Source organism: Nocardia sp. NPDC003999 (genome assembly GCF_053604885.1).
On sequence record NZ_JBSGIB010000006.1, the window covers coordinates 168,588 to 225,527 of the forward strand.

Annotated in this window: 50 protein-coding genes and 2 pseudogenes (1 of these 52 cut by a window edge); 34 read left to right on the top strand and 18 right to left on the bottom strand. The window is 68.4% G+C overall.

The annotated features are described in order from the left end of the window. A pseudogene (locus ACWESM_RS15515) lies at positions 1 to 1,568 on the bottom strand (hypothetical protein); the annotation flags it as partial. 512 nt (positions 1,569 to 2,080) lie between these two features. Here ACWESM_RS15515 and infA point away from each other — a divergent pair. The 8 genes from infA to truA all read left to right on the top strand — a co-directional run bounded on the left by infA (position 2,081) and on the right by truA (position 6,955). Continuing rightward, the gene (infA, locus tag ACWESM_RS15520) at positions 2,081 to 2,302 is read left to right on the top strand and encodes a translation initiation factor IF-1 (protein WP_003418601.1); all 222 of its coding nucleotides are present in this window, start codon (positions 2,081 to 2,083) and stop codon (positions 2,300 to 2,302) included. Positions 2,303 to 2,452: 150 nt separating this feature from the next. Further along, the gene (rpmJ, locus tag ACWESM_RS15525) at positions 2,453 to 2,566 is read left to right on the top strand and encodes a 50S ribosomal protein L36 (RefSeq protein ID WP_011207363.1); all 114 of its coding nucleotides are present in this window, start codon (positions 2,453 to 2,455) and stop codon (positions 2,564 to 2,566) included. Between the two features lie 248 nt (positions 2,567 to 2,814). Beyond that, positions 2,815 to 3,186, top strand: coding sequence for a 30S ribosomal protein S13 (gene rpsM, locus ACWESM_RS15530; RefSeq protein WP_039795645.1), 372 nt, complete (start codon positions 2,815 to 2,817; stop codon positions 3,184 to 3,186). Between the two features lie 9 nt (positions 3,187 to 3,195). Beyond that, positions 3,196 to 3,609, top strand: coding sequence for a 30S ribosomal protein S11 (gene rpsK, locus ACWESM_RS15535; protein ID WP_039795647.1), 414 nt, complete (start codon positions 3,196 to 3,198; stop codon positions 3,607 to 3,609). Positions 3,610 to 3,629: 20 nt separating this feature from the next. Then, positions 3,630 to 4,235, top strand: a complete 606-nt coding sequence (gene rpsD, locus ACWESM_RS15540) for a 30S ribosomal protein S4 (protein ID WP_355076205.1) — start codon at positions 3,630 to 3,632, stop codon at positions 4,233 to 4,235. Between the two features lie 107 nt (positions 4,236 to 4,342). Beyond that, a complete protein-coding gene (locus ACWESM_RS15545) occupies positions 4,343 to 5,401 on the top strand; it encodes a DNA-directed RNA polymerase subunit alpha (RefSeq protein WP_039796155.1) in 1,059 nt (352 codons plus the stop codon). A 50-nt stretch (positions 5,402 to 5,451) separates the two neighbouring features. After that, a complete protein-coding gene (rplQ, locus tag ACWESM_RS15550; protein WP_355076207.1) occupies positions 5,452 to 5,973 on the top strand; it encodes a 50S ribosomal protein L17 in 522 nt (173 codons plus the stop codon). A 106-nt stretch (positions 5,974 to 6,079) separates the two neighbouring features. Beyond that, positions 6,080 to 6,955: a tRNA pseudouridine(38-40) synthase TruA gene (gene truA / locus ACWESM_RS15555; protein WP_355076320.1), complete on the top strand. Its 876-nt coding sequence runs from the start codon at positions 6,080 to 6,082 to the stop codon at positions 6,953 to 6,955. A gap of 142 nt (positions 6,956 to 7,097) precedes the next feature. Here the strand turns inward: truA and ACWESM_RS15560 are convergent. After that, positions 7,098 to 7,535, bottom strand: a pseudogene (locus ACWESM_RS15560) (Hsp20/alpha crystallin family protein); the annotation flags it as partial. Between the two features lie 173 nt (positions 7,536 to 7,708). Between ACWESM_RS15560 and ACWESM_RS15565 the strand changes: the two are divergent. From ACWESM_RS15565 to ACWESM_RS15585, 5 genes are all read left to right on the top strand, one after another. After that, complete coding sequence (locus ACWESM_RS15565; protein WP_355076209.1) at positions 7,709 to 8,542, top strand: LLM class F420-dependent oxidoreductase; 834 nt, start codon at positions 7,709 to 7,711, stop codon at positions 8,540 to 8,542. Between the two features lie 284 nt (positions 8,543 to 8,826). After that, entirely contained in the window at positions 8,827 to 10,230 is a 1,404-nt protein-coding gene (locus ACWESM_RS15570) for an MFS transporter (protein ID WP_452492270.1), read from the top strand. A gap of 46 nt (positions 10,231 to 10,276) precedes the next feature. Further along, complete coding sequence (locus ACWESM_RS15575) at positions 10,277 to 10,936, top strand: response regulator transcription factor (protein ID WP_195084845.1); 660 nt, start codon at positions 10,277 to 10,279, stop codon at positions 10,934 to 10,936. A gap of 28 nt (positions 10,937 to 10,964) precedes the next feature. Then, positions 10,965 to 12,386 (top strand): sensor histidine kinase, encoded by a 1,422-nt coding sequence (locus ACWESM_RS15580; RefSeq protein ID WP_364430882.1) that lies wholly within the window; start codon positions 10,965 to 10,967, stop codon positions 12,384 to 12,386. Beyond that, positions 12,383 to 13,318, top strand: a complete 936-nt coding sequence (locus ACWESM_RS15585; RefSeq protein ID WP_364430885.1) for a TAXI family TRAP transporter solute-binding subunit — start codon at positions 12,383 to 12,385, stop codon at positions 13,316 to 13,318. The genes ACWESM_RS15580 and ACWESM_RS15585 overlap by 4 nt, the downstream gene beginning before the upstream one ends. A 5-nt stretch (positions 13,319 to 13,323) precedes the next feature. Here the strand turns inward: ACWESM_RS15585 and ACWESM_RS15590 are convergent, their stop codons facing one another. Next, positions 13,324 to 13,647, bottom strand: a complete 324-nt coding sequence (locus ACWESM_RS15590; protein ID WP_355076219.1) for a metal-sensitive transcriptional regulator — start codon at positions 13,645 to 13,647, stop codon at positions 13,324 to 13,326. A gap of 197 nt (positions 13,648 to 13,844) precedes the next feature. Here ACWESM_RS15590 and ACWESM_RS15595 point away from each other — a divergent pair, with 197 nt between their 5' ends. Then, positions 13,845 to 14,654: an S-methyl-5'-thioadenosine phosphorylase gene (locus ACWESM_RS15595; RefSeq protein WP_364430889.1), complete on the top strand. Its 810-nt coding sequence runs from the start codon at positions 13,845 to 13,847 to the stop codon at positions 14,652 to 14,654. Positions 14,655 to 14,659: 5 nt separating this feature from the next. Next, positions 14,660 to 15,649: an NAD-dependent epimerase/dehydratase family protein gene (locus ACWESM_RS15600; RefSeq protein WP_452492273.1), complete on the top strand. Its 990-nt coding sequence runs from the start codon at positions 14,660 to 14,662 to the stop codon at positions 15,647 to 15,649. Position 15,650: 1 nt separating this feature from the next. Here ACWESM_RS15600 and ACWESM_RS15605 read toward each other — a convergent pair whose 3' ends face one another. Continuing rightward, entirely contained in the window at positions 15,651 to 15,836 is a 186-nt protein-coding gene (locus tag ACWESM_RS15605; protein WP_452492275.1) for a hypothetical protein, read from the bottom strand. Between the two features lie 201 nt (positions 15,837 to 16,037). On the opposite strand from ACWESM_RS15605, the gene ACWESM_RS15610 reads away from it, so the two are divergent. Beyond that, entirely contained in the window at positions 16,038 to 16,598 is a 561-nt protein-coding gene (locus tag ACWESM_RS15610) for an NADPH-dependent FMN reductase (protein ID WP_355076227.1), read from the top strand. A gap of 15 nt (positions 16,599 to 16,613) precedes the next feature. Here ACWESM_RS15610 and eccE read toward each other — a convergent pair whose 3' ends face one another. Beyond that, positions 16,614 to 18,257: a type VII secretion protein EccE gene (gene eccE, locus ACWESM_RS15615; protein ID WP_364430899.1), complete on the bottom strand. Its 1,644-nt coding sequence runs from the start codon at positions 18,255 to 18,257 to the stop codon at positions 16,614 to 16,616. Between the two features lie 112 nt (positions 18,258 to 18,369). Here eccE and eccB point away from each other — a divergent pair, with 112 nt between their 5' ends. Continuing rightward, complete coding sequence (gene eccB, locus ACWESM_RS15620) at positions 18,370 to 19,854, top strand: type VII secretion protein EccB (protein ID WP_452492277.1); 1,485 nt, start codon at positions 18,370 to 18,372, stop codon at positions 19,852 to 19,854. A 96-nt stretch (positions 19,855 to 19,950) separates the two neighbouring features. Continuing rightward, positions 19,951 to 20,190: a hypothetical protein gene (locus ACWESM_RS15625; protein WP_452492278.1), complete on the top strand. Its 240-nt coding sequence runs from the start codon at positions 19,951 to 19,953 to the stop codon at positions 20,188 to 20,190. Between the two features lie 113 nt (positions 20,191 to 20,303). Here ACWESM_RS15625 and mycP read toward each other — a convergent pair whose 3' ends face one another. Further along, complete coding sequence (gene mycP, locus ACWESM_RS15630) at positions 20,304 to 21,767, bottom strand: type VII secretion-associated serine protease mycosin (protein ID WP_452492280.1); 1,464 nt, start codon at positions 21,765 to 21,767, stop codon at positions 20,304 to 20,306. A 10-nt stretch (positions 21,768 to 21,777) separates the two neighbouring features. Next, on the bottom strand, positions 21,778 to 23,244 hold the full coding sequence (gene eccD / locus ACWESM_RS15635; protein WP_364430911.1) for a type VII secretion integral membrane protein EccD: 1,467 nt from the start codon (positions 23,242 to 23,244) through the stop codon (positions 21,778 to 21,780). A 170-nt stretch (positions 23,245 to 23,414) separates the two neighbouring features. On the opposite strand from eccD, the gene eccCa reads away from it, so the two are divergent. Together eccCa and ACWESM_RS15645 are read left to right on the top strand one after the other, a co-directional pair. After that, positions 23,415 to 27,446, top strand: a complete 4,032-nt coding sequence (eccCa, locus tag ACWESM_RS15640) for a type VII secretion protein EccCa (protein WP_452492282.1) — start codon at positions 23,415 to 23,417, stop codon at positions 27,444 to 27,446. After that, entirely contained in the window at positions 27,446 to 28,873 is a 1,428-nt protein-coding gene (locus ACWESM_RS15645; protein WP_452492284.1) for a type VII secretion-associated protein, read from the top strand. Before eccCa ends, ACWESM_RS15645 begins: the two co-directional genes overlap by 1 nt. Positions 28,874 to 28,975: 102 nt before the next feature. On the opposite strand, the gene ACWESM_RS15650 is transcribed toward ACWESM_RS15645, so the two are convergent. The 6 genes from ACWESM_RS15650 to ACWESM_RS15675 form a co-directional block, all read right to left on the bottom strand. Then, positions 28,976 to 29,278: a WXG100 family type VII secretion target gene (locus tag ACWESM_RS15650; protein WP_355076245.1), complete on the bottom strand. Its 303-nt coding sequence runs from the start codon at positions 29,276 to 29,278 to the stop codon at positions 28,976 to 28,978. Between the two features lie 36 nt (positions 29,279 to 29,314). After that, positions 29,315 to 29,632 carry a WXG100 family type VII secretion target gene (locus tag ACWESM_RS15655; protein WP_039795679.1) on the bottom strand — a complete coding sequence of 106 codons (318 nt, stop codon included), beginning with the start codon at positions 29,630 to 29,632 and terminating at the stop codon, positions 29,315 to 29,317. A 410-nt stretch (positions 29,633 to 30,042) separates the two neighbouring features. Beyond that, a complete protein-coding gene (locus ACWESM_RS15660) occupies positions 30,043 to 31,575 on the bottom strand; it encodes a serine/threonine-protein kinase (RefSeq protein WP_452492286.1) in 1,533 nt (510 codons plus the stop codon). An 82-nt stretch (positions 31,576 to 31,657) separates the two neighbouring features. Next, positions 31,658 to 32,887, bottom strand: a complete 1,230-nt coding sequence (locus ACWESM_RS15665) for a DUF7373 family lipoprotein (protein WP_364430923.1) — start codon at positions 32,885 to 32,887, stop codon at positions 31,658 to 31,660. Next, complete coding sequence (locus tag ACWESM_RS15670; RefSeq protein WP_364430926.1) at positions 32,884 to 34,083, bottom strand: DUF7373 family lipoprotein; 1,200 nt, start codon at positions 34,081 to 34,083, stop codon at positions 32,884 to 32,886. The genes ACWESM_RS15665 and ACWESM_RS15670 overlap by 4 nt, the downstream gene beginning before the upstream one ends. 112 nt (positions 34,084 to 34,195) lie before the next feature. Continuing rightward, on the bottom strand, positions 34,196 to 35,401 hold the full coding sequence (locus tag ACWESM_RS15675) for a DUF7373 family lipoprotein (RefSeq protein WP_364430928.1): 1,206 nt from the start codon (positions 35,399 to 35,401) through the stop codon (positions 34,196 to 34,198). A gap of 145 nt (positions 35,402 to 35,546) precedes the next feature. Between ACWESM_RS15675 and ACWESM_RS15680 the strand changes: the two genes are divergently transcribed. Next, complete coding sequence (locus tag ACWESM_RS15680) at positions 35,547 to 36,866, top strand: FHA domain-containing protein (RefSeq protein WP_364430930.1); 1,320 nt, start codon at positions 35,547 to 35,549, stop codon at positions 36,864 to 36,866. A 7-nt stretch (positions 36,867 to 36,873) separates the two neighbouring features. On the opposite strand, the gene ACWESM_RS15685 is transcribed toward ACWESM_RS15680, so the two are convergent. Beyond that, positions 36,874 to 38,319: a metallopeptidase gene (locus tag ACWESM_RS15685; protein WP_452492288.1), complete on the bottom strand. Its 1,446-nt coding sequence runs from the start codon at positions 38,317 to 38,319 to the stop codon at positions 36,874 to 36,876. Between the two features lie 107 nt (positions 38,320 to 38,426). On the opposite strand from ACWESM_RS15685, the gene ACWESM_RS15690 reads away from it, so the two are divergent. The 5 genes from ACWESM_RS15690 to glmM all read left to right on the top strand — a co-directional run bounded on the left by ACWESM_RS15690 (position 38,427) and on the right by glmM (position 45,368). Beyond that, positions 38,427 to 40,919 (top strand): FHA domain-containing protein, encoded by a 2,493-nt coding sequence (locus ACWESM_RS15690; RefSeq protein WP_355076257.1) that lies wholly within the window; start codon positions 38,427 to 38,429, stop codon positions 40,917 to 40,919. A 100-nt stretch (positions 40,920 to 41,019) separates the two neighbouring features. Beyond that, on the top strand, positions 41,020 to 42,651 hold the full coding sequence (locus tag ACWESM_RS15695) for a chromosomal replication initiator protein DnaA (protein ID WP_364430938.1): 1,632 nt from the start codon (positions 41,020 to 41,022) through the stop codon (positions 42,649 to 42,651). 174 nt (positions 42,652 to 42,825) lie between these two features. Continuing rightward, positions 42,826 to 43,269, top strand: coding sequence for a 50S ribosomal protein L13 (gene rplM, locus ACWESM_RS15700; protein WP_067803768.1), 444 nt, complete (start codon positions 42,826 to 42,828; stop codon positions 43,267 to 43,269). Next, positions 43,266 to 43,775, top strand: a complete 510-nt coding sequence (gene rpsI / locus ACWESM_RS15705; RefSeq protein WP_452492291.1) for a 30S ribosomal protein S9 — start codon at positions 43,266 to 43,268, stop codon at positions 43,773 to 43,775. Before rplM ends, rpsI begins: the two co-directional genes overlap by 4 nt. A gap of 216 nt (positions 43,776 to 43,991) precedes the next feature. Next, the gene (gene glmM / locus ACWESM_RS15710; protein WP_364430942.1) at positions 43,992 to 45,368 is read left to right on the top strand and encodes a phosphoglucosamine mutase; all 1,377 of its coding nucleotides are present in this window, start codon (positions 43,992 to 43,994) and stop codon (positions 45,366 to 45,368) included. 28 nt (positions 45,369 to 45,396) lie between these two features. Here glmM and ACWESM_RS15715 read toward each other — a convergent pair whose 3' ends face one another. After that, on the bottom strand, positions 45,397 to 47,052 hold the full coding sequence (locus tag ACWESM_RS15715; RefSeq protein ID WP_364430945.1) for an ABC-F family ATP-binding cassette domain-containing protein: 1,656 nt from the start codon (positions 47,050 to 47,052) through the stop codon (positions 45,397 to 45,399). A gap of 147 nt (positions 47,053 to 47,199) precedes the next feature. Between ACWESM_RS15715 and ACWESM_RS15720 the strand changes: the two genes are divergently transcribed. The 5 genes from ACWESM_RS15720 to ACWESM_RS15740 all read left to right on the top strand — a co-directional run bounded on the left by ACWESM_RS15720 (position 47,200) and on the right by ACWESM_RS15740 (position 50,458). Next, a complete protein-coding gene (locus ACWESM_RS15720; protein WP_039795694.1) occupies positions 47,200 to 47,391 on the top strand; it encodes a PspC domain-containing protein in 192 nt (63 codons plus the stop codon). A 98-nt stretch (positions 47,392 to 47,489) separates the two neighbouring features. Further along, positions 47,490 to 47,798, top strand: a complete 309-nt coding sequence (locus ACWESM_RS15725; protein WP_355076267.1) for a DUF6802 family protein — start codon at positions 47,490 to 47,492, stop codon at positions 47,796 to 47,798. Positions 47,799 to 47,926: 128 nt separating this feature from the next. Continuing rightward, positions 47,927 to 48,238, top strand: a complete 312-nt coding sequence (locus ACWESM_RS15730) for a hypothetical protein (RefSeq protein ID WP_355076269.1) — start codon at positions 47,927 to 47,929, stop codon at positions 48,236 to 48,238. Positions 48,239 to 48,296: 58 nt separating this feature from the next. Further along, entirely contained in the window at positions 48,297 to 50,060 is a 1,764-nt protein-coding gene (locus ACWESM_RS15735) for a hypothetical protein (protein WP_452492293.1), read from the top strand. Positions 50,061 to 50,107: 47 nt separating this feature from the next. Further along, complete coding sequence (locus ACWESM_RS15740) at positions 50,108 to 50,458, top strand: hypothetical protein (protein ID WP_355076272.1); 351 nt, start codon at positions 50,108 to 50,110, stop codon at positions 50,456 to 50,458. Between the two features lie 27 nt (positions 50,459 to 50,485). Here the strand turns inward: ACWESM_RS15740 and ACWESM_RS15745 are convergent, their stop codons facing one another. After that, positions 50,486 to 51,343: a poly(ethylene terephthalate) hydrolase family protein gene (locus ACWESM_RS15745; RefSeq protein ID WP_452492295.1), complete on the bottom strand. Its 858-nt coding sequence runs from the start codon at positions 51,341 to 51,343 to the stop codon at positions 50,486 to 50,488. 36 nt (positions 51,344 to 51,379) lie between these two features. Between ACWESM_RS15745 and glmS the strand changes: the two genes are divergently transcribed. Then, the gene (glmS, locus tag ACWESM_RS15750) at positions 51,380 to 53,263 is read left to right on the top strand and encodes a glutamine--fructose-6-phosphate transaminase (isomerizing) (RefSeq protein ID WP_356964722.1); all 1,884 of its coding nucleotides are present in this window, start codon (positions 51,380 to 51,382) and stop codon (positions 53,261 to 53,263) included. 57 nt (positions 53,264 to 53,320) lie between these two features. Here glmS and ACWESM_RS15755 read toward each other — a convergent pair whose 3' ends face one another. Then, positions 53,321 to 54,508, bottom strand: coding sequence for an MFS transporter (locus ACWESM_RS15755; protein WP_355076278.1), 1,188 nt, complete (start codon positions 54,506 to 54,508; stop codon positions 53,321 to 53,323). A gap of 140 nt (positions 54,509 to 54,648) precedes the next feature. Between ACWESM_RS15755 and ACWESM_RS15760 the strand changes: the two genes are divergently transcribed. Then, positions 54,649 to 55,131: a MarR family winged helix-turn-helix transcriptional regulator gene (locus tag ACWESM_RS15760; protein ID WP_355076279.1), complete on the top strand. Its 483-nt coding sequence runs from the start codon at positions 54,649 to 54,651 to the stop codon at positions 55,129 to 55,131. 171 nt (positions 55,132 to 55,302) lie between these two features. Here the strand turns inward: ACWESM_RS15760 and ACWESM_RS15765 are convergent, their stop codons facing one another. After that, entirely contained in the window at positions 55,303 to 55,728 is a 426-nt protein-coding gene (locus ACWESM_RS15765) for a cupredoxin domain-containing protein (protein ID WP_355076281.1), read from the bottom strand. A 42-nt stretch (positions 55,729 to 55,770) separates the two neighbouring features. Between ACWESM_RS15765 and ACWESM_RS15770 the strand changes: the two genes are divergently transcribed. Further along, positions 55,771 to 56,940, top strand: partial view of an NAD(P)H-hydrate dehydratase gene (locus tag ACWESM_RS15770; protein ID WP_452492298.1) — the 5' portion only. 276 nt of this gene lie beyond the right edge of the window; the window shows 1,170 of its 1,446 coding nt (coding positions 1-1,170); its start codon is at positions 55,771 to 55,773; the stop codon falls past the right edge of the window.

Sequence of the window (56,940 nt, forward strand, 5' to 3'; positions counted from 1 at the left end):
GGAGCGGATGGCACGCCGGTCGGTGCCTGAGCGTTCTGCCGCGCGGTGTGGTCGGCCGTGCTTCGGTCGGGAGTCGACGTCGCCGGGTCGATGGGCTGCTGCGGTGCGGGTTGTGTGCTGGTTGGTGTCGAGGAGTGTCCGCCCTGCGGCGCTGTCTGGTCCGGAGCGGATGGCACGCCGGTCGGTGCCTGAGCGTTCTGCCGCGCGGTGTGGTCGGCCGTGCTTCGGTCGGGAGTCGACGTCGCCGGGTCGATGGGCTGCTGCGGTGCGGGCTGTGCGCTGGTCGGTGTCGAGGAGTGTCCGCCCTTCCGCGCCGCCTGCTCCGGAGCGGACGGAGGCGCGGCGGGATATCCGGCTTGGGGCGATTGCGCGGCCGGTTCGCGGCCGGTCGATGTCGAGGTAGGCCAGGTCTGGTTCGGACCGGCGGGTGGGGTCTCGCGAGACTCGCCGCGCTGAGTCGCCTCGTTTCCGGTCGGGCTCGGGCCGATCGGTGGGGTGGTCCGATTGGGCGGAGCCGAGTTCGGCCACAGGCTCGGAGCCACGGCCGACAGGGCGGCATCGAGGCGAGGGTTGCCGGTGGACGGCCATCCACCGTGCTTCGGCCCGAGCGGAGGTCGGCCGCCGACGGCCTGGCCCGGCGTGCTCTGGCCGTGCGATGGCGGGGCATGCTCGTCGTTCCGGGGCGGAGCGGGCCGCTCGTCGGCTGGTTGCCGGGGCGGCGGCGGGAGCTCCGGCCGGTCCGCCTGCTGTTCGTTCGACGCGGGCGGGTTCGCGGACCTGCTGCCCAGTGGCTGGAAACCGGGTGAGGGCTGCGACGGATTGCGCGTGGGCAGGCTGTGCTGCGGAGCGCCGGTGCGCTCCGGCGGCGCTTGCCACGAATTGTCCTGCGCCGGTGGAGTGCGGTCGTAGCCGGGCTGCTGCCAGGACCCCTGCGGCTGCTGGGCCGCCTGTGGGTGGGGCCAAGACTCTTGCGGCTGCTGCCAGGCCTGGTATGGCTGTTGCCGAGACTCTTGCGGCTGCTGCCAGGACTCTTGCGGCTGCTGCCAGGCCTCTTGCGGCTGCTGCCGGAGGGACTCTTGCGGAGGCTGCTGCCGGGACTCCTGTGGCTGTTGCAGAGAATCTTGTGGCTGTTGCAGAGAATCTTGCGGCTGTTGCAGAGAATCTTGCGGCTGTTGCAGAGAATCTTGCGGCTGTTGCCAGGACTCCTGTGGCTGTTGCCAGGCCTCTTGCGGCTGCTGCCACGACTCGTGCGGGGCACGAGCCGGTGCGGGCTCCTCCGGAACCGGCGCGGGCGCGCGACTCGCGTCGCCCTGCCGCTGATCCTCCTCGGCATTCCCCTCGTGCTTGTCGCGGCGCCAGCCCTTACGGCGCTTCTCCGGCCGTGCGGCATCCGGGCGTTCCGCCTCGGGCGCGCGGCCGCGCAAACGGCCGCGCCTGCGGCTGGGGGAGTCCTCGATGAGGTCGTCGTGCGGAAGGTTCTGTACCGGCGCTTCGTAGCCGCTCTGGCTGACGTCGCTCTCCGACAGCCACGGCGGCAGCATGGGCAGGCCGTCATTGCTACGGCTCACGACTGCGCCTCGCCGATGTTCGGCGTGCCGATCTCTCGCTCGCTGCGCTCGGTCACGACTGCCCTCGCTGCCCGCTCGGCTCGGTCGTGGCCAGGGACGCTCTGCCGTTGACTCGCTCGCTACGATTACTCACGGCCTCGCCTCCCTGCCGCTCGCTTCGGCCGTGACCGAGAGCGCCCACGCCGGTGGCTCGCACGCTGCGCCGGCTCACGCGTCCCCCTCGATCCGTTCGACCCAAATACCTGGACAGCGGCCAGTTTACGCGACAACTCGGTGCCGTCGCGGCGCAGCGTCCGAGGCCCGCCACGAGTGGGAAGACGGCTGCGAAACCGCTGGCGACACGGGTATACAGGGAGGCATTTTTGCCCGATCCGGAACGGATCGGTAAGCTGGAGCGGCGGTGCACCTAGGCGCCGCCTGTTTGTGTGCGAGCGGTTCGCTCCGGCGATCGGTCCCATTCGAGCAGAACCAGCAAACAAACCAGGTTGAGCGTAACCGGGATCGCGGAGGACATGGCGAAGAAAGACGGGGCCATCGAGGTCGAGGGTCGAGTTGTCGAGCCGCTGCCCAATGCGATGTTCCGGATCGAGCTCGAGAACGGACACAAGGTTCTCGCGCACATCAGCGGGAAGATGCGGCAGCACTACATTCGCATCCTCCCCGAGGACCGTGTGGTCGTCGAGCTCTCGCCCTACGACCTGTCGCGTGGCCGGATCGTATACCGCTACAAGTGATCGTGCCCGGCGCGATCGGCGTCGGTTGCGAGCCGGCAGTCCCGGCGTGAGCCGGGGCCGAGTCGAAAGACTCACACCAGAGCTTCCCCAGTCGCCGACTGGGGAAAAACTGTGTTCACACCCCTGTGAACCACAACAGATTGGACGGACGTGAAGGTTCAGCCGAGCGTCAAGAAGATCTGCGAGAAGTGCAAGGTGATCCGCCGTCACGGCCGGGTCATGGTGATCTGCGACAACCTGCGCCACAAGCAGCGCCAGGGCTGAGCGGAGGCGAGGGAGACCTCGCACCACCCGCCCGAGGCTTGCCGACGGCGAACGCTCGACGCGACACCAGCCAAGCACCGAACCGCAGTTCGGATTGGCAAGAAGAACTCCCAGCACCAGCCGCACGCTGCGGAAATCAGGGTTCGCCCTGGGCGTGCGCGCCTACCACCGGTTCGGAGGCCGGTGCCCCGCCAAGACGAGGGGACGGACAGGGAGCAGACCTCCGCAACGATTAAGGAAACTGCCAGATGGCACGTCTCATGGGCGTCGACCTCCCGCGCGAGAAGCGCATGGAGATCGCACTGACCTACATTTTCGGCATTGGCCGTACCCGCTCCAAGGAGATCCTCGAGGCCACCGGCGTCAGCCCGGACCTGCGCTCGAAGGATCTCAGCGACGACGATCTGACGAAGCTGCGTGACTACATCGAGGCTTCGGAGTTCAAGGTCGAGGGTGACCTGCGCCGCGAGGTGCAGGCCGATATTCGCCGCAAGATCGAGATCGGCTGCTACCAGGGCCTGCGCCACCGTCGTGGCCTGCCCGTGCGTGGCCAGCGCACCAAGACCAACGCGCGCACCCGCAAGGGCCCGAAGCGCACCGTCGCCGGCAAGAAGAAGTAGGGATAACCGATGCCTCCGAAGAGTCGGGCCGCGGGCCCGAAGAAGACCCAGAAGTCGCGTCGCAGGGACAAGAAGAACGTCCCGCACGGCAACGCGCACATCAAGAGCACGTTCAACAACACGATCGTGTCGATCACCGACCCGAACGGCAACGTCATCTCCTGGGCGTCGTCGGGTCATGTCGGCTTCAAGGGCTCGCGCAAGTCGACCCCGTTCGCCGCGCAGCTCGCCGCCGAGAACGCCGCCCGTAAGGCGCAGGAACACGGTGTCAAGAAGGTCGACGTGTTCGTGAAGGGCCCCGGTTCGGGCCGCGAGACCGCGATCCGCTCGCTGCAGGCCGCCGGCCTCGAGGTGGGCACGATCTCCGATGTCACCCCGCAGCCGCACAACGGCTGCCGTCCGCCCAAGCGGCGTCGCGTCTAGCGGGAAAGGAATAACGAACAATGGCTCGTTACACAGGCCCTATCACCCGCAAGTCGCGTCGTCTGCGCGTCGACCTCGTCGGCGGCGACCAGGCGTTCGAGCGTCGCCCCTACCCGCCCGGCCAGCACGGCCGCGCGCGGATCAAGGAGAGCGAGTACCTGCTCCAGCTGCAGGAGAAGCAGAAGGCCCGCTTCTCCTACGGCGTCATGGAGAAGCAGTTCCGCCGGTACTACGAAGAGGCCAACCGCCTCAAGGGCAAGACCGGTGACAACCTGCTGCGTCTGCTCGAGACCCGCCTGGACAACGTCGTGTACCGCGCCGGTCTGGCCCGTACCCGCCGTCAGGCTCGTCAGCTGGTCTCGCACGGCCACTTCCTGGTGAACAACAAGAAGGTCGACGTTCCCAGCTTCCAGGTCACCCAGTACGACATCATCGATGTCAAGGAGAAGTCGCTGGGCACCCTGCCGTTCCAGGTGGCGCGTGAGACCGTCGGCGACCGTCCGGTTCCGGGCTGGCTGCAGGTGCTCCCCGGCCGGCTGCGGATCCTGGTCCACCAGTTGCCCGAGCGCGCCCAGATCGATGTGCCGCTGCAGGAACAGCTGATCGTCGAGTACTACTCGAAGTAAGACTTGGCACAACGTGCCGCTGGTGCGTGGCCGCCCCGATGGGCGGCCAGGCACAACCCCTGAGACGAGGCGTCAAATAGCGGGCGCCCAAAAGGAGGATGATCCACATGCTGATTTCACAGCGTCCGACGCTGACCGAAGAGGTCGTCGCCGAGAACCGCTCGAAGTTCACCATCGAACCGCTCGAGCCGGGCTTCGGTTATACCCTCGGCAACTCGCTGCGGCGTACCCTGCTGTCCTCGATTCCGGGGGCGGCGGTCACGAGCATCCGCATCGACGGCGTCCTGCACGAGTTCACCACCGTTCCGGGCGTGAAGGAGGATGTCACCGACATCATCCTGAACCTCAAGGGCCTGGTCGTGTCCTCCGAGGAGGACGAGCCGGTCACGATGTACGTGCGCAAGCAGGGTCCGGGCACCGTCACCGCCGGTGACATCGTCCCGCCCAGCGGCGTGGTGGTGCACAACCCGGACATGCACATCGCAACCCTGAACGACAAGGGCAAGCTGGAGATCGAGCTCGTCGTCGAGCGCGGTCGCGGCTACGTCCCGGCCGTGCAGAACAAGGCGTCCGGCGCGGAAATCGGCCGGATTCCGGTGGATTCGATCTACTCGCCGGTGCTGAAGGTGACCTACAAGGTCGAGGCGACCCGCGTCGAGCAGCGCACCGACTTCGACCGGCTCATCCTGGACGTGGAGACCAAGAACTCCATCAGCGCGCGGGACGCGCTCGCCTCGGCGGGCAAGACCCTGGTCGAGCTCTTCGGCCTGGCCCGTGAGCTGAACGTCGAAGCAGAGGGCATCGAGATCGGCCCCTCGCCGGCCGAGGCGGATCACATCGCCTCGTTCGGCCTGCCGATCGAGGATCTGGACCTCACCGTCCGGTCCTACAACTGCCTCAAGCGCGAGGGTGTGCACACCGTCGGCGAGCTGGTCGCCCGCACCGAGTCGGATCTGCTGGACATTCGCAACTTCGGTCAGAAGTCCATCGACGAGGTCAAGGTCAAGCTGCACGCGCTCGGCCTCTCGCTGAAGGACAGCCCCGCGTCGTTCGATCCGTCCAGCGTGGTCGGCTACGACGCGAGCACCGGCACGTGGAGCGACAGCGGCACGTTCAGCGACACCGACGGCGGCGAGCAGGACTACGCCGAGACCGAACAGCTCTAGGCCGCCGGGGTAGGCGCCCCGGCCCGGCCTCATACAAGGAGAACACCACAATGCCCAAGCCCAAGAAGGGTGCCCGCTTCGGCGGGTCGGCGTCGCACCAGAAGGCGATCTTCGCCAATCTGGCCACGGCGCTCTTCGAGCACGGCCGGATCACCACCACCGAGGCCAAGGCCAAGGCCGTGCGTCCCTACGCGGAGAAGCTGATCACCAAGGCGAAGGGCGGCACCCTGGCCGACCGTCGCGAGGTGCTGAAGGTGATCCGCAACAAGGATGTCGTGCACGAGCTCTTCGCGGAGATCGGCCCGTCGTTCGAGGGGCGCGAGGGTGGCTACACCCGCATCACCAAGACGCTGCCGCGCAAGGGTGACAACGCGCCGATGGCGATCATCGAGCTGGTTCGCGAGAAGACCGTGACCAACGAGGCCGATCGCGCCCGTCGCGTGGCCGCCTCGAAGAAGGCGGAGGAGGCTCCGGCCGCCGAGGTCGTCGAGGAGGAGGCCGACGAGGCCGTCGCCGAGACCGCCGAGGCTCCGGCTGCCGACGAGGCCGCCGAGGACAAGAAGGACGCCTGACGCTTCGCGTCGGAGTTCGCGCACGAGCCCGCCACCCGCACTGGGTCGGCGGGCTCGTTCGTTTCGACCAGAGGATCATGTGACCGTGGAGGAATCGGTGGGATCGATGTCGGGTCGACCGGGCGAGGACGCACCGGGCGTGCCCGGTATCGACGTGCCACGCACCCGGGTGCGGTTGGACATCGCCTATGACGGCACGGATTTCGTCGGCTGGGCGCGCCAGCCTGGTCTGCGCACCGTGCAGGGGGTGTTGGAGGACGCGCTGAGCAAGGTGTTCCGCGAGCCGATCCAGCTGACCGTGGCGGGCCGTACGGACGCGGGCGTGCACGCCGAGGGGCAGGTCACGCATTTCGACACCGCCGGTGAACTGGACGCGGCGAAACTGGTGCACCGGATGGCGCGCTTCCTGCCGAAGGACGTGCGGATCAGGCACGCGCGCCCGGCCGCGCCGGAGTTCGACGCCCGGTTCTCCGCCATCCGCCGCCATTACGCCTACCGGCTGACCACCGCGCCGTACGGTGCGGAGCCGCTCCAGGCCCGCAGCGTGGTCGCCTGCCGATCCGACGTCGATGTCGACGCGATGCGGGCGGCTTCGCGAAAGTTGCTCGGGCTGCACAACTTCGCCGCCTTCTGCCGCCGCAGGGAGGGTGCGACGACGGTACGGGAGCTGCAGCGGTTCGACTGGGTGCGCGATGGTGACCTGCTGATCGCCTACGTCAGCGCGGACGCGTTCTGCTGGTCGATGGTCCGCAGTCTGGTCGGTGCGGTCCTCGCCGTCGGCGAAGGGCGGCGGACGCCGGAATGGGTGGCCGATCTGTTGCGGGAGACCGAGCGCTCCAGTTCGGTGACCGTCGCTCCCGCACATGGTTTGAGCTTGATAGGCGTGGACTACCCGGCCGACGAGGAACTCGCGGCCCGCAACGCGCAGACGCGGGAGATGCGGTCGGTTCCGGTACCTGGCGGAGGCTGCTGCGGCGAGTGAGAATGTCCGCGCACTACCCGCACCCGTGCTCGGGTGCGGGTAGCGGACGCGGTCACTTCGATGACCGCGGGTATTGCTGCTGCGACTGTGCCGACTGCTGAGTCTGCTCCTGCTGGGTCGGCGACATCGGTGTGGACCGGCCGGATTGCGCTTCGATGGTCCTCGGTTCGTGCGACGCCCCGGAAATCTGGATGCGGCGCGGCTTCGCACGCTCCGCGATGGGGATCGTCACCGACAGCACGCCGTTGTTGTAGGTCGCGCTGATGTTCTCGACGTCGACGTTCTCGCCGAGGGACATCTGGCGCATGAAGGTGCCCGCGAAACGTTCCGAGGCGATCCACTGGACGCCTTCTTCGCTCGGCACGGTGCGTTGCGCCCGCAAGGTGAGCGTGCCGTTGTCGACGCTGACGTCGATCGAGCCGGGGTCGACGCCGGGCAGATCCGCGTTCAGAACGTAGTGATCTCCCGCTTTGAACAGATCCATCGGCATGAATCGCGGTGCGCGACCGGTTCCGGCAGTCTCACCGAGCAGTTGGCGGGCAACGGTGTCGATGTCATGGAATGGATCGAATCGAAGCACAGCAATCACCTCCATCTCCTAGTGGTGGCGCCGGCCAGGCGCCGGGCGCCGATAGCTGTGCAATAGCCACAGTAGCCCTCGGTAATCGGGACGGCATCGACCCGACGGGGCCGTCCTGGCAGTGCACGGGCCCGGCCGGAATAGCGCCCTCCTGGCGTGTGTTGGGTCGGGACATGGCATTCGACAGTCTCGGACGGTTCGGAGTGTGGCGGGCGTACAACGGGTTCAGCCCGGAAGACGCGCGAGAATTGGAGCGGCTCGGATACGGCGCGCTCTGGCTGGGGGCTTCGCCTCCGGCGGATCTGGCGACGGTCGAACCGCTGCTGGAGGCGACCGAAACGATCACCGTCGCCACCAGCATCGTGAACATCTGGGCGGCGCCCGCGAAGGAGGTGGCCGACTCGTTCCACCGGATCGAGGCCCGCTTCCCGGGCCGGTTCCTGCTCGGCATCGGTGCGGGACACCCGGAGCACACCGGTGAGTACCGCAAGCCGTACGACGCGCTTGTCGAGTATCTCGACGACCTCGACGCCGCGGGAGTACCCGCCGAACGTCGCGCGGTGGCCGCACTCGGCCCGCGCGTGCTGAAGCTGGCCGCCGAGCGGTCGCTGGGCGCGCTGCCCTATTTCGTGCCCGCGGCGCACACGGCGAAGGCCCGCGAGATCGTCGGCCCGGACGCGCTGCTGGCGACCGAGCACAAGGTGGTGCTGACCGACGACGCCGGCACGGCGCACGCGGTCGCCGATGAGACCGTCAAGTTCTATGTCGGCCTGACCAACTACGCGTCGAACCTGCGCCGATTCGGTTTCACCGACGCCGACCTCACCGTGCCGCCGAGCGAGGCGCTGTTCGACGCCGTCATCGCGCACGGCACGCCGGAGCGGATCGCCGCCCAGCTGTCCGAACACGCCGACGCGGGCGCCGACCACGTCGCGGTGCAGATCCTCGGCGACAACTACCTCCCGGCTCTGCGCACCCTCGCTCCGCTGCTCACCGGGCGATCCTGACCGCCCGTCTCCGGCCCCCGGCGCTGCGCACCTTTACTGCGCTGTTGACCGCGGGATCCTGACCGCCCGTCTCCGGCCCCCGGCGCTGTGTACCTTTGCTGCGCTGTTGACCGCGGGATCCTGACCGCCCGTCTCCGGCCCCCGGCGCTGCGCCGGGGGCCGGTTTTGTTTCCGGCGATCGTCCTAAGGGACTGTTAGGAAGCTTCGAGAGCCATTTCGCGCGCGTGTGACTGTCGACACACTGATCTGCGACGACGTGATGAGGCGTCGGAGAAGGAGATGTTGTGACTACGACACAGCCCGTCGGCGAGCGCCGGGTGGTCGCGAATGTTCTGCGCGGATCCATCGGCAATCTCGTCGAGTGGTACGACTGGTATGTCTACGCCGCGTTCAGCGTGTACTTCGCGAAGACGTTCTTCCCGAAGGACGATCCGACCGCGCAACTGTTGTCCACCGCCGCCGTGTTCGCGGTCGGCTTCCTGATGCGCCCGATCGGCGGGTGGGCACTGGGTCGGTACGCCGACCGGTTCGGCAGGCGCTCGGCCCTGACCCTGTCGGTGACCGTGATGGCCGCCGGTTCGCTGATGATCGCGGCGACGCCGGGTTACCAGACCATCGGCCTGGCCGCTCCGGCTCTGTTGCTGGTCGCCCGGCTGCTGCAGGGGTTGTCGGTCGGCGGTGAATACGCCACCAGTGCGACGTATCTGTCCGAGGTGGCCTCGGCGGGCAGGCGCGGGTTCTACTCGAGCTTCCAATACGTGACCTTGGTGGCAGGACAGCTCGTCGCGCTCGGGGTGCAGATCGTGCTGCAACAGTTCCTCGACGCCGGCCAGATGAACGCCTGGGGCTGGCGGATCCCGTTCGTGATCGGCGCCGCCGGTGCGCTGATCGTGATGTGGTTGCGGCGCGGCATGGACGAGTCCGAGCAGTTCCGCGCCGAATCCGGACAGCGGCCGAAGAAGACCGCGGCGACGGCCGCCGAGGTGCGGGAATCGCGTGGCTCCCTGCGGATCCTGTTGCAGTACCCCCGCGAATGCCTGCTGGTCGTCGGGTTGACGCTGGGCGGAACGGTCGCGTTCTACACGTACACGACCTACATGCAGAAGTTCATGATCAACACCTCCGGCATCTCCAAGTCGACCGTGGCGTGGATCAACTTCATCGCGCTGCTGGTCTTCGTGGTGCTGCAACCGCTGGCGGGGGCGCTGTCGGACCGGATCGGCCGACGCAAGCTGCTCATCTTCTTCGGCGTGGCGGGCACCTTGCTGACCGTGCCGATCATGACGGTGCTCGCACGCACCACCAATCCGGTCGCCGCGTGGGGTCTGATGATGGCGGCGCTGGTGATCATCACGGGATACACCTCGATCAACGCGATCGTGAAGGCCGAGCTGTTCCCGACGAAGATCCGCGCGCTCGGCGTAGGGCTGCCCTATGCCTTGACCGTCGCGATCTTCGGCGGCACCGCCGAGACGATCGCGCTCGCGCTGAAGAAGGGCGGCCACGAGTCGCTGTACTTCTGGTATGTCGCAGGCTGCATCGCCGTCTCGCTGATCACCTACTACTTCATGCGGGAGACCTCGGCCTCGTCGGCGATCGACACGGCCGAGCCCACCGCGAGCGCCGACACCGGGTCCGGCGCCGCGGGGGCCGAGCCGGGTCGGCCGATGGTCACCGTGCGTGACTGACCGACCGGCACACGCGCCGGTCCGCCCACTGTGGGAGGATCGGCGCGTGCGGCTTGCGGTGGTCGAGGACGACGACGGCGTGGGAGACGCGCTGGTCGAGGCGCTCAACGCCCGTGGCTACCGCGCCGAACGCAAGCGCCGCGGCGCGGATCTGCTGATCGCGCACCGCGACTACGACGCGGTGATTCTGGATCTCGGACTGCCCGACGGCGACGGTCTGCAGGTGTTGCGGCGACTGCGCGAGGTGAGTTCGGTTCCGGTGCTGATCCTGACCGCGCGCAGTGACGAACGCTCGATCGTGCGAGGCTTGCGCGGTGGCGCCGACGACTATCTGGTGAAGCCGCCGCGCATCGCGGAACTCGTCGCGCGGCTGGAGACGGTCACCAGGCGGGCGGCCGCGGCGGCGCGACAGGCGCAGTCGGTGATCGTCACCGGTGACGTGCGGGTCGATCTCGGCGCCCGCGTTGTCGAGGTGGCCGGGGAGCCGGTATCGCTGACTCAGAAGGAATTCGAGCTGGTCGAGGCGCTGGTGGAACGGCCGGGGGCCGCGGTGAGCCGTCAGCAGTTGATGGACCGCATCTGGGGTGACGCCTTCGTCGCGGTCTCGCGTTCGCTGGACGTGCACATGACGGGCTTGCGGGCGAAACTCAACCGGCCCGGCCTGATCACCACCATCCGCGGGTACGGGTATCGGTGGGGGCAGTGAGCGCGGTCCGGCGGGCCGGAGGTGTGCCATGCGGCGTCGCTTGCTGGTCGCGCTGACACTGTTCGCGGCCATCGCGGTGCTGGCGTTCGCGGTCCCGCTGTCGCTGACCATCGCCACCAGCCGCACCCAGCAGCTGGTGCTCGCGCGCTCGGGGGACGCCGACCGCTTCGCCACCCTCGCCGACGACGCGGTCACCGCGGGGGACAGCCGTGCGCTGGCCGACGAGGTGCTGCGCTATCACGAGCTGTACGGCGAGAACGTGCTCGTGGTCGACGCCAGGGGTGCGCCGACGGTGAACGCGGGCGCGGACATGGACGATCCCGGCATCGTCGCGGCGGTGGCGGCCGCGCGCCGCAATCAGCGTCCGCACGCGGTGGACAAGCTGACGCCGTGGGGCGCGCCGAGCATGCTGGTCGCGCGGCCGGTCGGCACCGGCGTGCAGGTGAACGGGGCCGTGGTGATCGAGGCGTCGACGGCCCGTGCTCGCGGTGATATCGCGCGGGACTGGGCGGTGATCGTGCTCGGCGGCGTGGTCGCGATGGCGCTGTTCGTGCTGCTGGCGGTGACGATCGGCCGCTGGGTGCTGCGGCCGCTCGCGGCGCTGTCGCACGGTGTGGCGGAGTTGACCGCGACGCTGCCCAAGCCGCGCGCCGACACCGTCGCGCCGGTATCGATCGCGGGCCGCTACGGCGGGCCGCCGGAGATGCGGGCGCTGGCCGAGTCGTTCGACGCGATGGCGCTGGCCGTGGCCGATTCGGCGGACGCGCAGCGCCAGCTGGTCGCCGACACCGCACACGCGATGCGCAATCCACTGGCCGCCCTGACCATTCGCCTCGATTCCCTGGAACCAGCGATCCCGGCGAGCGCGGCGAGCATCTTCCACAACGCTGGCGCCGAGGTGGAGCGGCTCACCGCGTTGCTCGACGGCTTGCTCAGCTTGGCCGTCGCCGAGACCCCGGCGGCATTCGACGTCGCCCGCACGGCCGAGGGCGACGACCAGTGCGACGCCGTGCAAGTGATCGCCGACCGATTCGACGCCTGGTGCTCGGCATTCGAGGCGGCCGGACAGCGATTGCGCGTGGCGGCCGTGGCCGGGCCCGCCGACGTCGCGGTCCCGGCCGACGTGCTCGCGCAGATGCTCGACGTACCGCTGAGCAACGCGACACGCTATGCGGGCGCGGGCGCGAACATCGATCTGGTCGTCGCGACCGAGCCGGGCTGGGTCACGGTGACCGTCCGCGACGACGGCAGCGGTGTTCCTCCCGCTGAGCTCGACAAGCTGACCACCCGTTTCTTCCGCGGTTCGGCCGCGGGGGCCGGTGGCTCCGGGCTGGGCCTGCCGATCGCCGCCGCATTGGCGCAGGCGCGCGGCGGCGTGCTCACCGTGGCCGCGGTGCGTCCGCATGGTCTGGCGGTCTCGGTGCGCCTACCCGAGGCGGAGGCCCGATGACCGGCCGGGAGCCGATCGTCCGGCGCGGCGTCGGTCGGCGCGGCTTCCTCGCGTTGGCCGTCGCGGCGGGGCTCGCGGGTTGTGGGCCGGGCGGCCGGGGCGCCACCGCGCGGCTGGCGTCCGGCGAGGTCGGCGGCTTCTATCACGCCTTCGCGGGGTTGCTCGGCCTCGCCGCCGAAAACGCCGGGGGTGTGCGGATCGAGCGGGTCACCACCTCGGGTTCGCAGGACAATCTGGCGTTGCTGGCGCGCGGTGAGGTCGATGCCGCGCTCGCGCTCGCGGATTCGGTGCGCGACAGCGCCGATCAGGTGTTCGCGCTGGGCCGGGTGTACGAGAACTACCTGCAGTTGGTCGTGCGGGCGGACAGCCCGATCGGTTCGGTCGCGGATCTGCGGGGAACGCGGGTGAGTCTGGGCGCGGAGGGATCGGGCGCGGCCTTGACCGGCGCACGGATATTGCGCGTCGCGGGGCTCGACCCGAGCGCCGACGTCGCGATCGCCCATCGCCCCTTGGCGCAAGCGGTGGCCGCCCTGACCGCTGGCGACGTGGACGCGCTGTTGTGGGCGGGCGGCGTGCCGACGGCACGGCTCGCGGTGCCGAGCCGGATGCGGCTCGTGGACATGGGCGAACTGGCCGCGCCGATGCGGGACCGGTTCGGGCCGGTATACGACCGGGTGGCGATCCCCGCGGATGCCTATCCGGGCGGGGTCTCGGTGCACACCATCGGGGTGGCGAATCTCTTGCTGGCCGCGGGCAGTATGTCCGAGGAGGTGGCCGCGGCCATCGTCGAACTACTGGTGTGGCACGCCGACGCGCTGGTGCCCACCGAGGCGGCGGGCACCCAATTCCTCGACGGCCGGTCGCTGATCAGCACCGGCCCGATTCCGCTGCACCCGGGAGCTGCCGCGGTCTATCGCCGCTGGCACGGATAGTTCCGTCAGGACCTGACCAAGCGGGCGATGGCGTCGGTCGCTTCCTTGATCTTGGCCTCGGCCTCCGGGCCACCCGCGACGGCCGCGTCCACGACGCAGTGGCTGATGTGATCCTCCAGCAGGCCCATCGCGACCGCTTGCAGGGCTTTGGTCATGGCGGACACCTGAGTGAGGATGTCGATGCAGTACTTCTCCTCCTCGACCATCCGCTGCAGACCGCGCGCTTGACCCTCGATGCGCCGCAGCCGCTTGAGGTAGTCGTCCTTGGCGGTGATGTAGCCGTGCGCGGCGTGGTCGGCCGCCGTGTGGTCGTGGGGGGAAGCTGCCACCGATGTCTCCTCGCTGCCTGCCGGTCGCCGGAACCGGATCAATACCCCCCTAGGGTACAGTTCCGGGGGCGTCTTGTCAGGTCGGGCCGCATGGTGCGGCAGACCCCGCCCGGTCGGAACGGTCCGTGTTCCGCCGGAAAGCAGGGTAACGCGGATCCCGGCGCGCGACGGCCACCCGGGGACGAGACAATTGAGGTATGAGTTCGCACCCCCGGCCCGCGCTCGCCGTCATCGGCGGCAGCGGCTTCTACGATTTCTTCGACAACGAGGCGACCATCGTCGAGGTCGACACCCCCTATGGTGCACCGAGCGCGGGCATCGCCGTCGGAGAGGTGGAGGGGCGGCCGGTGGCGTTCCTGCCGCGCCACGGCAAGAACCACGAATTCGCGCCGCACACCTTGCCCTACCGGGCCAATCTGTGGGCCCTGCGTTCGCTGGGCGTGCGCCGTATCTTCGCGCCTTGTGCCGTCGGCAGCCTGCGGGCGGACTGGGGCCCCGGCACGGTCGCGGTGCCCGATCAGCTGGTCGACCGGACCTCCGGTCGTCCGCAGACCTACTTCGACGGCGGCGGCATCCACGTGTCCTTCGCCGACCCGTACTGCGAGGAACTGCGGGCCGCGGCCATCAAGGCCGAGTCCGACGAACTGCACATGATGCACGCGGCCACGATGGTCGTGGTCGAGGGTCCGCGCTTCTCCACCCGCGCCGAGAGCCGGTGGTTCGCCGCCCAGGGCTGGGAGCTGGTGAACATGACCGGCCACCCGGAGGCGGTGCTCGCCCGCGAACTCGAGATGTGCTACGCCGCCGTCGCCCTCGTCACCGATCTGGACGCCGGTCTGGAGGAGGGCGAGGGGGTGCGCGCCGTCGACGTCTTCGCCGAGTTCAAGCGAAACCTCGTGCCCTTCAAGGAGCTCGTCCGCCGCGCGGTGGCCGCGGTCGACGGCACCGACACCTGCGACAAGTGCCGTGTCCACGCGGACGTGTCGCTGCCGTTCGAATTGCCCTGAGTCCGATGCGGGTGCTGGTCACCGGAGCGGCCGGGTTCCTCGGCGGGCACCTGCGCCGTGCGCTGCTCGCCACGGGACACCAGGTGACCGGGGTGGACCTGCTACGCGACCACGGGCCGGACGCACGACCACCGGAAGGGATCGAGCGGGTGGACGTGCGCGACGCCGAAGGGCTCGCACCCCTCTTGGACGGAGTGGACGTGGTCTGCCACTTCGCGGGTGTCACCGCGGGCGCGCTGGCCGCCGACTTCGCCTCGCACAACGATGTCGGGACCGCCGTGCTGCTCGGTGCCATAGAGCGGGCGCGAGTCGGCCGCTTGGTGCTCGCCTCGTCCGTCGCGGTCTACGGCGAAGGCCGCTATCGCGGCGTGCAGAGCGGCCCGTTCTTCCCCAACCTGCGTCGCAGGGCCGACCTCGACCGAGGCATGTTCGATCATCGCGCTCCGCACACCGGCGAGATCTTGACGTGGGAGCCGGTCGGCGAGGACGCGCCACTGCGTCCGCGCGGTCCCTATGCGGCGAGCAAAGTCGCGCAAGAGAATTACGCGCTCGCCTGGGGATTGGCGACCGGTGGTGCGGTGACCGCCCTGCGAATGCACAACGTGTACGGCGCGGGAGCGCGGGCCGGGCTGGTGGGGTGGTTGCACGCCGAGCTGGCACAGGGCCGCGCGCCGCAGGTGTTCGAAGACGGCGGACAGATCCGGGATTTCGTGCACGTGCGCGACGCGGTCGCGGCCACCGTCGCGGCGGTCGAGCGTTCGCTGCCCGGTTTCGTCGCGCTGAACATCGCCTCGGGGCAGCCGATCACGGTGTGGGAAGTGGCCTCGATCATGTCGCGCGCCCGCAGTGGCCCCGCGCCGGTGGTAACCGGCCGATACCGCATCGGCGACGTCCGGCATTTCGTCGCGGACCCGGAAAAGGCGAGACGGGTATTGGATTTCACCGCCTCGGTGGCGCCGGCGCAGGGTCTGGCCGAGTTCGCGGCCACCGACTGAATCAGGCACCCGGATCGCCGGATGCGGCTCGGTGCGGCGCGAATGCCTCCGCGTGGGCGTTCGACCATTGCTCGAAGTTGCGCGGAAGCCGACCGGTCACCTGCTCGACGGTCGGACAGAGCGTCGCCTCATCCAGCCTGCCCGCCACGAAGAAACCGAGAAACGCGTCGACGTACTCCCGCGGCATGGTGGCGGCCAGCTGCCTCGGTCTCGTCGTCGAGTTCGCGCGCCACCAGCGGTCGGTTCAGCACCGTGGCGAGTGCCGCGACCTGCTCCGCCGGTCGCGGGGTATCCGGTGTTCCTGGTATCGGGCACTCGTGAACGGCGGGAGATGCTCTGGAGCGCGCCGGTACGCGGTGGCCGGCGGGGCCCGAGTTAGGCTCGCGCGGTGGATACCCCGTTGCGGCTCGAGGTCATCGTGGCCAGTGTGCGTCCGGAGCGGTTCGCGCCGGTGGTCGCGGACTGGTTTCTACGTACCGTGCGCGCTCGTCCCGAATTCGATGTCGGCGTGATCGATCTCGCGCATACGCCGTTGCCGGTCGAACTCACCGACAACGAGGAGACCGCGGCCTATCGCACGCGATTGCGGGACGCGGACGCGTTCGTCGTCGTCACTTCGGAGTACAACCACGGTTATCCGGCATCGCTGAAGACGGCGTTCGACACCGCGAAGCACGAGTGGCGCGCGAAGCCCATCGCTTTCGTCTCCTACGGCGGCCTTTCCGGTGGCTTGCGTGCGGTGGAGCAGTTGCGGCAAGTGGTCGCCGAGATCCATATGGTGTCGGTTCGCGAGACGGTCAGTTTCCACCAGGCAAAGAAGCGGTTCGACGAGACAGGCGACACCCGCGACGGGGCGGCCATCGACGCCGCGGAACGAATGTTGCGTCAATTGGCCTGGTGGGCACGTACTTTGCGAGCAGCTCGGACGGCCGATCCGTACCCCGGTTAGCGCTATCGCGCTCGCTTACTGCGGTTGCATCGCGCGTCGGCCGCGCGGCTGACCGATGTAGGTCGCCTCGCTCGGGATGGACACCAGCGTCAGGTCGACCTGTGCCGTGCCGGTGCGCAGCACCACGTGGTTGCCGATCGCGCCGGGCTGGTGGATGGCCAGGTCGGGGCGGGCGGCGGGCCAGCCCATCGGATCGCCCGTGACGTAGATGGTGGTGACGCCCGCGTGCGGGGCAGGCGCGAGCACCCCGTCCACCACCGTGGCGGTGAATCCCGCGTCGGACTGGTGGGTTTCGATCGCGATGGTCAGGCGCTCCGGATTGCCGATGGTGGTGACCAGGTTCTCCCAGGCCCGTGCTCGGTCGGTGCGGATGAGGATCCGTTCGCCGACCGCGAGCGCCCGGAAAACCAGCTGCTGCGCCAGGTACAGCTCGCCGGCGACATACACCGTGGAGATGCCCGCGCCGACGATGCGAGCCGCCACGCCGTTGCCTTCGTCATCGGAACCGATCAGCTGGCCGCAGCCGGAGGAGGGCAGGTGCAGATCGTCGACGATGTCGATCAGGTGCTCGATCATCGGAATGGTGTCGTCCACGCCGGGAACCGCGAGCGGCAGGTGGGCCAGCAGCCCGTCGCGGTGGCGTCCGTTCATCGAGATCATGCCCGGCAGCTCGGAGCGTTCGGGCAGTTCCCGTGCGGTCAGCCGCCAGGCGGCGCCGATGCTCACCGAGTCGGCGGAACTGCCGGGGCGCAACCGAACCGCCACCGTCGTGCCGCGTGATGGGGCCACCCAGAGCTGGGCGAGCAGGTCCGATTCGAGTCGCTTGGGATCCAAGGCGCTGCCGATGTTCACGCTGTTGCCGATTTCCGCGTAGCGCCAGCTGTGTTCGAGCGTGCGCGGATCGTAGCCGCCGGTGATCTGCAGGACCGCCTTGCGGATCTCGGGCGCGGTGAGGATGCGCGCGTTGCAGTCGGCATCCTCGAGCGTGCGCATGATGCGCTGGGTGGCGATGGTGACCGCGCGCGACGCGCCTTCGGCTCCGCCGCCGCGCCGGTCGGTGGCCTCCGGGCAGGCCACCGCGTCGAAACCGATCGCCAGCCACACCGTGCGGTGCGCGGTGGCGGGCAGCGGGCCCAGCAGCGATTCGTAGATCTTGCCCGCGGGCGTGCCGGAACGGCTGCGATGCCCGTGGCTGATGATGTCGATGCCGCTGAGCAGGATGTCGTGCTGGTTCAAGCATTTCGCCAGCTCCGCCAGCGGAAGCAGGTGCGAGGCGTGCACCGTGGTGCGGGCGATCCTGGTCAGCCCGCCGGGGGGAGGCAGTACCTCGACCACCGTCACCACGCGGCTGCCGTCCCAGTACAGGCCGAGCGAGCGACCATCGGCGCCGCGGAAATCGACGGTGTCGCCGAGTTCGTAGTCCCGGTGCGTGAGATAGCGCCACCAGGTCGCGATCCAGTCCAGCACAGTGCGTCCGGCGACCGGAATCAGCGGAATGAGCGCGACGACCACCGCCACGCCGAGCGTGGGAAGCCCCGGCAAACCGGCGAACAGTGCGACGACCGCGGCGATCAGCCCGATGATCTGGGCGATCAGCAGGTTCCGCATCGAGACGCGCCCGAAAAGCGGTCGTGGTCCCGCACCGGCCGGTTCCGCCATCGTCGTCCCCCAAGTACCCGATATCGGCCGGTTCGCCGCGGCCGAGCTGAACAACAGTCCCCGGGAACTGTACTGTGTTCGGCGAACGCGAGCACTGTTCGGGGGAGGAATAATGGCTTCGAAACCCACCACTCGCTGGCAGGTCAGCGGTTACCGCTTTCTGGTCCGGCGGATGGAGCACGCCTTGGTGCGCAGGGATGTGCGAATGCTGCACGACCCCATGCGTTCCCAGTCCCGCGCGTACGCGGCCGGTCTGATCCTGGCGTGTGTCGCACTGGCCGGATGCGGCGTGCTCGCGTTGCTGCGCCCGCAGGGCAAAGTCGGCGATGACAACAAGATCCTGATCGGCAAGGATTCCGGCGCCGTCTACGCGGTGATCGATAACGTGGTGCACCCGTCTCTCAACCTCGCCTCGGCCCGCCTGGCCGTGGGTGAGGCCGCCAAGCCCGCGACCGTGAAGGAGTCCGAACTCGGGAAGAAGCCGCGCGGCCAATTGATCGGCATCCCAGGCGCTCCCAGCTCGCTGCCCTTCGACAAGGAGGGGAAGGGGCGCGCGTGGACGGTGTGCGACACCCTGCAGCTCGACGGCACCAACAAGGCGACCACTTCGGTGCTCATCGGGGACCTGGAACTCGGCGCCAAGGCTTCCGCAATGGAGTCGGGTAACGCTCTGCTCGTCAAGGGCAAGGACGCCACCTACCTCGTTTACGACAACAAGCGCGCCCGCGTCGACATGAACAACAACGCGGTGACCGAGGCGCTGGGCATTCGCAATGTGGCACCGCGGCCGATCAGCGAAGGCTTGCTCAATGCGATACCCGAGGTGCAGCGAATCGAAGTGCCGCACATCGACGATCGAGGCGCGCAGCCGACATACACCATCGGTGATCATCGGATCGGCGAGGTGGTGCAAGATGCCGCGACGAAGCAGTATTTCGTGGTGCTGCACGATGGCAGGCAGGAAATCTCGCAGCTGACCGCCAACATCATTCTCAACTCCGACCCGGCGGCGGGCCGCAATCCGACGATCGTCCCGTACGAGAAGACCTATTCGCCCATATCGACGACGCTGCCGGTGAAGGACTATCCGGCCACCGCGCCCGCGCTCGTGCAGATCAAGGATCGGCCGGTCGCTTGTCTGTCGTGGAAGCCGATCGCTGCCGCGGAGGGCGGTGGTGGCAATCATGCCGAGCTTTCGCTGATCACCGGCGTGAGTCTGCCGATGCGGGAGGACGCTCGCCTGGTGCCGCTGGCCCAAGCCGACGGTGACGGCCCCAACGTGGACTCGGTCTACTTCAAGCCAGGTTCCGGCGCCTTCGTTCAGGGCACCGGCATCGAGCCGGACAGTCAGCGCAAGGACAGCATGTTCTACGTCGCCGATACCGGCGTCCGCTACGGCATCAAGGATGCGGAGGCGGTCAAAGCGCTCGGCATGAGTTCGGATTCCGGCGTGCGGCAACCCGAACCGGCGCCATGGCCCATCGTCGGCCTGCTTGCCTCCGGGCCGACTCTCAGCCGTCAGGACGCGATGGTGGCTCACGACGGCGTCGCGCCGGACGCCAATCCGGCGAAAGAGCTTGTCAAAAATACGAATTGAGTTCGGGCGCGCCTGAGCTTGCTATTGATGTCGCTTCCGGTACTCTCCGATCCGGCGAGAGGGAGTCTCGCCGCAGAAAGGGAGGGATTCACTGGAATGAAACACGTCGCATACAAACTGGCGATCGCCATTGCTGCCGCATTCGTGGTCGGCACCGTCGCCGCGTCGACTGCCGCAACCGCAACCGCTGAACCGATGCGTACCAAACACGGCATGACCTTCAAGGAATGCATGACCACCGGCAAGGACAGTTTCCGGCGGATGTACGGTAAGGAAGCGGTCTGCGTCGAAGACGGCTACGGGTACTACAAATTGGAGCCCGCGCGCGGTCAGTAACTCCGCGGCGTCATCTCGTTTTCGAGATCGTTGAAGCATGGTGGAGAACTGATAATTGTGGCCCGTCGTTCGACGGGCCACAATTGTTTCATCGTGCGGTTATCGAGTCTTTCTCACTGGTCCTCGCGGACGCCGAGTCTGCGGCGGATCGGGAACGAGGCGAGCATGCCCAACACCAGTAGTATCGCGACGCTGCCGCTGCCGATCAGCGCTACGTTTCGCGCCCGATTGTCGGGTGGTGAGGCCGGTGACGGAACCTGCAATTGCACCCTCGACGCTGCCGAGGGCCGCTTGGGCGGCAGCGTTTTCGGCACTTCGTCGGTCAGGGCGGCGATCGGATCGACGGCACCGTAACCGATGTAAGGGTTCCACCCCTCCGCCGGGGAATGGGCGGTGGCCTCGATGCGCTTGATGACCTCCAGCGCGCTCAGTTCCGGGAAACGAGCCCGCACTAGAGCGGCTACACCGGAAACCAACGGGGTGGCAAAACTGGTGCCTTGAATCGGCCCGAGCTTTCCCGATTGTTGGACGCTGCCGAGTTGGACCGCGGTTCCTTTGCTGTTCGGGTCACTGAAGAGTGGATCGAGGGAAGTGATGTTCTCGCCGGGAGCCGCCACGCCGAGCCATGGCCCGGGCACGGTGAACGTAGACGGTTGGCCGTTTCCGTTGATGGAACCGACAGAGAGCACATAATCGTCATAGCGGGCCGGTGATACGTTCAGGTTCACCTTGCTCCATGGGTCGGCCGATGGGTCGAGCGGGTCGATCACCGGATTGGTGCCCTTGCAGTCCGTACTTTCATCGAGGTTGCCTGCTGCGACCACCACGACCACGTCCTTCTCGATCGCGGCGTACCGGACCGCGGCACCCAGCTCGGTATCTTCGAAAGGCGCAGAAGTCGGCCTGCACGCGACTTCGGAGATATTGATGACGGTAGCTCCCATGTCCGCCGCGCGACGGATCGCCGACGCCATGGTGCGAGTGGTGCCGTATCCCTGGGGGAGCGCATCGGGCCCTTTGTCCCGATTTGCTCCCTCCTTCTGATACAGCTTGCTGGTCTGGCGGATAGTGAGGATTCGCGCCTCGGGGGCGACCCCGGAGAAGCCCTGACCGTCGACCTCTGTCGCGGCGATCAGCCCCGCGACCAACGTCCCATGCGCATCGCAATCCTCGGTTCCGTCGCTATTGCTCACATAGTCGCCGCCCGCGATCAACCCCGGCAGGCGCGGATGGCGCGCGACACCGGTGTCGATGACTGCCACGAGTTGACCTGCGCCCTTGGAAAATCGCCAGGCGTGCTGCAAGTCGAGGGAGCGTTGTGCGTCCGGGGTCGAGGGTCCGTTGCCGCCCGAACCGGTACTGACGCACGGAGTATTGGACGCCCGCTCGGTCTTGTCCGGCGGAGCGGCCGGTTCGCCCGGTGGCGGTGCCGTGTTCGGGCTCACGGTGGGCTTCTCGGCGTGCGCATCCGGAATTCCGGCAGTCGCACCGACGGAGACGCTGAGCGCCAACACGCAGACCGCCGTGCTCAACCGAACCGCTCGGAAACAACTGTCGACCCGCTGTTTCGAACTCATCGCTCCGAGCTCACAGCCCGCGAACGATGGCGTAGAGGTCCGCCACCCAGAAGACCAATGGCAGGACCGTGGCGACGAATGTGTACTCGAGCAGTTCGACGCCGCGCCGCATCGGTGGGGTGGCCGACTGGTTCGGGATGATGATGCCGAGGATCAGCGCCGCGATCAGGACCACCATCGCCGCGCCGAACACGGCCAGCGGCTGGTGCATCGCGAAACCGGCGCCGACCAACATGATCAGCACGATGCCCGCGCCACCGGAGATGAGAACGACGGCCTGTTCCGCGCCCGCGTAGGTGCGGCTGCGGAACATCAGCACCACGGCGCAGACCAGGGCGAGCGCGATGCCCGGCCAGTACGGGTCGTCGGACGCCGGGTCGGTGGCGCCGAGCGCGCCGACGACGGTGACCAGCGTGGTCGCCGCCACCAGGCCCGCGAGGTACATGCGGGCGCGTTCCGACTTCACCCGCAGCACCTCCATGGTCGGCAGCGCGCGGTGATCGTCCGGGTCGTCCTCGGTCGGATCGATGGGTGTGCCCGGCGAAGGCACCGGTGGCAGTGGCAATTTCGCCAGCAGCATGGAGACTCGCGGGGCCAGGGACAGGCCGCCGAGCCCGAGCGCCGCCGCGCCGGCGCCGATCGCCCGCTCCGGCTGGTCGGTGAGCAGGCCGACCAGCGCCGCGGGCACCGCGTAGGTGGCGAGCGCGGCCCCGCCGATGAACAACGCGAGCCCGACGCCGGTGACCCGCCACGCCAGAATCGCCGTCGCCCCGGCCAGGACCGATCCGAGCAGGATGTGCGCCCAGCCGTAATCGTCCGGCACGTAGAGCATTCCCGCGCTGAACGCCGCGGGCAGCGCGCAGCCGCCGAGCACAAGCGCGGTGCCGTTGTCGCCGTACATCCTGCTCAGCACCATCGCGGTGACGACGAGCAGGATCGCGACCACCAGCGCGATCGAACCGCCGACCCCGATCGGCAGCGAGCCGGGGGACAGCAGCAGCCCGAGACAGCCGACGATCATGGTGAGCGCCGCGAGCACCGAGCCGGTGATCCGCGCGACCCGAGGGGTCCAGCTGCGGTAATGGTCGGCGTCGGCGATCGCGACGTTGTACATGATGTCGTCGAACAGCGGTGTCGGCGCGGTGTGCGAAGCGCTCTCCAGCATCAGCAGTTCGCCGTCGCGGACGCCGTGCTCGCCGAGGCTGAGCGAGTTGGAGAACGGCGGATGGCCGATCCGGGCGAGCACCCACTCCGCGGGCTCGTAACGCTCGCCCTCGTTGTCGAAGTCGTTGGAGCGGCTGTGCTGGGCGACCATGTCGACCACGCTCGGAATCACCAGCGCGACCGGCACGTCGACCGGTATGGCCATGTCGACCTGAGTGTGCTTGGCCAGAATCGTCACCCGGGCGAGGTCGGGGGCGCGGACGATCCCGCGCGAGGATTCTTCGTCGATGTGGTCAAGTCGCGCGTGCGTCAAGCTTCCCCCAACTCGGTCTTCTACCTCGTGATTCCACGACTCGGCGGGCCGGGGGCGAGCTTGCGAACCCTCGGTCCGGGCAGCAGAATGCTGGTCGAACTGTACGACATGTCGGCTGTGACCTCTACACTGAGGCCGAATCACAGCTGGCCGAAGGGGGAATCTCGTCGATGAGCACTGTCCGCTTCCAGCGCCGTGCGCGCCGCGAGATGCCAAGGACGCCCGGCGGCGAGGTCACGCTGCAACCCCCGCCCGAAATCCCCCGGGTCACACCGGGAAACCTCGTCCTGAAGCTCATGCCCGCCGTGATGGTGATCGGCATGGTCGGCATGATGGCCCTGATGTTCACCCAGGGCGGCGGCATCGCCTCCAACCCGATGAGCATGATGTTCCCGCTCATGATGGTGTTCTCGATGGTCGGCATGTTCGCGGGCCAGGGTGGGGGCAAGGGGCAGAAGGCCGCCGAGGCCAACGAGGATCGCAAGGACTATCTGCGCTACCTCGACCAGGTGCGCAAGGACGTCGACGAGACCGCCGCTCAGCAGCGCGCTTCCGTCGAATGGAGCCACCCGGAGCCGGAACTGGTCTGGATGCTCGCGGGCACCAGCCGCATGTGGGAACGCCGCGCGGGGGACAAGGACTTCTGCCACGCGCGCATCGGTCTCGGCGGCCAGCGCCTTGCCACCAGACTGGTCGCTCCTGAGACCGGTCCGGTCGAGGAGCTCGAGCCGATCGCCGCGGTCTCGCTGCGCCGCTTCGTGCGCGCCCATTCGACCGTGCCCGATCTGCCGACCGCCATCGCGGTCAAGGGCTTCGCCACCATCGCGCTGGACGGCGACCGCGGCCAGGCGCGCGACATGACCCGAGCGATGCTGGTGCAGCTGTGCATGTTCCAGGCTCCCGACCAGGTGCTCGTCGCGGTCGTCTGTGGGCCGGACACCGCGCCGGAGTGGGAGTGGACCAAGTGGCTCCCGCACACCCAGCACCCCGACGCGCAGGACGGCATCGGTACCCAGCGCATGTTCTACGGCTCGATCCGGGAGGCGATGGCGGGGTTGCATCCGTTGCTCGGCAACCGGGTCCGATACTCGCGCAACCAGCCCGCCAACGCGAACATGGTGCATATCGTCATCGTGGTCGACGGCGGTCTGCTCGAGGCCGAGGACGATCAGTTGCGCGAATCCGGCTACGAGGGCGTCACCATCATCGACCTGTGCGGCTACGCGCCGCGCCTGGCGGTGTCGCGCGGCATCAAGATGATCGTCGAGAACGGCGAGTGCGTCGGCCGCGGCGCGACCGGCAATCAGGAGCGGTTCGCGCTGATCGACCGAATCAGCCCCGAGCAGGCGCAGCAGGTGGCGCGCAGGCTGGCCCCGTACCGTGCCGCCACCCAGCGCAGCAGCGACGTGGAAACCGATGACGCCGACGTGATCTCGACGTGGGCGCAGCTGATGGGCCTCGGTGACATCGGCACTTTCAACCCGGAGCACGCGTGGCGGCCGCGCTACGGACGGGAACGCCTGCGCGTCCCGTTCGGTGTGGGCGCCGATGGCCTTCCGGTGGAACTGGACATCAAGGAGGCCGCCGAGAACGGCATGGGCCCGCACGGCCTGTGCATCGGCGCCACCGGCTCCGGTAAGTCGGAGTTCCTGCGCACCCTCGTGCTCAGCTTGCTGGCCACGCACTCGCCCGACCAGTTGAACCTGGTGCTGGTCGACTTCAAAGGCGGCGCGACGTTCCTCGGTTTGGAGGGCGTTCCGCACGTCGCCGCCGTCATCACCAACTTGGAGGAAGAGGCCGATCTCGTCGACCGCATGAAGGACGCCCTGGCCGGTGAGATGAACCGCCGCCAGGAAGTGCTGCGCGCGGCTGGCAACTTCGCCAACGTCTTGGAGTACGAGAAGGCCAGGGCCGCGGGCGCCGACCTGGACCCGCTGCCCGCACTGTTCGTGGTGCTCGACGAGTTCTCCGAACTGCTCACTCAGCACCCGGATTTCGCGGAGTTGTTCGTCATGATCGGCCGCCTCGGCCGCTCGCTGCACGTGCATCTGCTGCTCGCCTCGCAGCGACTGGAGGAAGGCAAGCTCAAGGGCCTGGAATCCCACCTGTCCTATCGGATCGGCCTGAAAACGTTCTCCGCCAACGAATCTCGTCAGGTACTCGGTGTGCCGGACGCCTACAACCTGCCGAACAATCCCGGTGGCGGCTACCTGAAGGCCGACTCCGGAGAGATCCAGCGTTTCCAGGCTTCCTATGTCTCCGGCGCGTATGTCGGCGGTGGCTCGCAGCGTGACATGACCGTTGCCACGCAGTCCGGTGAAATCGATGTCAGGGCGCGCGCGTTCACCGCTACCCATGTCGACTTCCGGGCGGCGGACCGCGTTCCGCTGCCGCCCGAACCGAGCCTGGAACCGGAACAGGACGAGGACGGCGAGCAGCTGTCCAACCTGAACATGCTGGTCGCGCGGATCCGCGGCCACGGCCGCCCGGCGCACGAGATCTGGCTGCCGCCGCTGGACGAGGCGCCGACGCTCGACCAGCTCGTCCCGCGCTCCGTTCTCACCGGCGAATACTCCCCGGTGTCCACGCTGCGTGCCCCGATCGGCATCGTCGACCGCCCGTACGACCAGCGTCGCGACCCGATGGTCATCGACCTGTCCGGCGCCCGCGGCAATGTCGCCATCGTCGGTGGCCCGCAGTCCGGCAAGTCGACGGCGCTGCGCACACTCATCATGGCGATGTCGTTGACGCACACCGCCGAACAGGTGCAGTTCTACTGCCTCGACTTCGGTGGCGGCACCCTGGCGAGCCTGCAAGGGCTGCCGCACGTCGGCTCGGTGGCCAGCCGGTTGGACGAGGACCAGGTCCGCCGCACCATCGCGGAGATGACCACCATCGTCCGGCAGCGCGAGGCGCGCTTCCGCCAGCTCGGCATCGAATCGATGACCGATTTCCGCAGGCTGCGCGCGATGGACCCGGCCGCCAGCCCGGGCGCCGCGGGCGCGCACGAGGATCCGTTCGGCGACGTCTTCCTGGTGATCGACGGTTTCAGCTCGATCCGCCAGGACTTCGAGATGCTCGAGCAGACCATCATGAACCTCGCCGTGCAGGGTCTGTCCTACGGTGTGCACGTGGTCATCGCGCTGAACCGCTGGGCGGAGGCGCGGCCCGCGCTCAAGGATCAGATCGGCACCAGGATCGAGTTGCGCCTCGGTGATCCGATGGACTCCGATCTGGGCCGCAAGTTCGCCTCACTGGTTCCCCAGGGGCGACCGGGCCGCGGTATGACCCCGGAGTGCCTGCACATGCTGACCGGCTTGCCCCGCATCGACGGCAGCTCCGACCCGACCGACCTCACCCAGGCCGTCGCGGACGCGGTCGCCGCCATCGCCAGGCTGACGCCGGGCCGGCACGCGCCGCAGGTCCGCATGCTGCCCGAACAGCTCCCGCGCGAGCAGCTGCTGTATCTGGCGGGCGATTGGCCCGCCCAGGTCGACCCGAATGCGAAGTGCCTGCGAATCCCGTTCGGCATCAATGAGTCCGAGCTCGTGCCGGTCTACATCGACTTCGTGGAGAGCCCGCACTTCATCATCATCGGCGACACCGAATCGGGAAAGACGACGCTGCTGCGCTCGCTGATCGAGGGCATCGCCGCGTCGAACACCCCCGATCAGGCTCGCTTCATCATCGGCGACTACCGCCGCGGCATGCTCGGACTGGTTCCGGAGGGCTATCTCGCGGGCTATGGTTCCACGGCGCCGCAGTTCACCCAGAACATGAACGACCTGGCCGCGTATGTCGGCAAGCGCACGCCGGGCTCGGACGTCACGCCGCAGCAGTTGCGGGATCGTTCGTGGTGGAGCGGACCGGAGTTGTACGTCATCATCGACGATTACGATCTGGTCGCCACCTCCGCGGGCAACCCGGTCCAGGCGCTGCTCGAACATCTGCCACACGCCCGAGACCTCGGCTTCCACGTGATCATCGCCCGGCGCTCGGGTGGTGCGAGCAGGGCGATGTTCGAGGCGACGTTGGCTCGAATGCGTGATCTGGGCTCGGCGGGCCTGATCCTGAGCTGCAGCAAGGACGAGGGCGTCCTGATGGGAACCAAGCGACCGAGCCCGATGCCGCCGGGCCGAGGCACCTACGTCACCCGTAATGTCGAGGGCCTGGTCCAGACGGCGTGGATGCCGTTGCCCTGATGTCCGAGGTCGAGCTCGTCGTCACCGAGGCGCGTATCTGGGCGCGTGGCGCCGACACGCACTGGGACGCGCCGCCGTCGGTGGTCCTGGGCAGCAATGGCTTCGACCTCGTCGTGGGGCAATCGCTGAGCCCGCCTACCCACGTCGGTTCGGTGGTGCAATTCGTGCCCGCCGATGCCATAGCTTTGCCACCCCGCACACCCTCGGTGGTGGACGCGATGAGCGCCGTTTTCGCGAGTGCGCTCGAGCATCTTCGTGTCGATACTCCGTGTGCCCGGATGACGTTGGTCTGCCCGACCGAATGGGGCGCGGCCCGTCGTGGCGTGCTCGCTCAGGCGGCGCGCCGTGTGGCCTCGGATGTCGTGTTCGAGGACATCGCGGTCCGTTCGGTCGCGTCGGACGAGGGCACCAGCCACAGTCGGCGAACGCTGGTACTGGAGTTCGGCACGCTGGCCACCACGGCGTCGGCGGTCATCCGAAGCCATCGCGGCGTGCATATCGAATCCTGTGAGCACGAGCCGACACTCGCGTTGGCCGAGATCGAGAGCGGATCCGCGGGCTTCGCCGCTCTGTGCAACCTGATCACTCGGTTGCTCGACAGCGGCCCGATCGACCTCGTGCAAGTGGCGGCTCTCAGTGATACCAGAAAACTGGACTTGCTCCGTGAGGCGATCCAGCAGTCCATAGGTGCCGATGTCGAGTTGCGTGCGGTCGCCGGTCCCGATCTCGTCCGGGGGCGGCGGACCGAGGCACGCGCAGTCCACGCCGCGCAGACACAGTGGATGCGACCGCTCCGCGAGCGTGCCGCGACACGACAGCCTCGATATGGCGCCGCGCGTATCGCGATCGCCGCGATCGCGGCCGTGGTGGTCGTCGCGTTGACGATCGTCGGTGCGGTTGTCTTGTCCGGTCGCCGCGGCGAAGAGACGGTAGCGGCGCCCAGCACGGAAGCGGCGTCGCCGACCGCCGCACCGCCGCCGGTCGGCCCGCCGGCCGAGGCGGCACCGGAGGCCTTCGGCCGAATCCGATTCCGTGTCCCTCCCGGCTGGCGTATTGCCCAGTCGCCTGACACGGGGCGCGCTCGTGTCGATCTGGTACCCGATGATGCTGTGCGGCAACGAATTACGGTAATGCAGGCGCCGCTGACGGCGTCGTCCAGTTACGCGCAGGTCGCGGCGAAGCTGGAAGCGCAGATCGCGCAGCGTCCGCCAGGGGTGCTGACCGACTTGCAGCAGGATGTGATGTTCGGTGGCCGTTCCGGCTTGGCCTACCTGGAACATCCCGGAGACGGATCAACCGTTCGCTGGCATGTTCTGTTGGAGTACGGAATTCAGCTGAGTATCGGTTGCCAGTACGCAGGAGACGAATGGGGGCAATTGGAAGCCCCGTGCTCGCATTTCGGGGATACGGTCCGCGTCGTACCGTGAGGGGGCGCGGGCACGCATACCTAGCCGACTCCACTGCGGCGCAGAACGACTCTAGCCCCCGGCACCGAAGTACCGGGGGCTCGAATCAGCCGAGACGGGATCTCAGAAGAGGCCCGCCAGCGCGGTGTCGGTACCCTGCAGGTCCGAGTTGCCACTGCTGACCAACTTGCCCGCGCTTTCCAGCGTGGTGTTCAGCTGGGTGACCTGCGTGTTCCACTGGGCCTGCAGCGACGCGAACGCGTCGTTCGCGTCACCCTTCCAGTAGTTGGTCACGAAGTCGGTGACCTGCTTGTGGAAATCTTCGAGCATGGTCATGACGCTGCGCGCTTCGGACACGATGGCCTGGGCGCCCGCCTCGACCTCGCCGAAGTTCGAAGCAATCCGACCGGGATCGTTCGCTACCATGGGGAGCTCCTTGTTGTCTGTGGTTCGGCTATCGGATCAGGGAAGGTCCAGGCTGGAGGCCTGCGCGGCCACCTGCTGGGCGAACTGCTGGTCCTGATCGGCGAACTTCCGTCCGGCGTGGGCGAGCTTGTCCGACGTCTGGTCCAGCTGGTCGTTCAGCTTCCGCGCCTGGGCGAAGTAGCTGTCCATGAACGTGTCGAACGCCTGACGAGCCGCACCGCTCCAGGTGGCGGTGGTCTGATCCGACTTGCTGTTCAGTGCGGTGATCGCGGTTTGCAGATCCTGGTGCCGCTGCCGGCAGTTGTCCACAAACTTCGAGATCGCCTCTTCGCTCGCTTCGAGCTGTCCTGCCATTTCGGCTCCTTTCGGTTCCCGTCTCGGCCAACGGCGGAAGCCTCAGTTGGCCTGTACATCTGATTGGACGCGGTGCGGGTCTGATCGGTTCCATCCGACTCGAGAAAGTTCGGCATCGCCCCACGGGATCAGGGCCCTGCGCCCCTCAGCCCGGCTCGTCCGTAGATTTCGGCGGCCGCGCACGGGCCTGCTCGGAAGACCACGATGCGATCCGGGTCTGCATGACTTGTAACGCCAGCGCTCGGCTCCCCTCCTTCCCCCTGCTCGCTGCTGTAATGATCGGCGAGTGGGCTGGCTGCGGTACACCTTACCGAACGCCTAAGTCCGCCGCTACCAGCAGAATGACGAAATCCGGTGGTCGCGCGAACCGAAAACCCTACGAAGGCTTGGATTCAGCGGACGCGACCGAATCACTTCACGCGATTGCGCAGCACCGGCACCAGACGGTCGAGCAACGTCTGCTGGGACGACTCGCTCCAGTCGCGGACCGCGGCGACGGCCGCGGGATCGTCCAGCGGAATCACCGTGGCACGGGTGCCCGCCACTTGGTACGGAAGGCCGAGCAGACCGCCGCCGCCGGCCTTTTCGTCGCTGCGCACGGCCAGCACGTAGCCGTCCGCCGCTACTTCCAGCCGGTTGGTTCCGGTCAGTTCGCGAGGCGATGCCTCGTCGCCCGCGCGCCGGTAGTTGAGGTTGTAGACGAATCCGAGATTTTGCAGGAACTCGGTTTGCGGGGTGCCGCCGAGGAAGATGGAGACCTGCGAGCCGCGCGGCACGTCGACCATCGTGATCGTCTTGCCCCGGAATACCGGGTTGTCCGCTCGCGCCCGGTCCAGCGGCGACAGCGCTGCCGTGCTGCTCGGCGTGGCGACAGCGGGATCGGGTGCTTGCCCCTCGCGATTAGAGGCCCAAATGCCGATCCCCGCGGCGAGTGCGACGGCCACTACGCCCGCGGCCGCCGCGAGCAGCCAGTTCTTGCGCGCGGGTCGTGCGGCGCTCCCTTGACCGGAGATGGCCACTCGGGAGTCGGTCCCAGGCCGCGGATCGAATACCTGGATGGGATAGGTCGGGGAGGTGTTGGTGGCGACGGGGTTGTAGCCGGGAATGAGGGCGCTCGCCGCCGCATCGGTGAATTCGCGGCAGCTGTTGAATCTTTCGGCCGGGTTCTTCGCCATGGCGCGGGCGAAAACGTGGTCGATGGCGGGCGGCAGGCCGGGGTTGACGGCGGTGGCCAGCGGCGGGGGCTCGTGAAGATGCCCCATCATCACCAGCGCGGGTTGGGTTCCCGGGTAAGGGTTGCGCGCGGTGAGCAATTTGAAGAACGAGCACGCGAGGCTGTAGACGTCGGCGCGGTGGTCGAGCGGGCTGCCGGTGAGCTGCTCGGGCGGGGCGTAGGCGATGGTCGCGACGAAACTACCGGTCTGCGTGAGTTCGGTGGTGTCATCATTGGCTTTCGCCACGCCGAAATCGGTGAGCAGCACGCGCTCTTCCTCGCCGGCGGCAGGCGCGGACAGCAGGAAATTCGCCGGTTTCACATCGCGATGCAGCAAGCCCTTGCGGTGCGCGTAGTCGAGTCCTTTGCCGACTTCGGTCGTGATACGCAGTGCGCGAAGCGGATTCATCGCATGCGGGTCGCGAGCCAGTTCGGCGGCGGCATCGGTGCCGTCCACGTATTGCATGGCGATCCACAACTGGCCGTGTTCTTCACCGCGGTTGTAGACCGAGACGATGTTCGGATGATCCAGTCCGGCGGCGAGATTGGCTTCACGCTCGAAGCGGGTACGGAACTCGTAGTCGCGGCTGAGTTCGCCGCCGAGCACCTTCAACGCGTCGGTCCTGGGCAGACTGGGATGTTTGGCCAGATACACCGTGCCCATGCCGCCCGCGCCGAGCACCCGCATGATGCGGTACCCGCCGACAATGGTCCCGGGGCTAATCGCCATGTGCACGATCTCCTGACTCCACGCGGGCCGCTGGCGTTCGCCACGCAGCATACTCGACCGAATTCGCGACGAAAGTGCCGCATTATCGGCTGTTCGCGAAAACGGAATACTGTGCGGCGGCGCGCTGTTGCGCGTCCAGCAGTTGATTCGCCGCGACGAATCCGACGTATTCCTTATACGCGACGACGCAGGTGAATCGCCTGTCGTCGAAAACTCCGCTCCGGTTCTCCACGCACGCCGAATCGGGCAGGTGCTGCGGGGGATCGGCCGGACCCGCAACCACTGTGGGGGTGATGCGTTCCGCGGCGATCCGCCGGGCCGTTTCCTGGTTCGGCGTGCGGATCACCAATGTGTCTCCGGAGACGGCGAATTTCTCGGCCCCCATCGCCGTGAAACGTTGTTTCGCGTAATCGAGGTCTTCGGCGTATTGCATGATGCCGCGCAGGCCGAACAAGGCGTGCGAATCGTCGTAGCTGGGCGATTGGACGCCGGCCGGATTCAGGGTGCGGCTCAGCAGATGATCGGGATCCCAAGGCAACCGCAGCATCTCCTCCTCGGTCAGCGGAGCCAGCTGATCGAGCAGCGGAAGCTGAACGTCGTACGCCTTTTCCGCGAGAGTGACGAGGGCGTTGCGGTCGGGAGCGTTGGCCGAGACGAGGAACGCCACCACGTAGGAGCCGTGCGCGAGCATCGCGCGCAGGAAGGGCGAGCCGGGACGCCAGTGCGCTCGCGCCTGCGGCCGGCGCGGCAGCGTGACCGGCTCGTTCTGGTCGCGGTAGGCGCCGAGATCGGCGTCGTAGAACTCGTTCGCGGCCTGACGTGCGCGGTCCGGGTCGGGAAACTGCATGACGATCGTGCCGATCGTGGTGGAATTGGGCCGGGGCTTGGTCGGCCACCCGGAGGCGATCAGGCTGACATTCTGATCCGATCCGTTGGTGTGGAACCCGTACATCATGCGGTTGCGTTCCGCGATCGGTCGCATGTCCTCCTGGCGACCGAGTTCCCCGGGCAGCGTTCCCTTGCTGATACTCGACGGCGTCCAGCTGTACTTCATCCTGGGATCGATGTCGTAGGCCGAGGCGACGTGATCGGCCAGCCGCATGGCGGCGACCTTTCCCATGTCGATGAACAGTGGTTGATAGTCGTCGTCGTGCGCGTTCGGCGGCTCGGTGGGGTAGTTGCCGGTGTCGAGACCGCGAATATCGATCTCACCCGGCCGCGCGGTTCCCGCGAGCGTCGAACCACAGCCGGTGACGATCGTGGCGGCCAGCGTGCACGCGAGAGCGACAGCGGCGGTGCGGAATCCTGTCATGCGGCATTCACCAACAATGCGTACTGGGCGGAGATGCGTTGCTGTGCGTCGAGCAGCTGATGCGACCAGGCGAACGCGGCGTAGCGGTCGTAGGACACCGAACAATAGAACCGGACGACGACCGTCTTGTTGCCGATGTACTCCTTGCACTGGGCAGCGGGAAGGCCCTTCGGTGACTCGGCTCCGCGGAATTTCTTCGTGAGTCCGCCGAGTTCCTCGCGTAGTCGTGCGGCCGAGTCGTCGTCGCGCGCGCGGAACAGATGGGTCCCGTCGGCGGCGTACCGATCCACTCCCGCCGCTTCGATGATCCGGCGGTCGTCGGCCGAATCGATGGTGAAGTGCAGCGCGCCGCGCTCGGTGTACGCGCCGGGCGGGTCGATCCAGGAGTCTTCCCTGGGACGCGGCAGCGCCCGGTTCAGCATGCCGTCGATATCGATCGGCAATGTCATCAGCTGGTCGACGGGCGTGGGCGTGAACCGGCCGATCGCCGGGACCACGGTGTCCAGGCTCTTCTCGACCAGGGCGAGCAGTTCGGCGAGGTCGACTTTCTCCAGGTAGACCTTCACATAGTCGTAGACCCAGGTGTAGACGACGAATTTACCCGTGGCGAACCATGATCCGATCGACTGATCCGTGGGCTGCCAATGCGCGTGCGCGGCAGGGTACTTGGCGATCTGGACGGGCGTGTTGCGGTTGTTGGCCTCGAAGTCGACGCGTTCCAGGGCCGCCGCCGCGGCCGCCGCCTTCTGCTCGTCCGGGAAGATCATGACGGCGTTGACCAGGTCGGTGCCCCGGTTGTCCGGCGCATTGCCCGCGTTGCTGAAGAATCCCGCGACGAAATCCGGCGCCGCCTCGGCGAACCGGGAGACGTCCATGATCCGCCCGAGCGCGTTCTTCGGCTCGATGAACACCTTGGACAAGGACGGATTCTGGAAGACGAACCCGGGGTCGATGTCCGAGGGCGGCGGGAGGAAGTTCGCGAGCCGCTCCGCCTCGATCATGCGCGCCTGCTCGGGATTCTTCGCTGTTCCGTACGCGCGCGGCGTCGTCGCGTAATTGCCCACGTCGAGCTGCGCCAGATCGACGGGCTGCGCGGACTTGTCCGTTCCGGCCGCCGGGTCGCCGCACGCGCCGCCCCCGAGGGCTACGGCGCAGGCCAGCACCAGGGCACCGGCGGTTCGGATCGGTCTCGACATCGCGCCGTGCTGCACTCTTCCCTCCCCTGACTGCGGTAGTTGCGCCGGATCCTACTTCGGCCCACCCGCGGCCGAGGATCGCGAAAGCGCTGGACGCCTACCGCCGTCGATCTCAGAAACTGTTCGCCAGCAGCGCGTACTCCGCGGCGACCTTCTGTCGCACGTCCGGTTCCTTATCACTGGTGACGACTCCGACGTACCGTTTGTACGCGACGTAACACCGGTATTTGTACTCGCGGTCCGGGTCGCCCTTGCTGTTGAGTTGCAGGCACTTGGCGCCGGGGACATCCTTGGGAGCGCCCAGCGGGTCGTAGTGCGCGCCTTCGCTGTCCAGCAGGCCGGTGACCAGTTTCTGGGCGGCGGCCGCGTCTCGGGTGCGAGCGACGTAACTGTCGTCGAGCAGGCCGATGTGGTCCACGCCGGCTTCCTCGACCAGGCGCAGGTGGACCGACTCGTCATCGGCGCGGTGCACCGTGTGAAAGCCGCCGTAGACGGCGAAGGTCGCCGGATCCGGCACGCGGTTCTTGCGGTCGGCGACCGCGACGCGGGCGAGCAGGCCGTCGGGATCGGACTTCAGGGTGTCGAGCTTGTTCACCGGGGTCGGGGTGAATTTGTCCAGCTGCGCGACCTGGGCGGCCAAGGTCTTGTCGACCCACTTCACCAGGTCGTCGCCATCCGCCGTCGGACGCTGGATGAACAAGGAGATGACGAATTCCTTGTACGCCATGAAGGTGCCGACGTTGGGAACGCCGGGCCGCCAGTGGATGTAGGAGTCCGGATACTTCGTGGACGACAGTTTGCGATTGTCCGGCGAAACGGCGATGTCGACGTCCTCGAGTTCACGGGCGGCGAGCTTCGCGGTGGCCTCGTCGGGGAAGCGGAACAACGCGTTCGTGACCGCGGTGGCCTGCGGGGCCGGATTGGACTGGCCGGCCGGATCGGGACGGTCGGCGCCGCTGGCGGCGTATCCCACGACCAGCTTGCGATTGTCGAAGACCGGCCTGGACACCTTGGCCACGAAGTCGAGCGCCTGCTCGGCGTCCTTGACGACGGTGCTGCCGCGGCCGAATTTCAGCGTGGAGTCGATGCGCACGGTCGGAGCCACGGCGTCGGACATCCGCATGCCTTCCAGCAGCGCGCCTTTGCCCGCCGAATCCTGGTTGTACTCGTGCTTGTCGACGGGATAGGTGCCGACTTCCAGCTTGCGCACATCGATCTCACCCGCGGTCGGCGTGCCGTGCACACCCGCGCAACCGGCCAGCATCCCCGCCAGTGCCAGGCAAGACGCGGTGAGCGCGATCCGTTGCGTCCGAACCATCTCAGGCCCCTCGTTCCTCCCGTTGCTGACACTGAAGTTACCCGACGGACGCCGGGTAGGGGGACCGATGGTCGTCGTATTGCAATACCCTTGTCGGTGTGGCGACGACCTTGCACTGCAATCCCGGTGGAGGCCGATACCGTTGATGGATCGGCAGGTCGAGGTCGTCGTCGGCAGCCACGCCGTGGCCAGGGTCGCGGGCGCGGTCGTCGTCGTCGCGCACCGCAGGCCGGGCAGGCCCACCCCGGACTCGACCGCCGTCGTCGCTTTGGAATCACTTGCCGAACTGGTGCGCGACGCGACCGATCGGGAGCCGGGTGGCCCCGGCGCTCTGGTTGCCCGGCACGCGACGCGCTGGCTGATGAAACAGGCCGAGCAGATCAGCCCGGGCGAGCCGATCGACTTCGGCATTCTGTCCACCGCCGAGCACGGGGGCGTGGCGATCTTCTTGCACGGGGCGATCACCGCCGTGCTGGCCGGTGACGGCGTGCTCGAGCGATACCGTGGCAGCGACGCCGCCTTCACGGTGGATCGGGTCGCGGCGGTTCCGGCGCGGGCGGCGGCGCTGTTCGTCGACGACGCGAAGGGCCGCATCCCGGATCTGCCACCCGAGCGCGGCATCGGCAGGCTGGTCGAGGGCATCGCGCAGGCAGGTGGCGCGATCGTCTGGACGGATGGCTCCCGCACGGGCCTGCCGACGAACGGCGGAGAGTCCGGCTTCGCCGGCGCGCACCACCGCCCGGAGACGCATCCGGTGCCGACGGCGCGCGTCGAATACGAGCCGTCCGCCGAATCGCAACGGCAGGAGCCGCGACCGCCGCGATACCCGACGGCGCCGTCGACCGCGATGCTCGATGCCCAGACCGAGCAGACGCCGATCGACCCGCACCACGCGCCGACGCAGCTGGGCGGCACCAATCCCGCGCCGCGGCCCGACCCGGAGCTGCAGCGCCGGCTCGAGGCGACCGCGAAGGCCACCGCGCTGACGGTCAAGGTGATGGGATTCAAATGCGCGCGAGCGCATCCCAGCGATCCTCGGGCGGCGTTCTGCACCGTCTGCGGTATGCCGGTCGACCAGACCCAAGCGCTGATCGAAGTGGTCCGCCCGCCGCTGGGCATGCTGATCCTCGACGACGGCATGACCTACATGCTCGCCGCGGACGCGGTGATCGGTCGCGATCCGGAGCGCTCGCCCGCCGCGGAGAGCGGGCTCGTCCCGCTGCGGGTCGACGACGCCTCCGGTGGCATGTCCAGGGCGCACGCCGAAATCCGATTGGTGAACTGGGATGTGACGGTGGTGGACTGCGGCTCGACCAACGGAACCCGCACTCGCCTGCCGGGCTACCGCGACTGGGTGCGCCTGGCGCCACGCCAGTCCATGGCGCTCATGCCGGGCACCGAGATCATGCTCGGCAACCGCGTGCTGCGCTTCGAACTGGCCGCGCCGCCGCCGTTCGGCCGCTGAGCCCGCGCTACGAATAGCGCGCGGCGCACACGCTTTCGCCGTTCAGGACACCGGCGCGAAAGGCCTCGACTCGTGAGAAACCACTCGGGACGGTCTTGCCCTGGGCGTCGCTCGCGGCCAGGCCATCGGTGAGCAGCCCCGAGACCGCCTCGTCCAGATCGCCTGCGGCGAGCTTGATATCGCCCTGATCCACCGGCCGCCCGGACTCGGCGAGTTTGCCGGTGACCACTCCGGACAGACAGGCCGCGCGCAGGCCGGTCTTGGCCCCGACCAGACTCTGACCACGGCTCTGCTGGACGGCCAAGGTGTATCGGGAGATGAACACGATGTAGCCGTTGTAGTCGCCGGTTACCTTGAGCGGCAGCGGGTCGTCCGCGCCGGACGTCGAGGTACCGCGCTCGGCGAGTCCGGGAATATCGGTGGCGATCGTGTTCGCGGCGGGGCAGTACGACACCGGTTCGGTCACGACGCCGTCGGGGCAATTGATCTTCGCCCGTGAGTAGTCGTATGTCGGCTCGTGGTCGATCGGCAGAATGGCTTCGAGTGCTTTGGTGAGTTCGACCAGGGTCTGTTTCGTGATGGGGTACTCGCCGCGCCCGTTGTCGTCGCTGAAGCTCTGCGGCAGATTGGCGCGGCGCTGGTCGATCTCGTCCTGGTCGATGCCCTTGCATGCCTTGGGACCGTCGGTGAAACCGATCTGCACGGCGGTGACCCGTTCGAAGGCGGAGCCGTGCACGCTCTCCGGATCGTCCGGGTCGGAGTCGCGGATGGCGACAGTGGCGGCGAGCACGGTGTTGAGGCCGTCGGAGGTGTTGATCGTGAAGTGCTTTGCCTTGCCCTCTGCCACGTGCCGCATGAACGCGCCCGCGAAGCAATCCGCCTGCTGCTCCTTGACGATCACCGGGTCCTTCGCGCCGACGATCTTGGCCATGGTCTGCACCGCGTGCCCGTACTCGTGCGCGAGCACCATCACCACCGACATCTTCCCGAAGGTCTCCTCCATGGTGGGAAGCAGCACCGACCGATCCCAGCCGATGGAATTGTCCAGGCGGCAGAAGGCGGCGTTCACCAAGCGATAGGTGCTCTCCTTACAGAACTCGACCGACTCGGGACGCCCGGCCTTCGCGCTCCAGGACAGCAGCTTCTCGACCGGCTTGAACTCGCCTGGGAACTCCTTGCCGAATTCGCCGCGCCAGTAGGTCTGGATGTCGTCGACGGCGTTGAGCGCCAGGGTGTCCACGGCGCCGCCGTCGCCGTTGGTCGCGGTCAGCGTGCTGTCCGGGACGCCGGTGCGGGGGCCGCTGGGGCCGCTCGTGGTGGGCAGCCCGGCAACCTTGAACGGATCGTCGTAGACGGAGACGGCCCGGCCGTCGACCACTCGAATACAGCCGCCGACCAGCACCAGAATGCTGAGCAGCGTCGCAACCAGCGCGGTCGCTCGGACTCTCGGCAAGGCTCCCCCTAGTCGGCCGCTAGATCGTTCACATCGGTCGCCGGATCGGGGCATTTGGCGCATCGGGGGCACCGCCGATGTCCGGGTGATGGAATAGTATCCGCTGCATGTCTTCACCGGGGGCGCAGACCATCACCGTGCGCCATGATGGAAACGAACGAGTATTCGATTCGAGCCAGCAGGTCACGATGGGCCGCGCGCCGGAGGTGACGCTTTTCGTCGACAGCCCGCTCGTCTCGCGAGTGCACGCGACGCTGGCCTGGCAGGGCAGCGCCTGGGTGTTGACCGACAACAAGAGCACCAACGGGGTTTTCGTGGACGCGCGCAGGCTGACCCAGCCGGTGTCGATCGACCGCCCCACGCAGGTCCGGCTGGGTGACGCGATCAGCGGCCCGCTGTTGCACCTGCTGCCCGCGAACCCGCAACCCCCGCAACGTCCTTCCGTGCGCCCGCCGCAACCGGCTCCGATGCCGCAGCCGGGACCGCCGCCGCACGGGGTCCGGCGGCCCGTGCAGCAGTTCCAGCATCCGCACTATCCGCCGCCCCAGGACGCACCGGCGCCCGCGGTGAACATCAACATGACGACCAGGGCGGACACCTCGAACATGCCGCCGGTCCGGGCCAGGGCGAGCACCGCGCCCATCGCCCGCGCCGACCGGATCCCGCAGACCGGCCTGAGCATCGGCCGCACCACCGACAACCAGATCGTCGTCAACGATCCGCTGGCCTCGCGCAAGCACGCCCGCCTGGTTGCCTCCGCCGAGGGGCTGGCCATCGAGGACCTCGGCTCGGCGAACGGCACGTTCGTCAACGGGCACCGCCAGCAACGGGCGGTGCTGCGCGAGCGGGACATCATCACCATCGGCAACGTCGACTTCGTCGTCCAGCAGGGCACACTGGTGCACCGGCAGAAGCCGGTCGCCGAGCAGGGCCTCGCGGTGCACGGGGTCGGCTTCACCGTCGAGGGCAACAAGCAACTGCTCGTCGACGTGAACATGTCGGCCAGCCGCGGCACCCTGACCGCGCTGATCGGCCCGTCCGGAGCGGGCAAATCCACGCTGTCGCGCCTGATCGCGGGCACCACCCGGCCTTCGGGCGGCGTGGTCACCTTCGAAGGCCGCAACCTGCACGCCGAGTACGAGGCGCTGCGTTCCCGGATCGGCATGGTGCCGCAGGACGACGTGCTGCACCGCCAGCTCACAGTGCGCCAGGCGCTCGGTTTCGCGGCCGAGCTGCGGCTGCCGAGGGACAACAGCAAGCAGGACCGGCAGCAGGTCATCGACGGTGTGCTGCAAGAGCTCTCGCTCACCGAGCACGCCGACACCAGGGTCGACCGCCTTTCCGGCGGTCAGCGCAAGCGCGCCTCGGTGGCGCTGGAACTGCTGACCGGCCCGTCGCTGCTCATCCTGGACGAACCGACCTCGGGCCTTGACCCGGCATTGGACCGCCAGGTCATGGTGATGCTGCGCGAACTGGCCGACGCGGGCCGCGTGGTGATCGTGGTGACCCACTCGGTGGCGCACTTGGACATGTGCGATCAGGTGCTGCTGCTCGCCCCCGGCGGGAAGACCGCCTACTGCGGCAATCCGGCCGGTGTCGGCGCGACGCTGGGCACCAGCGACTGGGCGGAGATCTTCGCCGACGTCGCGGCCAACCCGGACCAGGCGTTCGCCGCGTATCGCTCCCGGCAGGCGTTCGCGGCGCCACCCCCGCCGCCTGCGCAACCGTACGGGCCCGCGGGCAGTCCGCCGCAATCCAGCCGCGGCAAACAGTTCTCGACCCTGGCGCGCAGGCAGGTCCGCCTGATCCTGGCCGACCGCGGATATCTGACGTTCCTGGTGTTGCTGCCGTTCATCCTCGGCGGCCTGTCGCTGGTGGTGCCGGGGAAGAACGGTTTCCAGCGCGGTGCGCTGAGAGCGCTGCCGGACGGCACATTCGTGCCCGAAGGCGGAAGTGAGACACAGCAGTTGCTCGTGGTGCTGATCCTGGGCGCCTGCTTCATGGGCTCAACGCTCACGGTGCGCGACCTGGTCGGCGAACGGACGATCTTCCATCGCGAGCGCGCCGTGGGGTTGCTGCCCTCTGCGTATCTGATGGCGAAGATCGCGGTGTTCAGCTTCACCGCGCTGCTGCAATCGGCGGTGCTGGTCGGCATCGTCCTCGCGGGCAAGAAGCGTCCTGGTCAGGGCGCGGTGCTGGCGTCCGGCAGCGCGGAGCTGTACATCGATATCGCACTGACCGCGATCTGCTGTGTGGTCGTCGGATTGCTGCTCTCGTCGTTGGCCAAGTCGAACGAGCAGGTGATGCCGCTGCTGGTGGTGGCCATCATGTGCCAGCTGGTGATGGCGGGCGGCCTGATCCCGGTCACCGGCCGGGTGGTGCTCGAGCAGGTGTCCTGGCTGTTCCCCGCTCGCTGGGGTTACGCGACGGGCGCGTCGACGGTGAACATCCGCGACCTGTTCCTGAACGCGCAGGCCGACACGCTCTGGCAGCACAAGGCGGAGATCTGGGCGTTGGACGTCGGCGTGCTGTTGCTGATCACCGTGGTGCTCGCGGTCATGACCTGGCGCCGGTTGCGACTGAAGAAGTCGGCCGCGTGACGCGGTCCGGACGGTCCGGCTACGCCCCGGTGCGCGGAGGCGGCGCCCAGCGGCGTGGGACGGCAACGACGAGCATCTCGGCCGCGAACCGGGCACACTTATGCCTGTGACGGTGCGAGTAGGGGCAGTGCATCTCGGCTGGGATGTGGTGTCCGTGGCGGCCGGTGGCGGTGGCGTTCCCATCCGCCCCGTGCAGGTGGAGGGCATGTGGACGCCGCCGGCCTATCTGCTGGCGGATTCGTCGGGCCGGTTGCACACGGCAGGCGTGGAACGCAACAGACCCGATCTCGGGATGGCGATCGCCGACGTGCGCGACATCCTCGGGCATCCGCAGATCGTGGTCGCCGGCGCGACATGGCCCGCGGAGTTGGTGTTCCGCGCGCGCCTGTACAACCCGCTCGCCGAGATCGGCAAGCACTTGCGCGGCAAACCGGATCTGGTGGCCTTGCCCTACCCGGACAGCTGGCCGGACGAGAAGATCGATGTCTACGCCTCGATGGTGGAACAGCTCGATGTCGTCGTGGAACCGCTGCCGGAGAGCGTCGCGCTGTCCGGCTACGTCCGCGCCCTCGGACTGGTGCACCCGCCGGACCGGTCCAGGCCGAACGGCGTCGGCGCGACGGGTGTGTACTCCGACGGCCGCGGCATGCTGGTGGTCGCGGTGCACGGCGACGACGAGCAGCCCACCGAGTCGGTCGACGTTCCGGTGGACGCGGAGGCCATGCGTGACGCCAGGTCGGCGGACGACGTCGTGATCGAGGTCATGGCGGCGGCCCGTTCGATCGGCGCGGACACCTCGACGGTCCTGCTGTCGGGCAACGTGCGCTTCAACGACGCGTTGCGCCTGGCCTTCCAGAACCATCTCGGACACCGCCTGCACGTGGCCGATCATCCGATGCACGCCCTCGTCCTCGGCGCGGCGCACCTGCTGGTGAGCGATCCGGAGGCGGACGAGCCGGAGCCCGCGGGCAGGCACACCGAACCCGCGCCCGCTCCGCAGCGCCCGGTGGACGCGCAGTACCCCCCGCAGCAGGCGGACGCGGGTCAGCGGTCGGCGCGGCCGGTGCCCGGTGTGCAGTACGGCCCGGGATACCCGACCCAACCCGAAGAGGCGACGACCAGGATCGGTCGCGACGAAGTGCCGCGGGGCCTGCCGCCGAATCTCGCCGAGCTGGGTAGCCGCTTCACCCGGCCGCCGAGCGCGCCGGACGAGCAGCAAGACGGCGGTCGTCCGCCCGGTGGGCCGGTGCCGCCCCTCGACCCGCGTCCGCCCTATCCGGGCGGGCCGGAGTCGTACCCCGGTCAGCAGCGCCAGGGGCCATGGCAGGACTCGGGCGCCGACTCCGACGACGAGGACCGGCACCCCAAGGGCAAGCTGTGGAACAAGATGAAGGGCAACTTGTTCGGGGCCAACACCGTCGTCGGGGCGGTGGCGCTGGCCGTGGTCGCGCTTCCCTCCGGGAATCATGGCGTGGAGCTGACCGCGCAGCCGGTCGTCCTCGACACGGCATCGGTCGTCGCGGAGGAAGGGGTCGATGGCGAGCCGGTCGGCTGTCCGACCGCGCCCGATGCGATCATCCAGCCCAAACCAGGGGTCACCGCCGCACGGGGCAACCAGCGGGAAGCGCGGGAACGGGCCGCCGAGTGCGGACGGCCCGATGTCGATACTCTGCGCTATCTGGTCCCCGGCCCGCCGGGCGCCATCGACCTGGGCCCGCCGATCGAGATCTGACGCGATTTCTTCCCGCGATACCCCACTGGTATCGTTGCTCGCTGGCGTGTGGAACGTCCGGCCGACTCCTGGTGATCGTCCGGATGTCCACCGAGTCCCGGGTCTCCACCGGCCGCCGGGAACACCTCGACCGCACGCTCGGCTGGCAACACCGACGACAGACAGGGAAGCACTGTGCCTACGTACAGCCCCAAGGCGGGTGACGTGACCCGTAAGTGGTACGTCATCGACGCCACTGACGTAGTGCTCGGCCGTCTCGCCGTCCAGGCAGCGAATCTGCTGCGTGGCAAGACGAAGCCGACCTACGCCCCGAACGTCGATGGTGGCGATTTCGTCATCATCATCAACGCCGACAAGGTCGCCATCAGCGGCAACAAGCGGCAGGACAAGCTGATCCACCACCACTCCGGGCACCCGGGCGGCCTCAAGTCGCGGACCGTCGGTCAGGTGTTGGAGAGCCGCCCCGATCGGCTCGTGGAGAAGGCCGTCAAGGGCATGATCCCGAAGAACAAGCTCGGCAACGCGATCGCGGGCAAGCTGAAGGTGTACGCGGGCCCGACGCACCCGCACGCCGCCCAGCAGCCCATTCCGTTCGAGATCAAGCAGGTGGCCCAGTGACCGCTCCCGAGGAATTCAACGAGGAATACGTCGAGGAACTCGACGCCGCCGAGGCTGTCGAGGACGGTGCGGGCTACGAGGACTCCGAGGCCTCGGCGTCCTACGCTCCGATCGTGATCGACCGCCCGGTGCAGACCGTCGGCCGCCGCAAGGAGGCCGTCGTGCGCGTGCGCCTGCTGCCCGGCTCCGGCAACTTCGTGCTCAACGGCCGCACCATCGAGGACTACTTCCCGAACAAGGTGCACCAGCAGCTGGTCAAGTCGCCGCTGGTGACCGTCGAGCGCACCGAGTCCTTCGACGTGCACGCCCGCCTGGTCGGCGGCGGCCCGTCCGGCCAGGCAGGCGCTCTGCGGCTGGCCATCGCCCGTGCGCTGATCGAGGTCACCCCGGAGGATCGTCCCGCCCTCAAGCGGGCCGGCTTCCTGACCCGTGACCCGCGCGCCACCGAGCGCAAGAAGTACGGTCTGAAGAAGGCGCGCAAGGCGCCGCAGTACTCGAAGCGCTGATTTCGGCAACGTCGGCCCACCGCATCCGGCACCCTCTCGGTGCCGGACGCGGTACGGTCGACGCGGCAGCTGTACGAGAGCAGGCTCCAGCGAACAGCTGGTCGCCTGCTCTCGCGCTGTATGAAGATGCGGCGTTAGCGGGGCCTTCGTGGTGCACGGGCCGGTGCCTCCCGGGCCGGCGCGCCCACGCCACAGATCACCAATGAGGGGCGAGGTATGGGACGGTTGTTCGGCACCGACGGAGTCCGCGGGCTTGCCAACGAGTCACTGAGTCCGGAGCTGGCGTTGCGCGTTTCCGGCGCGGCCGCGCAGATCCTGAGCCGGGGCAAGAAGCGCGCGCTCGCGGTGGTCGGGCGCGACCCGCGGGCCAGCGGGGAGATGCTCGAGGCCGCGGTGACCGCGGGGCTGACCGCGGCGGGAGTGGACGTGCTGTCGGTGGGGGTGCTGCCGACACCAGCCGTGGCCTACCTCACCGGTTTGTACGACGCCTGTCTGGGCGTGATGATCTCCGCCTCGCACAACCCGATGCCCGACAACGGGATCAAGATCTTCGCCGCGGGCGGGCACAAACTCGACGACGCGATCGAGGACCGGATCGAGGCGCTCATGGCCGCGGAGACGCAGTTCCGGCCGACCGGCGCGGGCATCGGCCGGGTCCGCAGCGCGGCGGGCGCGCGCGATCACGGGCTGGCCGTCCCAGATCAATACAGCCTCGCGGGCACCCACGAACGCTATGTGGAACATCTGGTGGAGGCGACGGGCCAGGACCTATCCGGGCTGACCGTCGTGGTCGACTGCGCGCACGGCGCCGCCGCGGAAGTCGGACCCGCCGCCTACCGTGAGGCCGGTGCGACGGTGATCGCCATCAACGCCGAGCCGGACGGGCTGAACATCAACGACGGCTGCGGCTCGACCCATCTCGAGCAGGTACGGGCCGCGGTGGTGGAGCACGGCGCCGATCTCGGTCTCGCGCACGACGGCGACGCCGACCGCTGCCTGGCCGTGGACGCCTACGGCAATGTGGTGGACGGGGACGCGATCCTCGCGATCCTGGCCCTCGCCATGCACGAGGCGGGCGAGCTGGCCGAAGACACTTTGGTCGCCACCGTGATGAGCAACCTCGGCCTGCACATCGCGATGCGGACGGCCGGAATCACCGTGCGCACCACCGCCGTCGGCGACCGTTATGTGCTCGAGGAGTTGCGGCGCGGCGGCTTCACGCTGGGCGGCGAGCAGTCGGGGCATGTGGTGTTCCCGCGACACGGCACCACCGGCGACGGCATTCTCACCGGCCTGCGCTTGATGGCGCGGATGGCGCAGTCCCGGCGCAGCCTGGCCGACTTGGCGAGCGTGCTGAGCACCGTGCCGCAGATTCTGGTGAACGTGCCGGTCAATGACAAATCCGTGGTCGCGCGCGCACCCGAGATCCGCGAAGCCGTGCTGGAGGCGGAGCGGATACTCGGCGACTCCGGGCGCGTGCTGCTTCGACCCAGCGGCACGGAGGAATTGGTGCGGGTGATGGTGGAGGCCACCGACCCGGCGCAGGCGCGTCAGCTGGCGGACGATCTGGCGAAGCGGGTCGCAGGGGTATAGAGGGTTGAGGTCGTGCCGCGGCCGTGGGTCAGTGGGTTTCGGTGAGTACGCCCGCGTTCATGTGCCAGCGGCGGGTCGCGCGGACGGTGTCGAGCATGCGGCGGTCGTGAGTGACGAGCAGGAGTGTGCCGGTGAAGGACTCTACGGCCTGCTCCAGTTGTTCGATGGCGGGGAGGTCCAAGTGATTGGTCGGCTCGTCGAGCACGAGCAGGTTCACGCCCCGGGCTTGGAGCAGGGCGAGGGCGGCGCGGGTGCGTTCGCCGGGGGACAGCGTGTCGCACGGCCGCAGCACGTGTGGGCCACGCAGGCCGAATTTCGCCAGTAGCGTGCGCACTTCGGCCTCCGGCCAGTCCGGCAGTTCGCCGCCGAAAGTGGCGGCCAGGGCCGCGGTCCCGCGGAACAGCCCGCGCGCTTGGTCGACCTCGCCGACCTCGACGCCGGAGCCCAGGCTCGCCGTCCCGGTGTCGGGCTGGAGCTGTCCCAGCAACAGGGCGAGCAGCGTCGACTTCCCGGAGCCGTTCGCCCCGGTCAGCACGATGCGGTCGGCCCAGTCGACCTGGGTGGTGATCGGGCCGAGCGTGAAGTCGCCACGGGTGACGGCCGCCTGGGACAGGGTCGCCACCACCGAGCCGCTGCGCGGGGCCGCGGCGATGCTCATGCGCAGTTCCCATTCTTTGCGGGGTTCTTCCACCACCTCGAGCCGTTCGATGCGGCGCTGCGTCTGCCTGGCCTTGGCGGCCTGCTTCTCGGTGGACTCGGCCCGCATCTTGCGGCCCGCCTTGTCCGAGTCCACCTTCCTGGGATCACGCGCCTTGCGGCGGGCGGTGCGGACACCGTGTTCGAGCCAGTTGCGCTGCATCTGCGCGCGGGCCTCCAAGCCCGCCTTGGTGTCGGCGTAGTCCTCGTACGCCTCGCGCGCGTGCTGCCGGGCGATCTCGCGCTCCATCAGGTACGACTCGTAGCCGCCGTCGTACGACCCGACCTGTTGCTGCGCGAGATCCAGCTCGACGACGCGGTTCACCGTGCGCGCCAGGAACTCCCGGTCGTGGCTGATCACCATCAATGGGACCCGCACACCGGCGACGAACTGTTCCAGCCGGCTCAGGCCGTCCAGGTCCAGGTCGTTGGTCGGCTCGTCCAGCAGCAGGATGTCGAAGCGGGACAGCAGGACCGAGGCCAGCCCGGCCCGCGCGGCCTGACCGCCGGACAAACCGGTCATGGGTGTATCCAGGCCGCTGGACAGACTGTCCGCGAGGCCGAGATCCGCGGCGACCTCGTGGGCGCGCTGGTCCAGATCGGCCCCACCGAGGGCGAGCCAGCGTTCCAGCGCGGGGGAGTACTCGTCCGGCCCGCCGTCGGCGAGGCGCTCGGCCGCGGCGTCCATAACTCGCTGCGCCTCGGTGACTCCCGTTCGGCGACCGAGGAATTCGAAGACGGTCTCGCCTTCGACCCGTTGTGCCTCCTGGGCCAGATAACCGACCGTCGCGTCCGGGGGACTGAGCGTGATGCTGCCCGTCGGTGCGTGCCGGTCGGCGAGCATGCGCAGCAGCGTCGACTTGCCCGCGCCGTTCACACCGACCAGTCCGATCACGTCGCCCGGCGCGAGGGTCAGATCCAGGTCGGCGAACAGCGTGCGCTCGCCGTGACCGGCCGACAGGCCGCGGGCATGCAGAGTGGTGCTCACCAGCACGAGTCTGCCGTGCTCGGGGTCGGACCCTGAGGTCGACCCCGGGAGAAATCAGGGTCGGTATCGGCCGCCGGGCCGATGGCGGGGCCCGCGACGACGGGCACAGTGGAGGACGTAGCGATCACCGCACGAGAGGGAAGACCAATGACCGCCCCCACCCGCCGTTTCACCCGCTCCACCCACGACAAGTGGATCGCAGGCGTCTGCGGTGGCATCGCCGAGTATCTCGGCTGGAACGCCAACGTCGTCCGTCTGCTGTTCGTGGTGTCGTGCCTGCTGCCCGGCCCGCAGTTCGTCATCTACTTGGTGCTGTGGCTGTTGATGCCGAAGAAGTGAACTCGCGGGGCTGCGTCGAGCCCGCGCGGGTGACAGGATGGAACGATGCCGCTCGAGCGGCATCGCACCACCGGTACGAGTTCTGCTGAGGAGGGGTCATGATCACCTCGAGCGAATTCCCAGGTCTGGATATACCCGGTATCGACGCGTCTTCGTCGCTCGACGGCCTGGGCGCGATCGAATTGCACCACCCGACGCAGGGCATCGACGGCGACGGCTCGCTCGACACCGTCACTACCACGGGTGACGACGCGATGCAGGTCTGGACCGACTACGACCACGACGGCTTCGCCGACCACGTCACCGTGGTGGAGAAGGACGGCGACTACGCCGCATGGGAATTCCAGCGCCACCCCGACGGCACCTCCGAATGGGTCCGCACCGACCGAGGCAGAATCGGAAGCTGACCGAATCCGCGGGGGCGAAAATTCGAGGGAACCGAGTGTCGGCGTGTTGCGTCGAAGGAAGTAGGGCGGCATTCGGCGCGAACGCGATTCGCGTCGGCGCAACGACACTACGAGGACGGAGGGGAGTCGTGGGCGGGTCGGAAATGGTCGGTGTGCGGACGGGGGAACTCGGTGCGCTCGGCAGCGACTATCGCAGATCGGCGGACGTCGTCCGCGACCAGGCGAAGGGAGTCGCCGATCACCTGTTCGGCAGCGGTGACGAGGCGGGCCGGAATTACGCGCCGCAGGGGATCGCGGTGCATCAGGGCCTCGAACGGGTCGGTGCGTGGCTGCGGAACTGGAGTGAGGCCACCACCGCGACCGCCGACGCGCTCGGGGCCGCCGTGGTGGCCTACGCCGAAACCGACCAGCAGCGCGCTTCCGAGACGAACAAGACATGAGACCGCCGAATGACCCGTGCTCGCACCGGCGACGCCAGACATTCGAGGAGTCGGAATCATGACGGTTTCCTGGCAGGGCAAGGCGATCGACACCCTCTTGGACGAGGGCAGCGCGGGGTTGCAGTACTGGATCGAGTTCACGCCGCTGTACGAGGCGGCGTTCGGCGACAACGAGAGACGCGTCGGCGTCGGCAAGCTGCTGGCGATGTACGACGAGCAGCGCGGCACCCGGTTGGACAGACTGGAGCAGACGGGCGAGGCGCTGAAAGCCGCACTGTCGGAAGTGGATCGGCAATGGGACGCGCAGCAGGGCTACACCCGTCGGCTGCCCGGCCTGTGGCAGGGTACGGCGGCCGCCGCCGCGCTCGACATGCTCGGCAAACAGTCGGTCCTGGCCGACGAGGACCGGCAGCACGTCAAGACCGCCGTCACCGTGATCGCCGATATGGCGGGTTCGCTGCGGTCGGCGGTGGCCGCGAAGGCGTTCGCCACCCGAGAGTTGCTCGCGGGACCGGTGGGCGGCAGGAAGGTCGTCGAGATCGACGGTAAGACCCCGGCGGAGGTGAAGGTCATCGTCGACGTGCACAACGCGCGGGAATGGATCGACGCCGACCAAGTCCGCGAGCTGGGCCGCATCTTCCCCGCACTCGCCGTGCCGGAGGACAAGATCAACACAAGCGTGCTCGGCTTCATCAACTCCGACAGCGAGAACATGCTCACCGGCGCGTACGGCGACCGAGTGCGCAGCGTCACCGATGAGTGGCTGACCAAGACGTTCAAGCCGGACTTCGACCGCAAACTGTCGTCCTATATCGACGTCTGTACCGAGGTCGATCGACTGTTCAAAGACCAGTACAAGAACCTGGCCGATGCGCTGACGCAGGTGGCCGAGCATGGCTACCCGCGCCCGGAAGGTCCGTCGGAACCACAACCGGGGACACTGGTCGACCAGGACAAACCCGAGGTGACCAGTGCTCCCGGCCCGCCAGGCCTGCCCGCCGCCACGGTCCCGGCGAGCACGACACCGAGCACAGTCCCCGCGTCGACCACACCGACCACGCCGGACAACCCGTCCACGCCGAGTATTCCGACCACACCGAGTATCCCGACCGCCCCCGCGCCCAGGATGCCCGCACTGGACGGACTTGCCGCGCTCAGCCAAGTGGCGCGGGAATTCGCGCCGCTGGCAACCGGCCTCGGTCAAGCGGTGGAGCAGGGCGTGTCCGCGTTGAGCGGAATCATCAAAAGCGGAGTCGACGACGCGATCGAAAAGCTCATGCACAGCATCGATCCGCAGAAGGCCGAAGCCGACGACCGGGACGACGAAGGTCGGGACCGAAAGCCGCGCGCTGAGGGGGAATTCGATATCGGAGGTAAGCATGTGCAGTTCGAGATGGGGCCGGACGGCCGGTTGAAACTCGTCCTCTCCGATACCACCGGTGCGGAGCAGGAGTTCACCGTCGAGCTGAACGAGCACGGCATACCGGTCATCTCGACGATCGAGCCGGACACCGACAACGCGCAGCCCCCGGCGCCTGAGCCTCTTACGCCGGAGTCTCGGAACGAGGAGTCTCCGGCACCGGAACCTCAGGAAGAAGAGAAAACGCCCGCTCCAGGTTCGGAACCGGACACCGAGGACGATCGGCCAGGGCTGCCGAGCGGAACCTTGCCGCGCACCCGGCGCGAAGAGGATGGCGAGCACTACCCGAAGCCGATGCCGGAGCAGGGCGAGCGGGAACCGGACGTTCCAGTGGACAGTGGCGCGGAACTTGCCGAAGCCGGGCCGCTGGACGCGGGGTTCGCCGAGGCGGGTCCACTGTGAGCCCGTCCGGGACGAGGTCGCACACCGCATGAGCGAGGAGGCGCAGCATGGTCGACTACGCCGAGGAAGCGAGGCAACTCGCCGCCGAGAACCAGCGCCGCATGTCGCTGTTGCTCGACGAGATCCAGGCGATCAACGAGCAGACCGCGGCGACCGGCCGGGAAATCGCCGACCGGCTGACCGCCGAGATGGACGAGTTCTGGGTGACGCACGCCGCCGACCTGGACAAGGCCGCCGCCGAGGCGGAGGAGCGGCAGCGACTGCAAGAGGAAGCACAAGAGCAGCGCGCGGCCATCGCACGGTCGATGGCCGCCCGCCGGGCCAATCACACGGTGACGCCGGTCGATGAAGAGGACGAGGAGGCCAAGTTCTACCAACGCAAGAGCTGGCTGATCTGACCGACGCTCCGCGGGGCGGTCGGTCGGCTACCGCCGCAGCAGCGCGGCGAGCTGGCCGACCTTCAGCTTCGGCGGCTCCTTCTCCTGCGGCGCCGCGGGGTCGACGACGGTGGTGTGCGGGATGACCTCGTCGGGATCAGTGAAGGCGCGATAGGTCTTGTCGCCCGCCAGCGTGGCGAGCAGGTAACCGGCCAGCAGGGCGCGCGTGGTGCGGGAGGTCTTCGATTCGTGCTTGCCCGCACCCACGGCGGCGAGGACGCGCCGCCCCTCGATGATGCCGTTGTGCGAGGCCTTGTCGATGGCGCGCAAGGTCGCCGGGCCGCCCCAGGCGGTGGCCAGTGGGATGGCGTTCGAGCTGACCGAGGTGATGTCGGTCGCGCCGGCCAGGATCAACGCCGGAACGTCCAGCTCCGGGGCGACGGCTTCGGCGGCTGGCGCCGTCGGCGCGGGGAACAACGCCGCGACCGTGGCGACGTCGCGGCGGCCTGCGGCGATGACCGCGGCGCCCGCTCCCATGCCGTGCCCGGCCAGAGCCAGGCGCTCCGGATGCACGCTGATCTCGCCGTCCCCGAGCCGCACACCGGTGCAGATGTCGAGCGTGGTGAGCAAATCGGCGGCCAACCCCAGATGTGACGGAATCGGTCCGCGCTCGGTGTCGGGCGCGGCGGCCACTATTCCCCAGGAAGCGAGGTGTTCGAGCAGCGCGCGGTAGTGGTTCGCCCCGGTCAACCAGCCATGTCCGAAGGCGACGGCAGGTAGGTTCCGCCCGGTCTCGGGCGTGAACACCACCCCCGGCTGGCCGGCGATGGCCAGATTGCCACGCAACACGCGGTGTGGTCCCCGGCTGGTCAGGGTGCTCAATAGCGATTTCACAGACGCCGACACGACGTGAACGTTATCCGATAAGTAGTGTGGTGAGCCATGTGCGGAATCGTGGGGTACGTCGGGTACCGAGACGCGCTCGGCGTCGTCGTTGACGCGTTGCGCCGCATGGAATATCGCGGATACGACTCCGCGGGTGTGGCGATCCTGGATGGCGCGGGCACGCTGGCGGTGGAACGCAAGGCGGGCCGCCTGGCCAACCTGGAGGCCCAGCTCGCCGAAACCGGGATCGATCGCTTCGTGGGCACCACGGGCATCGGGCACACCCGCTGGGCCACGCACGGCGCGCCGACCGACCGCAACGCACACCCGCATCGGGACCACACCGGCAAGGTCGCCGTCGTACACAACGGCATCATCGAGAACTTCGCCCCGCTGCGCCGCGAACTGGAGGACGCCGGGGTCGAGCTGAACAGCGACACCGACACCGAGGTCGCGGTGCACCTGGTGGCCCGCGCGTACGCCCATGGCCCGACCGCAGGCGACTTCGCGGCCAGCGCGCTGTCCGTCCTGCGCCGTCTGGAGGGCGCGTTCACGCTGGTCTTCACGCATGCCGACCATCCGGACACGATCGTGGCGGCGCGCCGCTCCACCCCGCTGGTGGTGGGCGTGGGCAAGGGCGAGATGTTCATCGCCTCGGATGTCACGGCGTTCATCGAGCACACCCGCGAGGCGGTCGAGCTCGGTCAGGACCAAGCCGTGGTGATCACCCTGGACAGCTACCGGGTCACCGACTTCGCCGGCGAGGACGCGAGTTCGCGCACCCGCCCGTTCACGATCGACTGGGACCTGGCCGCCGCCGAGAAGGGCGGCCACGACTACTTCATGCTCAAGGAGATCGAGGAGCAGCCCGCCGCGGTCGCGGACACCTTGATGGGGCATTTCAGCACCGACCACGACGGCGCGGGCCGGATCGTGCTGGACGAGCAGCGCCTCGCCGACCAGGAACTGCGCGATTTCGACAAGGTTTTCGTCGTGGCGTGCGGCAGCGCCTATCACTCCGGCCTGCTGGCGAAGTACGCCATCGAGCACTGGACGCGGCTGCCCGTCGAGGTGGAGCTGGCCAGCGAGTTCCGCTACCGCGATCCGGTGCTGGACCGCTCCACGCTGGTGGTGGCGATCTCCCAGTCCGGCGAGACCGCCGACACGCTGGAGGCGGTGCGGCACGCGAAGGAACAGAAGGCGCGCGTCCTCGCGATCTGCAACACCAACGGCGCGCAGATCCCTCGCGAGTCCGACGCGGTGCTCTACACCAGGGCCGGGCCGGAGATCGGCGTCGCCTCCACCAAGGCGTTCCTGGCCCAGGTGACGGCGAATTACCTGGTCGGGCTCGCCTTGGCGCAGGCGCGCGGCACCAAGTACCCGGACGAGGTGGCCCGCGAATTCACCGAACTCGAGGCGATGCCGAAGCTGGTGGAGCGCGTGCTCGAGACCGCGCCGCAGGTGCGGGCCATCGCGCGGGAGCTGGCGCAGGTGCCGACCGTGTTGTTCCTGGGCAGGCACGTCGGTTACCCGGTGGCCTTGGAGGGCGCGCTCAAGCTCAAGGAACTGGCCTACATGCACGCCGAGGGGTTCGCGGCAGGTGAGCTCAAGCATGGTCCGATCGCCCTGATCGAGGACGGCCTGCCGGTGATCGTGGTGATGCCCTCGCCGAAGGGGCGCGCGGTGTTGCACTCGAAGCTGCTGAGCAACATCCGGGAGATCCAGGCTCGCGGCGCGCGCACCATCGTGATCGCGGAGGAGGGCGACGACACGGTGCGTCCGTTCGCCGACGACCTCATCGAGATCCCGAGCGCACCGACGCTGTTCCAGCCGCTGTTGTCGACGGTCCCGTTGCAGATCTTCGCCGCCGAGGTGGCGCAGGCGCGCGGCTACGACGTCGACAAGCCGCGCAACCTGGCTAAATCCGTCACCGTGGAATAGTTCGGCGGCCGCGCACTTCGCAGTGCGCGGCCGCTGTTCCGCCGGGACGACCGGCGGCTATGCCGGCACGGTAGCCAGGGGCTCCGCCGGGACGGTGGGTGTCCCGCGACGCTCGAGCTGCCCGGACAGGATCGCGAGCAGTAGCGCCACCAGCACCAGACCGACGCCGACCCAGTTGGGTGCGGTGTAGCCGTAGCCTGCGGCGATCACCACGCCACCGAGCCAGGCCGACACCGCGTTGCCGAGGTTGAACGCGCCGATGTTCACCGCCGACGCGAGGGTCGGTGCGCCCGCGGCCTGGTCGAGGACGCGCTTCTGCAACGGCGGCACGGTCGCGAAGCCCAGAGCGCCGATCAACACCACCGTGACGGCGGCGGCTATCTTGTCGTGCGCGGTGACGGTGAACAGCGCGAGAACGAGCGCGAGCCCGCCGAGTGTGAGATACAGCATCGGCATCAGATGGCGGTCGGCGAACTTGCCGCCGATCAGATTGCCCGCGAAGAAGCCGAGGCCGAAGAGGACCAGCAGCCAGGTGACCGAACTCTCCGCATAGCCGGTGACCTCGGTCATCATCGGCGCGAGATAGGTGATCGCGGCGAAGACCCCGCCGAAGCCGAGCACCGTCATCGCCATCGCCAGCAGCACCTGGGGGTTGCGGAACACCGCCAGTTCGGTGCGCAGCGCGGCGTTCGCCGCGGCGGGCTGTTCCGGGACCAGCGCCGCGACGCCGAGCAGGCCGATCAACCCGACCAGTGCGACGAACACGAAGGTCAGCCGCCAGCCGAAGTGCTGGCCGAGCAGCGTCCCCAGCGGTACGCCGACCACCGTGGCGACGGTCAGCCCGGTGAACATGATCGCGATCGCACCGGCGCGCCGATCGGCGCTGACCAGGGTTCCGGCGACGACCGCGCCGATCCCGAAGAACGCGCCATGGGCCAGCGACGCGACGATCCGTCCGGTCAGCATCAGCGCGAAGGTCGGTGCCGCGGCGGACAGGAGGTTGCCGACGACGAGCAGCGTCAGCATGCCGAGCAGCATCCGTTTGCGCGACAGCCGGGTACCCAGCCCGGTCATCAGCGGCGCACCCGCCACGACGCCGAGCGCGTAGCCGGTGACCAGCAGGCCCGCGGTGGGGATGGACACCGAGTAGCTGCTCGCGATGTCTGGTAGCAGTCCGACGACGACGAATTCCGTCGTCCCGATTCCGAATGCCCCGAGGGTCAGGGCGAGGAGTGCGAGGGGCATGAACGAAGCCTCCACGTGACGTTTGCTTCAAACTATTACAGGCGTAAACAATAATTGCATACGCTCTTTAATTGCAAGCGCGGGCTATTGTGATCCCTGGCTATCCTGGAGACACGAACCCCGACGCCGAAGGAACGCCGATGACCGCGGATGCTGCCCTGACCGGCCTCGCCGATGGTTGGTACGCACTCTCGCTACTGCACGACCGGATCGAGGCGCACATCGAGCGGGCCCTGCAATCCGGGCACGACCTGAGCGTTCGCGAGTACTCCCTGCTGGTCGTGCTGAGCCGCCAGCACGACGGGCCGGGCGGGCACCTGCGGATGAACCAGGTGGCCGAGGCCGTGGTGCTGAGCCAGAGCGCGACCACCCGACTGGTTTCCCGGCTGGAAGATCGCGGCCTGCTCCAGCGTTACCTCTGCCCCGACGACCGTCGCGGCATCTACACCGATGTCACCCCGGCGGGCTTGGACCTGCTGGAACAGGCGCGGCCCACGCACGACGCCGCCCTGGCCGGAGCACTCGGGCAGGCGGCCGCCAACCCCGAACTCGCTCCGCTCGTGGCCGCGGTCGAAGCACTGAACACCCACGGCGCACGGCACCGCGACTACCGTCCGGTGTGAGTGCGGGACGGCTCGGCGATCAATGAGTGCGGAGTCGAGGTCCGGGCTTTTCTCCGGGATGCTTCGTCGGAGGTTTTCGCGGTTTCTCGGCTGGACCTCGCCGAGGCCACGTCCGGAGCGCTTCGCCGGTGGAATGCCCCCGGTAAGCCCGAAGGGTCCGTACCCTGCGGTTTACTGCACGGTGACCGAGCCGCGCATCTCCGGGTGCAGCGAGCAGAGATAGCGGTAGGTGCCCGGCGCGGTGAAGGTGTAGCTCCACTCGCCTTTGTCGAAGATCGGGCTGTTGATGCCCATGGCCTTGTCGCCGATGCCCTGCACGGTGTGCGGGACCTTGTCGTCGAATTTCCAGGTGACCGTGTCGCCGACCGCGACGGTGACCTCGGCGGGGGAGAATTTCATGTCATGCGCCACGACGGTGGCTGCGGCGGGCTTGCGGTCACCGGTCTGCTGTGCGGTGGTGGTCGGCCGAGCCGGTTTCCTCGTCGTGGTGGCGGCCGAACCGGATTCGTCGCCGCCGCAACCGGACAGTAGGAGCGCGCACGCCAAGGCGACTCCCGTGACGACGCGGACGATCCCGATGCGGCGGACGCTTGGCATGATGGCCAAGCGTAGTAGGCCACACCGACGGAGGGAGCGGCGATGTCCACGCAGCGGGGCTATTTCACGGTGGACGAAGTGCGCGCGGCGGAGGCCGAGCTGTTCACCCGGGTGCCGGACGGCGTGCCCATGCGCCGGGCGGCGCACGGCCTGGCCACGGTGGTGGCGGGCGAACTCAGGGAGCGTACCGGCGGTATCGCGGGGCGGGCGGTGACCCTGCTGGTCGGTTCCGGGGACAACGGCGGCGACGCGCTCTGGGCGGGAGCGCGGCTGCGCCGCCGCGGTGTCGCGGTCACCGCGGTGTTGCTCAGCCCGGAGCGGGCGCACGCCGGAGGACTCGCGGCGCTGCGCGGATCGGGCGGTCGAGTCGCCGACGACGTGGGCCGCCCGGATCTGGTGATCGACGGCATCGTCGGCATCTCCGGTCGCGGGGCGTTGCGGCCGCGTGCCGCCGAAATCGTTGCGGCGCTGGAGGCTCCGGTCGTCGCGGCAGACCTGCCCAGCGGCGTCGACCCGGGCACCGGCGCGATCGAAGGCCCGGCGGTTCGCGCGGACGTCACGGTCGCGTTCGGCGCGTACAAGCCGGTGCATGCGCTCGCCGCGCCGCAGTGCGGGCGAATCGAATTGGTGCCCATCGGTTTACGTCTCCCGGAGCCGGGTCTCCTCGCGCTGGAGCCCGCGGCGATCGGGGCCGCGTGGCCGGTCCCCGGCCCGGCCGACGACAAGTACACGCAGGGTGTGACGGGCGTATGCGCGGGTAGCGCCACGTATCCGGGCGCCGCGGTGCTGTGCGCGGGCGCCGCCGTCGCGGCGACATCGGGCATGGTGCGGTATGCGGGGACCGCGGCGGCCGAGGTGCTGAACCACTTCCCCGAAGTGATCGCCGCCGAGGAGGTCGCCGCGACCGGTCGCGTCCAGGCCTGGGTCTTCGGTCCCGGCGCGGGCACCGACTCCGCCGCCAGGCAACGCCTGCGTGAGATCCTGGCCACCGACCTCCCGGTGGTGATCGACGCGGACGGCCTGACCATGCTGGCCGCGGAGCCGGACTTGGTGCGCGGTCGTGCGGCCCCGACCGTTCTGACTCCGCACGCGGGCGAGTTCGCCCGCCTCACCGGCCACGAGGTCGGTCCCGACCGGGTGGCGGCGGTCCGCGACTTCGCCGCTTCCTGGCAGGTCACGGTGCTGCTGAAGGGTCGCGCCACGCTCGTCGCC

What these genes read in the sequence shown, in the direction of transcription:
- truA (WP_355076320.1), top strand. Translation starts at nt 6,080, where the DNA reads ATGTCGGGTCGACCGGGCGAGGACGCACCGGGCGTGCCCGGTATCGAC.
- ACWESM_RS15585 (WP_364430885.1), top strand. Translation starts at nt 12,383, where the DNA reads ATGACCGGCCGGGAGCCGATCGTCCGGCGCGGCGTCGGTCGGCGCGGC.
- ACWESM_RS15545 (WP_039796155.1), top strand. Translation starts at nt 4,343, where the DNA reads ATGCTGATTTCACAGCGTCCGACGCTGACCGAAGAGGTCGTCGCCGAG.
- rplQ (WP_355076207.1), top strand. Translation starts at nt 5,452, where the DNA reads ATGCCCAAGCCCAAGAAGGGTGCCCGCTTCGGCGGGTCGGCGTCGCAC.
- ACWESM_RS15665 (WP_364430923.1), bottom strand. Translation starts at nt 32,887, where the DNA reads ATGACAGGATTCCGCACCGCCGCTGTCGCTCTCGCGTGCACGCTGGCC.
- eccE (WP_364430899.1), bottom strand. Translation starts at nt 18,257, where the DNA reads ATGGCGGAACCGGCCGGTGCGGGACCACGACCGCTTTTCGGGCGCGTC.
- ACWESM_RS15650 (WP_355076245.1), bottom strand. Translation starts at nt 29,278, where the DNA reads ATGGTAGCGAACGATCCCGGTCGGATTGCTTCGAACTTCGGCGAGGTC.
- rpsM (WP_039795645.1), top strand. Translation starts at nt 2,815, where the DNA reads ATGGCACGTCTCATGGGCGTCGACCTCCCGCGCGAGAAGCGCATGGAG.
- ACWESM_RS15690 (WP_355076257.1), top strand. Translation starts at nt 38,427, where the DNA reads ATGTCTTCACCGGGGGCGCAGACCATCACCGTGCGCCATGATGGAAAC.
- rpsK (WP_039795647.1), top strand. Translation starts at nt 3,196, where the DNA reads ATGCCTCCGAAGAGTCGGGCCGCGGGCCCGAAGAAGACCCAGAAGTCG.
- glmM (WP_364430942.1), top strand. Translation starts at nt 43,992, where the DNA reads ATGGGACGGTTGTTCGGCACCGACGGAGTCCGCGGGCTTGCCAACGAG.
- ACWESM_RS15595 (WP_364430889.1), top strand. Translation starts at nt 13,845, where the DNA reads ATGAGTTCGCACCCCCGGCCCGCGCTCGCCGTCATCGGCGGCAGCGGC.
- ACWESM_RS15600 (WP_452492273.1), top strand. Translation starts at nt 14,660, where the DNA reads ATGCGGGTGCTGGTCACCGGAGCGGCCGGGTTCCTCGGCGGGCACCTG.
- ACWESM_RS15675 (WP_364430928.1), bottom strand. Translation starts at nt 35,401, where the DNA reads ATGGTTCGGACGCAACGGATCGCGCTCACCGCGTCTTGCCTGGCACTG.
- ACWESM_RS15605 (WP_452492275.1), bottom strand. Translation starts at nt 15,836, where the DNA reads ATGCCGCGGGAGTACGTCGACGCGTTTCTCGGTTTCTTCGTGGCGGGC.
- ACWESM_RS15740 (WP_355076272.1), top strand. Translation starts at nt 50,108, where the DNA reads ATGGTCGACTACGCCGAGGAAGCGAGGCAACTCGCCGCCGAGAACCAG.
- ACWESM_RS15645 (WP_452492284.1), top strand. Translation starts at nt 27,446, where the DNA reads ATGTCCGAGGTCGAGCTCGTCGTCACCGAGGCGCGTATCTGGGCGCGT.
- ACWESM_RS15655 (WP_039795679.1), bottom strand. Translation starts at nt 29,632, where the DNA reads ATGGCAGGACAGCTCGAAGCGAGCGAAGAGGCGATCTCGAAGTTTGTG.
- ACWESM_RS15565 (WP_355076209.1), top strand. Translation starts at nt 7,709, where the DNA reads ATGGCATTCGACAGTCTCGGACGGTTCGGAGTGTGGCGGGCGTACAAC.
- ACWESM_RS15695 (WP_364430938.1), top strand. Translation starts at nt 41,020, where the DNA reads ATGCCTGTGACGGTGCGAGTAGGGGCAGTGCATCTCGGCTGGGATGTG.
- ACWESM_RS15580 (WP_364430882.1), top strand. Translation starts at nt 10,965, where the DNA reads ATGCGGCGTCGCTTGCTGGTCGCGCTGACACTGTTCGCGGCCATCGCG.
- ACWESM_RS15735 (WP_452492293.1), top strand. Translation starts at nt 48,297, where the DNA reads ATGACGGTTTCCTGGCAGGGCAAGGCGATCGACACCCTCTTGGACGAG.
- ACWESM_RS15660 (WP_452492286.1), bottom strand. Translation starts at nt 31,575, where the DNA reads ATGGCGATTAGCCCCGGGACCATTGTCGGCGGGTACCGCATCATGCGG.
- ACWESM_RS15755 (WP_355076278.1), bottom strand. Translation starts at nt 54,508, where the DNA reads ATGCCCCTCGCACTCCTCGCCCTGACCCTCGGGGCATTCGGAATCGGG.
- ACWESM_RS15760 (WP_355076279.1), top strand. Translation starts at nt 54,649, where the DNA reads ATGACCGCGGATGCTGCCCTGACCGGCCTCGCCGATGGTTGGTACGCA.
- ACWESM_RS15725 (WP_355076267.1), top strand. Translation starts at nt 47,490, where the DNA reads ATGATCACCTCGAGCGAATTCCCAGGTCTGGATATACCCGGTATCGAC.
- ACWESM_RS15625 (WP_452492278.1), top strand. Translation starts at nt 19,951, where the DNA reads ATGAAACACGTCGCATACAAACTGGCGATCGCCATTGCTGCCGCATTC.
- eccCa (WP_452492282.1), top strand. Translation starts at nt 23,415, where the DNA reads ATGAGCACTGTCCGCTTCCAGCGCCGTGCGCGCCGCGAGATGCCAAGG.
- mycP (WP_452492280.1), bottom strand. Translation starts at nt 21,767, where the DNA reads ATGAGTTCGAAACAGCGGGTCGACAGTTGTTTCCGAGCGGTTCGGTTG.
- ACWESM_RS15720 (WP_039795694.1), top strand. Translation starts at nt 47,200, where the DNA reads ATGACCGCCCCCACCCGCCGTTTCACCCGCTCCACCCACGACAAGTGG.
- glmS (WP_356964722.1), top strand. Translation starts at nt 51,380, where the DNA reads ATGTGCGGAATCGTGGGGTACGTCGGGTACCGAGACGCGCTCGGCGTC.
- infA (WP_003418601.1), top strand. Translation starts at nt 2,081, where the DNA reads ATGGCGAAGAAAGACGGGGCCATCGAGGTCGAGGGTCGAGTTGTCGAG.
- eccB (WP_452492277.1), top strand. Translation starts at nt 18,370, where the DNA reads ATGGCTTCGAAACCCACCACTCGCTGGCAGGTCAGCGGTTACCGCTTT.
- ACWESM_RS15670 (WP_364430926.1), bottom strand. Translation starts at nt 34,083, where the DNA reads ATGTCGAGACCGATCCGAACCGCCGGTGCCCTGGTGCTGGCCTGCGCC.
- ACWESM_RS15765 (WP_355076281.1), bottom strand. Translation starts at nt 55,728, where the DNA reads ATGCCAAGCGTCCGCCGCATCGGGATCGTCCGCGTCGTCACGGGAGTC.
- ACWESM_RS15680 (WP_364430930.1), top strand. Translation starts at nt 35,547, where the DNA reads ATGGATCGGCAGGTCGAGGTCGTCGTCGGCAGCCACGCCGTGGCCAGG.
- rpsD (WP_355076205.1), top strand. Translation starts at nt 3,630, where the DNA reads ATGGCTCGTTACACAGGCCCTATCACCCGCAAGTCGCGTCGTCTGCGC.